This is a genomic window from Bacillus sp. CH30_1T, from assembly GCF_008364765.1.
In the GTDB taxonomy this organism is placed as follows: Bacteria; Bacillota; Bacilli; order Bacillales; family Bacillaceae_B; genus Rossellomorea.
Window position 1 is genome coordinate 229587 of sequence record NZ_VTUY01000007.1, and the last position, 57052, is coordinate 286638.

69 protein-coding genes (2 of these 69 only partly in view) are annotated in these 57052 nt (G+C 40.1%); 8 read left to right on the plus strand and 61 right to left on the minus strand.

The genetic code is table 11. The features are described 5' to 3' along the window. The 8 genes from panB to F0342_RS16220 form a co-directional block, all read right to left on the minus strand. A protein-coding gene (panB, locus tag F0342_RS16185) for a 3-methyl-2-oxobutanoate hydroxymethyltransferase (RefSeq protein ID WP_149156909.1) crosses the window boundary here: on the minus strand, nucleotides 1-228 show its beginning. 612 nt of this gene lie to the left of the window's left edge; 228 of the gene's 840 nt are visible here — the first part of the coding sequence; its start codon is at nucleotides 226-228; the stop codon falls past the left edge of the window. A 279-nt stretch (nucleotides 229-507) separates the two neighbouring features. After that, complete coding sequence (locus F0342_RS16190) at nucleotides 508-1491, minus strand: biotin--[acetyl-CoA-carboxylase] ligase (RefSeq protein WP_149156910.1); 984 nt, start codon at nucleotides 1489-1491, stop codon at nucleotides 508-510. Continuing rightward, entirely contained in the window at nucleotides 1476-2681 is a 1206-nt protein-coding gene (locus tag F0342_RS16195) for a CCA tRNA nucleotidyltransferase (protein WP_262481774.1), read from the minus strand. The genes F0342_RS16190 and F0342_RS16195 overlap by 16 nt, the downstream gene beginning before the upstream one ends. Nucleotides 2682-2714: 33 nt before the next feature. Next, complete coding sequence (gene bshA, locus F0342_RS16200; protein WP_149156912.1) at nucleotides 2715-3839, minus strand: N-acetyl-alpha-D-glucosaminyl L-malate synthase BshA; 1125 nt, start codon at nucleotides 3837-3839, stop codon at nucleotides 2715-2717. Between the two features lie 4 nt (nucleotides 3840-3843). Further along, nucleotides 3844-4545, minus strand: a complete 702-nt coding sequence (gene bshB1 / locus F0342_RS16205) for a bacillithiol biosynthesis deacetylase BshB1 (RefSeq protein WP_188048582.1) — start codon at nucleotides 4543-4545, stop codon at nucleotides 3844-3846. A 1-nt stretch (nucleotide 4546) separates the two neighbouring features. Next, nucleotides 4547-4954 carry a methylglyoxal synthase gene (mgsA, locus tag F0342_RS16210; protein ID WP_149156913.1) on the minus strand — a complete coding sequence of 136 codons (408 nt, stop codon included), beginning with the start codon at nucleotides 4952-4954 and terminating at the stop codon, nucleotides 4547-4549. A 12-nt stretch (nucleotides 4955-4966) separates the two neighbouring features. Continuing rightward, nucleotides 4967-5737, minus strand: coding sequence for a 4-hydroxy-tetrahydrodipicolinate reductase (gene dapB, locus F0342_RS16215; RefSeq protein WP_149156914.1), 771 nt, complete (start codon nucleotides 5735-5737; stop codon nucleotides 4967-4969). Next, entirely contained in the window at nucleotides 5724-6077 is a 354-nt protein-coding gene (locus F0342_RS16220) for a nucleotide pyrophosphohydrolase (RefSeq protein ID WP_149156915.1), read from the minus strand. The genes dapB and F0342_RS16220 overlap by 14 nt, the downstream gene beginning before the upstream one ends. Nucleotides 6078-6238: 161 nt before the next feature. Here F0342_RS16220 and F0342_RS16225 point away from each other — a divergent pair, with 161 nt between their 5' ends. After that, nucleotides 6239-7108, plus strand: coding sequence for a YitT family protein (locus F0342_RS16225; protein WP_149156916.1), 870 nt, complete (start codon nucleotides 6239-6241; stop codon nucleotides 7106-7108). 68 nt (nucleotides 7109-7176) lie between these two features. Here the strand turns inward: F0342_RS16225 and F0342_RS16230 are convergent, their stop codons facing one another. From F0342_RS16230 to F0342_RS16385, 32 genes are all read right to left on the minus strand, one after another. After that, nucleotides 7177-7857, minus strand: a complete 681-nt coding sequence (locus F0342_RS16230; RefSeq protein WP_113970695.1) for a zinc metallopeptidase — start codon at nucleotides 7855-7857, stop codon at nucleotides 7177-7179. Between the two features lie 59 nt (nucleotides 7858-7916). After that, nucleotides 7917-8708, minus strand: coding sequence for a sporulation protein YpjB (gene ypjB, locus F0342_RS16235; protein ID WP_149156917.1), 792 nt, complete (start codon nucleotides 8706-8708; stop codon nucleotides 7917-7919). 66 nt (nucleotides 8709-8774) lie between these two features. Further along, the gene (gene lhaT / locus F0342_RS16240; RefSeq protein ID WP_149156918.1) at nucleotides 8775-9371 is read right to left on the minus strand and encodes a lipoprotein heptaprenylglyceryl N-acetyltransferase LhaT; all 597 of its coding nucleotides are present in this window, start codon (nucleotides 9369-9371) and stop codon (nucleotides 8775-8777) included. Nucleotides 9372-9434: 63 nt separating this feature from the next. Further along, nucleotides 9435-10205, minus strand: coding sequence for a menaquinol-cytochrome c reductase cytochrome b/c subunit (locus F0342_RS16245; protein WP_149156919.1), 771 nt, complete (start codon nucleotides 10203-10205; stop codon nucleotides 9435-9437). Between the two features lie 48 nt (nucleotides 10206-10253). Then, entirely contained in the window at nucleotides 10254-10928 is a 675-nt protein-coding gene (gene qcrB, locus F0342_RS16250) for a menaquinol-cytochrome c reductase cytochrome b subunit (RefSeq protein ID WP_044336350.1), read from the minus strand. 13 nt (nucleotides 10929-10941) lie between these two features. Next, nucleotides 10942-11451: a QcrA and Rieske domain-containing protein gene (locus F0342_RS16255; protein ID WP_044336348.1), complete on the minus strand. Its 510-nt coding sequence runs from the start codon at nucleotides 11449-11451 to the stop codon at nucleotides 10942-10944. A 140-nt stretch (nucleotides 11452-11591) separates the two neighbouring features. Continuing rightward, nucleotides 11592-12056, minus strand: a complete 465-nt coding sequence (locus tag F0342_RS16260; RefSeq protein ID WP_149156920.1) for a YpiF family protein — start codon at nucleotides 12054-12056, stop codon at nucleotides 11592-11594. A 788-nt stretch (nucleotides 12057-12844) separates the two neighbouring features. After that, on the minus strand, nucleotides 12845-13384 hold the full coding sequence (locus tag F0342_RS16265; RefSeq protein WP_149156921.1) for a ReoY family proteolytic degradation factor: 540 nt from the start codon (nucleotides 13382-13384) through the stop codon (nucleotides 12845-12847). A 133-nt stretch (nucleotides 13385-13517) separates the two neighbouring features. Further along, entirely contained in the window at nucleotides 13518-14759 is a 1242-nt protein-coding gene (locus F0342_RS16270) for a tetratricopeptide repeat protein (RefSeq protein ID WP_262481775.1), read from the minus strand. A gap of 52 nt (nucleotides 14760-14811) precedes the next feature. Further along, nucleotides 14812-15588, minus strand: coding sequence for a hypothetical protein (locus F0342_RS16275; protein WP_223145724.1), 777 nt, complete (start codon nucleotides 15586-15588; stop codon nucleotides 14812-14814). A gap of 252 nt (nucleotides 15589-15840) precedes the next feature. Next, entirely contained in the window at nucleotides 15841-17133 is a 1293-nt protein-coding gene (gene aroA, locus F0342_RS16280) for a 3-phosphoshikimate 1-carboxyvinyltransferase (RefSeq protein ID WP_149156924.1), read from the minus strand. A 12-nt stretch (nucleotides 17134-17145) separates the two neighbouring features. Then, nucleotides 17146-18249, minus strand: a complete 1104-nt coding sequence (locus F0342_RS16285; RefSeq protein WP_149156925.1) for a prephenate dehydrogenase — start codon at nucleotides 18247-18249, stop codon at nucleotides 17146-17148. A 77-nt stretch (nucleotides 18250-18326) separates the two neighbouring features. Further along, nucleotides 18327-19427 carry a histidinol-phosphate transaminase gene (hisC, locus tag F0342_RS16290; protein ID WP_149156926.1) on the minus strand — a complete coding sequence of 367 codons (1101 nt, stop codon included), beginning with the start codon at nucleotides 19425-19427 and terminating at the stop codon, nucleotides 18327-18329. A gap of 13 nt (nucleotides 19428-19440) precedes the next feature. Further along, nucleotides 19441-19830, minus strand: a complete 390-nt coding sequence (aroH, locus tag F0342_RS16295; protein ID WP_149156927.1) for a chorismate mutase — start codon at nucleotides 19828-19830, stop codon at nucleotides 19441-19443. 70 nt (nucleotides 19831-19900) lie between these two features. Continuing rightward, complete coding sequence (gene aroB / locus F0342_RS16300; RefSeq protein WP_149156928.1) at nucleotides 19901-20986, minus strand: 3-dehydroquinate synthase; 1086 nt, start codon at nucleotides 20984-20986, stop codon at nucleotides 19901-19903. 3 nt (nucleotides 20987-20989) lie between these two features. Then, nucleotides 20990-22162 (minus strand): chorismate synthase, encoded by a 1173-nt coding sequence (gene aroC / locus F0342_RS16305; RefSeq protein ID WP_149156929.1) that lies wholly within the window; start codon nucleotides 22160-22162, stop codon nucleotides 20990-20992. A 212-nt stretch (nucleotides 22163-22374) separates the two neighbouring features. Next, complete coding sequence (locus tag F0342_RS16310) at nucleotides 22375-23148, minus strand: CheR family methyltransferase (RefSeq protein WP_149156930.1); 774 nt, start codon at nucleotides 23146-23148, stop codon at nucleotides 22375-22377. A gap of 148 nt (nucleotides 23149-23296) precedes the next feature. Further along, nucleotides 23297-23743 (minus strand): nucleoside-diphosphate kinase, encoded by a 447-nt coding sequence (gene ndk / locus F0342_RS16315; protein ID WP_098440015.1) that lies wholly within the window; start codon nucleotides 23741-23743, stop codon nucleotides 23297-23299. A gap of 102 nt (nucleotides 23744-23845) precedes the next feature. Then, nucleotides 23846-24808: a heptaprenyl diphosphate synthase component II gene (hepT, locus tag F0342_RS16320; RefSeq protein WP_149156931.1), complete on the minus strand. Its 963-nt coding sequence runs from the start codon at nucleotides 24806-24808 to the stop codon at nucleotides 23846-23848. A gap of 27 nt (nucleotides 24809-24835) precedes the next feature. Next, nucleotides 24836-25537: a demethylmenaquinone methyltransferase gene (locus F0342_RS16325; RefSeq protein ID WP_149156932.1), complete on the minus strand. Its 702-nt coding sequence runs from the start codon at nucleotides 25535-25537 to the stop codon at nucleotides 24836-24838. A gap of 6 nt (nucleotides 25538-25543) precedes the next feature. Next, a complete protein-coding gene (locus F0342_RS16330) occupies nucleotides 25544-26377 on the minus strand; it encodes a heptaprenyl diphosphate synthase component 1 (RefSeq protein WP_149156933.1) in 834 nt (277 codons plus the stop codon). Between the two features lie 196 nt (nucleotides 26378-26573). Beyond that, on the minus strand, nucleotides 26574-26795 hold the full coding sequence (gene mtrB / locus F0342_RS16335; protein ID WP_034758340.1) for a trp RNA-binding attenuation protein MtrB: 222 nt from the start codon (nucleotides 26793-26795) through the stop codon (nucleotides 26574-26576). A 13-nt stretch (nucleotides 26796-26808) separates the two neighbouring features. Next, complete coding sequence (folE, locus tag F0342_RS16340; RefSeq protein ID WP_149156934.1) at nucleotides 26809-27375, minus strand: GTP cyclohydrolase I FolE; 567 nt, start codon at nucleotides 27373-27375, stop codon at nucleotides 26809-26811. 229 nt (nucleotides 27376-27604) lie between these two features. Then, complete coding sequence (locus F0342_RS16345; protein WP_034758336.1) at nucleotides 27605-27877, minus strand: HU family DNA-binding protein; 273 nt, start codon at nucleotides 27875-27877, stop codon at nucleotides 27605-27607. Between the two features lie 627 nt (nucleotides 27878-28504). Further along, entirely contained in the window at nucleotides 28505-29983 is a 1479-nt protein-coding gene (gene spoIVA / locus F0342_RS16350) for a stage IV sporulation protein A (protein WP_149156935.1), read from the minus strand. Nucleotides 29984-30236: 253 nt separating this feature from the next. Further along, nucleotides 30237-30947: a hypothetical protein gene (locus tag F0342_RS16355; protein ID WP_262481776.1), complete on the minus strand. Its 711-nt coding sequence runs from the start codon at nucleotides 30945-30947 to the stop codon at nucleotides 30237-30239. 31 nt (nucleotides 30948-30978) lie between these two features. Next, nucleotides 30979-31179, minus strand: coding sequence for a DUF2768 domain-containing protein (locus tag F0342_RS16360; RefSeq protein WP_148969471.1), 201 nt, complete (start codon nucleotides 31177-31179; stop codon nucleotides 30979-30981). A 384-nt stretch (nucleotides 31180-31563) separates the two neighbouring features. Continuing rightward, the gene (locus tag F0342_RS16365) at nucleotides 31564-32610 is read right to left on the minus strand and encodes an NAD(P)H-dependent glycerol-3-phosphate dehydrogenase (RefSeq protein ID WP_149156936.1); all 1047 of its coding nucleotides are present in this window, start codon (nucleotides 32608-32610) and stop codon (nucleotides 31564-31566) included. A 16-nt stretch (nucleotides 32611-32626) separates the two neighbouring features. Then, nucleotides 32627-33937, minus strand: coding sequence for a ribosome biogenesis GTPase Der (gene der, locus F0342_RS16370; protein WP_149156937.1), 1311 nt, complete (start codon nucleotides 33935-33937; stop codon nucleotides 32627-32629). A gap of 174 nt (nucleotides 33938-34111) precedes the next feature. After that, the gene (locus F0342_RS16375) at nucleotides 34112-34303 is read right to left on the minus strand and encodes a capping complex subunit for YIEGIA (RefSeq protein ID WP_113970716.1); all 192 of its coding nucleotides are present in this window, start codon (nucleotides 34301-34303) and stop codon (nucleotides 34112-34114) included. After that, complete coding sequence (locus tag F0342_RS16380; RefSeq protein ID WP_149156938.1) at nucleotides 34300-35196, minus strand: YIEGIA family protein; 897 nt, start codon at nucleotides 35194-35196, stop codon at nucleotides 34300-34302. Before F0342_RS16380 ends, F0342_RS16375 begins: the two co-directional genes overlap by 4 nt. Beyond that, complete coding sequence (locus F0342_RS16385; RefSeq protein ID WP_149156939.1) at nucleotides 35193-35810, minus strand: YphA family membrane protein; 618 nt, start codon at nucleotides 35808-35810, stop codon at nucleotides 35193-35195. The genes F0342_RS16380 and F0342_RS16385 overlap by 4 nt, the downstream gene beginning before the upstream one ends. A 100-nt stretch (nucleotides 35811-35910) precedes the next feature. On the opposite strand from F0342_RS16385, the gene F0342_RS16390 reads away from it, so the two are divergent. Both F0342_RS16390 and F0342_RS24985 read left to right on the plus strand, forming a co-directional pair. Further along, the gene (locus F0342_RS16390) at nucleotides 35911-36042 is read left to right on the plus strand and encodes a YpzI family protein (RefSeq protein WP_149156940.1); all 132 of its coding nucleotides are present in this window, start codon (nucleotides 35911-35913) and stop codon (nucleotides 36040-36042) included. A 49-nt stretch (nucleotides 36043-36091) separates the two neighbouring features. Next, complete coding sequence (locus tag F0342_RS24985; RefSeq protein ID WP_188048583.1) at nucleotides 36092-36271, plus strand: hypothetical protein; 180 nt, start codon at nucleotides 36092-36094, stop codon at nucleotides 36269-36271. 251 nt (nucleotides 36272-36522) lie between these two features. Here the strand turns inward: F0342_RS24985 and fni are convergent, their stop codons facing one another. The 9 genes from fni to sleB all read right to left on the minus strand — a co-directional run bounded on the left by fni (nucleotide 36523) and on the right by sleB (nucleotide 43709). After that, nucleotides 36523-37581 carry a type 2 isopentenyl-diphosphate Delta-isomerase gene (gene fni, locus F0342_RS16395; protein WP_149156941.1) on the minus strand — a complete coding sequence of 353 codons (1059 nt, stop codon included), beginning with the start codon at nucleotides 37579-37581 and terminating at the stop codon, nucleotides 36523-36525. Nucleotides 37582-37593: 12 nt separating this feature from the next. After that, the gene (gene rpsA / locus F0342_RS16400; protein WP_149157017.1) at nucleotides 37594-38727 is read right to left on the minus strand and encodes a 30S ribosomal protein S1; all 1134 of its coding nucleotides are present in this window, start codon (nucleotides 38725-38727) and stop codon (nucleotides 37594-37596) included. Nucleotides 38728-38847: 120 nt separating this feature from the next. Next, nucleotides 38848-39429 (minus strand): lysophospholipid acyltransferase family protein, encoded by a 582-nt coding sequence (locus F0342_RS16405; RefSeq protein WP_149156942.1) that lies wholly within the window; start codon nucleotides 39427-39429, stop codon nucleotides 38848-38850. A 1-nt stretch (nucleotide 39430) separates the two neighbouring features. Beyond that, nucleotides 39431-40099, minus strand: a complete 669-nt coding sequence (gene cmk, locus F0342_RS16410) for a (d)CMP kinase (protein WP_149156943.1) — start codon at nucleotides 40097-40099, stop codon at nucleotides 39431-39433. A 99-nt stretch (nucleotides 40100-40198) separates the two neighbouring features. Beyond that, nucleotides 40199-40411, minus strand: a complete 213-nt coding sequence (locus F0342_RS16415) for a YpfB family protein (RefSeq protein WP_262481777.1) — start codon at nucleotides 40409-40411, stop codon at nucleotides 40199-40201. Between the two features lie 28 nt (nucleotides 40412-40439). After that, entirely contained in the window at nucleotides 40440-41087 is a 648-nt protein-coding gene (locus tag F0342_RS16420) for a flagellar brake protein (RefSeq protein WP_149156944.1), read from the minus strand. Nucleotides 41088-41142: 55 nt separating this feature from the next. Continuing rightward, entirely contained in the window at nucleotides 41143-41388 is a 246-nt protein-coding gene (locus F0342_RS25495; RefSeq protein WP_149156945.1) for a hypothetical protein, read from the minus strand. Between the two features lie 132 nt (nucleotides 41389-41520). Continuing rightward, the gene (ypeB, locus tag F0342_RS16430; protein WP_149156946.1) at nucleotides 41521-42867 is read right to left on the minus strand and encodes a germination protein YpeB; all 1347 of its coding nucleotides are present in this window, start codon (nucleotides 42865-42867) and stop codon (nucleotides 41521-41523) included. A gap of 14 nt (nucleotides 42868-42881) precedes the next feature. Beyond that, the gene (gene sleB / locus F0342_RS16435) at nucleotides 42882-43709 is read right to left on the minus strand and encodes a spore cortex-lytic enzyme (RefSeq protein ID WP_262481780.1); all 828 of its coding nucleotides are present in this window, start codon (nucleotides 43707-43709) and stop codon (nucleotides 42882-42884) included. Between the two features lie 249 nt (nucleotides 43710-43958). Here sleB and F0342_RS16440 point away from each other — a divergent pair, with 249 nt between their 5' ends. Beyond that, nucleotides 43959-44303, plus strand: coding sequence for a hypothetical protein (locus F0342_RS16440; RefSeq protein WP_148970017.1), 345 nt, complete (start codon nucleotides 43959-43961; stop codon nucleotides 44301-44303). Between the two features lie 102 nt (nucleotides 44304-44405). Here F0342_RS16440 and prsW read toward each other — a convergent pair whose 3' ends face one another. Continuing rightward, nucleotides 44406-45092, minus strand: a complete 687-nt coding sequence (gene prsW / locus F0342_RS16445; RefSeq protein ID WP_149156948.1) for a glutamic-type intramembrane protease PrsW — start codon at nucleotides 45090-45092, stop codon at nucleotides 44406-44408. Nucleotides 45093-45179: 87 nt separating this feature from the next. Here prsW and F0342_RS16450 point away from each other — a divergent pair, with 87 nt between their 5' ends. Continuing rightward, on the plus strand, nucleotides 45180-46157 hold the full coding sequence (locus F0342_RS16450; protein WP_149156949.1) for an asparaginase: 978 nt from the start codon (nucleotides 45180-45182) through the stop codon (nucleotides 46155-46157). Between the two features lie 73 nt (nucleotides 46158-46230). On the opposite strand, the gene F0342_RS16455 is transcribed toward F0342_RS16450, so the two are convergent. The 7 genes from F0342_RS16455 to F0342_RS16485 all read right to left on the minus strand — a co-directional run bounded on the left by F0342_RS16455 (nucleotide 46231) and on the right by F0342_RS16485 (nucleotide 52904). Continuing rightward, nucleotides 46231-47196: a YpdA family putative bacillithiol disulfide reductase gene (locus F0342_RS16455; protein WP_149156950.1), complete on the minus strand. Its 966-nt coding sequence runs from the start codon at nucleotides 47194-47196 to the stop codon at nucleotides 46231-46233. A gap of 241 nt (nucleotides 47197-47437) precedes the next feature. After that, the gene (locus tag F0342_RS16460) at nucleotides 47438-48715 is read right to left on the minus strand and encodes a Glu/Leu/Phe/Val family dehydrogenase (protein WP_149156951.1); all 1278 of its coding nucleotides are present in this window, start codon (nucleotides 48713-48715) and stop codon (nucleotides 47438-47440) included. Between the two features lie 688 nt (nucleotides 48716-49403). Further along, entirely contained in the window at nucleotides 49404-49988 is a 585-nt protein-coding gene (locus F0342_RS16465; RefSeq protein ID WP_188048585.1) for an adaptor protein MecA, read from the minus strand. A 71-nt stretch (nucleotides 49989-50059) separates the two neighbouring features. Continuing rightward, nucleotides 50060-50971, minus strand: a complete 912-nt coding sequence (locus F0342_RS16470; RefSeq protein WP_149156953.1) for a MerR family transcriptional regulator — start codon at nucleotides 50969-50971, stop codon at nucleotides 50060-50062. A gap of 97 nt (nucleotides 50972-51068) precedes the next feature. Further along, nucleotides 51069-51833, minus strand: coding sequence for a metallophosphoesterase (locus F0342_RS16475; protein WP_149156954.1), 765 nt, complete (start codon nucleotides 51831-51833; stop codon nucleotides 51069-51071). Then, nucleotides 51826-52209 (minus strand): hypothetical protein, encoded by a 384-nt coding sequence (locus tag F0342_RS16480; protein WP_149156955.1) that lies wholly within the window; start codon nucleotides 52207-52209, stop codon nucleotides 51826-51828. The genes F0342_RS16475 and F0342_RS16480 overlap by 8 nt, the downstream gene beginning before the upstream one ends. 59 nt (nucleotides 52210-52268) lie before the next feature. Next, entirely contained in the window at nucleotides 52269-52904 is a 636-nt protein-coding gene (locus tag F0342_RS16485) for a CBS domain-containing protein (RefSeq protein ID WP_149156956.1), read from the minus strand. Nucleotides 52905-53055: 151 nt separating this feature from the next. Between F0342_RS16485 and F0342_RS16490 the strand changes: the two genes are divergently transcribed. From F0342_RS16490 to F0342_RS16500, 3 genes are read left to right on the plus strand one after another with little or no spacing between them, the layout of a single operon-like run. Next, nucleotides 53056-53277: a spore coat associated protein CotJA gene (locus F0342_RS16490; protein ID WP_149156957.1), complete on the plus strand. Its 222-nt coding sequence runs from the start codon at nucleotides 53056-53058 to the stop codon at nucleotides 53275-53277. A 6-nt stretch (nucleotides 53278-53283) separates the two neighbouring features. Further along, a complete protein-coding gene (locus tag F0342_RS16495) occupies nucleotides 53284-53544 on the plus strand; it encodes a spore coat protein CotJB (protein WP_149156958.1) in 261 nt (86 codons plus the stop codon). 21 nt (nucleotides 53545-53565) lie between these two features. After that, on the plus strand, nucleotides 53566-54135 hold the full coding sequence (locus F0342_RS16500) for a manganese catalase family protein (RefSeq protein ID WP_149156959.1): 570 nt from the start codon (nucleotides 53566-53568) through the stop codon (nucleotides 54133-54135). 100 nt (nucleotides 54136-54235) lie between these two features. On the opposite strand, the gene F0342_RS16505 is transcribed toward F0342_RS16500, so the two are convergent. The 4 genes from F0342_RS16505 to F0342_RS16520 form a co-directional block, all read right to left on the minus strand. Beyond that, nucleotides 54236-54676, minus strand: coding sequence for a DUF2663 family protein (locus F0342_RS16505; RefSeq protein WP_149156960.1), 441 nt, complete (start codon nucleotides 54674-54676; stop codon nucleotides 54236-54238). Between the two features lie 128 nt (nucleotides 54677-54804). Further along, complete coding sequence (locus F0342_RS16510) at nucleotides 54805-55950, minus strand: glycosyltransferase family 4 protein (RefSeq protein WP_149156961.1); 1146 nt, start codon at nucleotides 55948-55950, stop codon at nucleotides 54805-54807. A gap of 49 nt (nucleotides 55951-55999) precedes the next feature. Further along, nucleotides 56000-56527 carry a phosphatase PAP2 family protein gene (locus tag F0342_RS16515; RefSeq protein WP_149156962.1) on the minus strand — a complete coding sequence of 176 codons (528 nt, stop codon included), beginning with the start codon at nucleotides 56525-56527 and terminating at the stop codon, nucleotides 56000-56002. A gap of 140 nt (nucleotides 56528-56667) precedes the next feature. Further along, nucleotides 56668-57052 carry the 3' portion of a LysM peptidoglycan-binding domain-containing protein gene (locus F0342_RS16520; RefSeq protein WP_149156963.1) on the minus strand. The gene runs 305 nt beyond the window's last position, so 385 of the gene's 690 nt are visible here — the last part of the coding sequence; its start codon lies off the right edge, out of view — the gene reads right to left on this strand; it ends in the stop codon at nucleotides 56668-56670.

A 57052-nucleotide genomic window follows, 5' to 3' on the forward strand; every position in this document is an offset into this window, starting at 1 on the left:
ATCTTTCGCCCCTCTTTTTACAGCTTTCGTATGATGGATCATATCTTCAACTGTTACAGGTACCGTTGAGTCATAACCCAATACAACCATTCCGAGGCTGTCACCTACAAGGATGACATCAATTCCCGCTTCTTCCGCTATCTTGGCACTTGGAAAATCATACGCTGTAAGCATGGAAATCTTTTCTCTCTTATTCTTCATCTTAAGAAAATCTGTTGTTTGTTTCATAATGTCCTCCTTCTTTTCAGTCAGAGGTGACGAAACGAAATGAAAGCACTTTCATTGAAGACATAAAAAAACCTCCTGAATAAATGACAGAAGGATCATAAGTGTTTAGTATCATTGTTTCGACCCTCTGTCCCAGTCCACAATGGATCAAGGCAGAAATTGTATTAAAGTTTTAAAAGCTGAACTTATAGGGGTGCAGTTCCAAGGATACTGCCCAATGAGATTATACCATAAAAAAACCGGGATGGAAGCAATCGAACAGCCCCATCCCAGTTTCACCTAAATATTCACTTCAATATCTGCCGAATAAATCTGATGAATGGTCCCTGCTGAGTCTTCGATCTTCAGAACGCCTTCATCGGTTATTCCGAGTGCCCTTCCTTCAATCGTTCCATTGATGGTACGGGCACGGATTTTCTTACCGATACTGATTGCATAACTCTCCCATAACAGCTTGACCGGGGTAAAACCTTCCTTCATATACATAGAATATAGGGCTTCTATTCGTTCTAACACCTTTTGAACAATTTCTGATCTTGATAAAGGTTCTCCTTGTTCTATGGCCAGTGAGGTCGCAATCTTCTGAAGTTCATCAGGAAAGTGTTCATTCGTATGATTTACATTCATGCCGATCCCGATAATTATGGAATTTATTTTATCAGATTCAGCTTGCAGCTCCGTCAAAATCCCCGTCACTTTCTTACCGTCAATAAGAATATCATTCGGCCATTTGATCTGCGGATGAAGGTCGGTTACTTCCTCGATCGCTTGAACGACGGCAACTGCAGTAATGAGTGTAAACTGTGGGGCCTTTTGGGGTGGAAGAAGGGGCTTTAAGATCAGACTCATCCAAATTCCCGTTCCTTTTGATGAGTGCCACTCTCTCATTAACCTGCCTCTTCCGGCAGTTTGTTCATCAGCAATGACCAACGTACCTTCTGATGCGCCGTCGCCGGCAAGCACATGAGCGATGCGCTGTGTACTTTGAACCGACTCTTCATAGTGGATCACTCTGCCTAACGATTTCGTTTGTAACCCTAAGCGGATCTTACTTTCTGTCACACTATCAGGGGTTTCAATAACTCGATATCCTTTTTTTCTTACGGCTTCTAACACAAAACCTTCTTTACGAAGTTCTTCAATATGCTTCCAAATAGCCGTTCTTGAACAGCCTGCTATATCAGCCAGTGCTTGTCCGGATAAAAATTCCTGATTCGATTCAGATAAAGCGTGAAGCAGTTTCTTCTTTATAGTCGATTGCATGTCTGTAGCCACCTCCTTATCGTTTCTTTATCATTATTGATTGTATTGGTTACAATCGCGGATTCAATTTCAGCCAAAAGTTCCTTCATCCATGGACCTCCCTTTTTGTTCGCCCATGTCATTAAGTCATTTCCTGTTACATCCAGTTGTTGTCTCGAGGTAATCGCTAAAGAAGAATATTCTTCCTTCACGGTTTCTACAGAAGAAACCGATTTGGATTCTATGCATTCATGGACTTTCTCAACATTTATGGCTGCTTCCAGGCCGGCACGATAAAGCAAGGATTTAGACCATCCGGACTTCCTTCTTTCCTTTAAGATTCCAAGCTCCTTCGAACGTTCCCGTATCGTTTTCGTCGGTAACCTCCAGCCTTTTAGAAACTCCTCGGTATCAATTTTCCCGATATATGCTAATAGAAGTAACCATGTTTGGTCTTTATTAATATTTTCTAATCGAATAAGATTCGCTACATCTTGAAGAGCTTTTTTCTGTTGATTCAAATGAGGAAGTTCACTATATAGTTTGGTACGGACCAGAAGGGCAAGTGCCTCTCGTTTCCATTTACCTCCTAAAATTTTCTCGAACTCCATCGTTTTTCTTTCTACAGCTATATACTCAAGAAGCCTTGAGTGCTCTTCTAACGCATTCAATGTATCAGGATCGACCTTGAAGCCTAATTGACTTACAAAGCGCACGCCCCTCATCATACGAAGAGCGTCCTCATTAAACCGCAAGTCCGGTGATCCAACTGTCCGGATCACTCTATTATGTATGTCATCCATGCCCTTAAAGGGATCATATACTTTCCCATTAGCATCCATGGCCATACTATTCATCGTAAAGTCACGGCGCTCCAGATCCCCTTCTAAGGAACGGATGAATTCAACCTTATCCGGCCTCCTAAAGTCCGCATATCCAGTTTCAGTCCTGAATGTAGTGATTTCATATTCTCTTCCCTCATCTATGACGAGTATAGTCCCGTGTTCTATGCCTACATCAATTGTTTTCGGAAATATCTCCTTTAGTTCTTGTGGATAGGCTGACGTTGCGATATCTACGTCATTAATCGGACGGCTTAGGAAGTGATCCCTGACAGATCCACCAACGAAATAGGCAAAAAATCCAGCCCTTTCAATCTTTTTTAAAACTGGTACTGCTTGTTGGAATATACTCGGTAACACTTTTAACACCTGCTTTACTCGGATCTTTACCTTCCGGCTGTATCATGATAGAAGCTCTTTGTAGATCCGTTCATACTCTTCTACAATTTTGCTGGAGTGAAACTTTGTTCGGGCCGTTTGTAGTGCTTGTTCCGAAAGCTCTTTGTGAAGTGCTTCATCTTTAAGCAATAACAGAGACTTTTCTGCAACTTGAGCCACGTTCCCGACTTCACAAACAAAGCCGTTGTATCCATCCTCAATGACTTCAGGAATGCCCCCTACATTTGTACCGATGCTCGGCACGCCGCAAGCCATAGCCTCCAGGGCAACTAAACCGAAACTTTCTTTTTCTGAAAGTAGCAGTTTAATGTCACTAAGCGAATAAAGCTCCTCCAAGTTATCCTGTTTTCCAAGGAACAATACTTTATCTTCTAATCCGAGTTCTCCCACCTGCCTGCATATCACCGTCATTTCAGGTCCGTCCCCGACAAGAAGGAGCTTTGCCGGGATCTCGTTTTGTATAAGGTTGAATGCAGCTACAACATCTGTTACTCTTTTCACCCCACGAAAGTTGGAAACATGAATAATGACTTTTTCATTATCCTTAATTCCATATTCATTTCTAAGATGCTGAGAATCTACTGATTTGTAAACTCTTTCGTCTATGAAATTATAGACCGTATGAATGTCCTTATCCGGCTGTATCAAGTCATTGGTTTGTTTCACTAATGCGGAAGAAACCGCGGTCACCACGTCTGACTTTTCGATCCCGAATCGAATCGCTCCTGTTAAAGAAGGATCATAACCTAGTACGGTAATATCTGTGCCGTGCAAGGTGGTGACAATCTTTACATCTTTACCAGACATTTGTTTACCCAAAATGGCACAGACTGCATGCGGAATAGCATAATGTACATGAAGGATGTCCAGGTTCTCACGCTCTGTAATTTCTGCCATCTTATTCGCCAGTGCTATATCGTAAGGCGGGTATTGAAACACTGAATATTGACTCACTTCCACTTGATGAAAATAGATGTTGTGATACATTTTATTTAACCGAAATGGAATACTCGAGGTAATAAAGTGAATTTCATGGCCTCTCTCTGCTAATAATTTCCCCAGTTCTGTAGCTACTACTCCAGACCCCCCAACAGTCGGGTAGCAGGTAATACCTATTTTCATTTTCATACCATTAATCTCCTAACAAATCTTGATGCAATATTAGAGTGTTATAGGAAAAGAATCCTTCTGCATAACGTAGGCCCGCTTCTTTCCCCATCATTCGCTCCCTTGCTTCAACCGCTTCTATGTATCCTTCCGTTAAAGGAGTCGACACTCCTTCAGACCCTTGGGTGAACTGGCTCGTATATGCCTCTAAGCTTCGAATCTTCGTATGCATATAGGCCTCAACATTCACTACAAATTGAGGTTTGTGAAAGCCGTTGATTATATAAAAATACAGATTATCCGCTTTATGTGCCGGAGTTGCGGGATGGAATTTTCGAATTCCAGCTGAAAAAAAAGCTTCTTTGATCAATCGTGAAGCATTACCATGATCAGGATGACGATCCTGTTCGTAGGGAGCGAATATCACTTTGGGCTTGTACATTCTGATCACGTTAACCACTTTTTGAATGTTTTCATCTGTTATGTAAATTCCTCTATCCGGAACATCCAAGGTCTCTCTCTTGTCGGCACCCAATATTTGTGCAGCTGACCTTGCTTCTTCTTTACGCAAAGAAACGGTTCCATTTGAAGAAAGCTCGGCTTCTGTGAGATCACAAATTACAATCTTCTTTCCTTTAGCCGCATATTTTGCAAGGGTACCGCCCATGCCGATCTCCACGTCATCGGCATGGGCTCCAAATGCGAGGATGTCTATTTGTTGATCCACTTTACTCCTCCTTATCCTTTACCACACTTCTCCACTCGATATCTCCTCTTTCGAGCCCTTTCACCAATACTTCTGCTGTTCCCATATTGGTAGCTAATGGAACTTGATACACATCACATAGTCTGATTAATGCAGATACATCAGGTTCATGTGGCTGAGCTGTTAAAGGGTCTCTAAAAAACAGGACAAGATCCATATTATTATTGGCAATATAAGAACCTATCTCCTGGTCTCCCCCCAGTGGACCTGAACGGAATCGATGGACAGATAATCCCGTTTCTTCCACGATTCTCTTTCCCGTTGTTCCAGTGGCGAAAAGAGCGTGTTCTTCAATTATTGACTTATATGCCAATACGAAACGAATAAGATCGTCTTTTTTCTTATCATGAGCTATTAATGCGATATTCATAACACTCACCCTTTAATCTAGAATATTTTCCAGCCCGTACACAAGTGTATCCAGCTTCATGACCGTATCAACGGAAACTTTCACTCCTGACATGAAGCTTCCCCGGTTAAAAGAGTCATGACGGATCGTTAATGTCTGACCCTCCGCTCCTAACATCACTTGTTGATGAGCAATTAATCCCGGCAGGCGGACACTATGGATATGTATGCCATCAACATTCGCCCCTCTTGCACCAGAATGCGTTTCCTTTTCATCAGGGTGCCCCTGCTGCTTCGATTCTCTCACTTCCCTGATCATTTCGGCTGTCTTAACGGCAGTCCCTGAAGGTGCATCCAGTTTTTGATCGTGATGTAATTCAATGATTTCCACATCATTGAAATACTTAGCTGCCATCTGGGAAAATTTCATCATAAGCACTGCTCCAATAGCAAAATTGGGGGCAATTATACATCCCAGCGACTTTGATTCTGCAAGGGTCTTAAGTTCATTTAATTCATCTGTAGAGAAACCTGTCGTGCCCACAACTGGTCTAACACCGTATTCCAGGGCCGTTTTCGTATGGTGATAACCTACTTCTGGAGTTGTTAAATCAATAAGCACATCTGGGGCTTGATCTTGAAAGCATGATTCAATATCCGCGTACACCGGTACATCTATATCTATTTCTTTCTTGTAATCAATCACACTAATAAGCGTAAAATGTTCAATATCCTTTACTAACTGAACCGCTTCTTTCCCCATTCTTCCTCTTGGTCCAGCAATAGTGACGTTAATTTGTTCCATCTTCATCCCTACTTTCAATTCTTGTCCAGCGATCTTTATCTCTTGTATTAAATTTATCCATCACACGATCGTGGGCCTCTTCCAGGCTGATATCCAGGGAGTTCGCCAGACAGATGACCACAAACAATAAATCCCCGAGTTCCTCCTCAATCGTCTTTTCTTCCTCTGAATTCTTCTTTGGTTTTTCTCCATAATAATGATTTACTTCTCTCGCCAGTTCACCTAGTTCCTCCGTGAGCCTCGCAACCATTGCCAATGGACTGAAATATCCTTCTTTAAATTGACTTATGTATTGATCTACTTCTTTTTGTAATTGATCCATCGTTTTTTTATTATCCATAAGAAGCCACACTCCTTCAGTATCTCCTATCATGTTAGCTAAATCCTTCCCGTTTGACAAATATTACGTTTGATTTATTAACTCTTCATTGCCAGTTCGTTTTTCTTCTTATATAATGTCTCTGTCAACGAGATAATACGAATTGAAGGAGGGAAACACATATGTTGGGATTACGCTTAAAAAATATATTATTCATCCTGTTGGGGTCAGCTATCTTCGCATTTGGTCTTGTCCATTTTAATATCCAAAATAAATTGGCTGAAGGCGGATTTACCGGAATAACACTTATCCTTTATTTTTTATTTGACATTGATCCGTCTTACTCCAACCTGGCCTTAAATATCCCCCTATTTTTCTTAGGATGGAAGCTTCTCGGAAAGAAAGCTTTCTACTATACTGTACTCGGAACCGTCAGCCTCTCTGTATTTCTATGGATTTTCCAAAGATATCAAATGACCATCAACCTGGAAGGCGATCTGTTTCTTGCAGCATTATTTGCAGGGGTTTTTATCGGGGTTGGACTGGGGATTATTTTCAGATATGGCGGTACGACGGGCGGCGTTGATATCATCGCTCGACTCGCCCATAAGTACATAGGATGGAGCATGGGGAAAACGATGTTTATGTTTGACGCCGTCGTCATTGGAGCGTCACTCATCACGTACCTCGAATACAGGGAAGCCATGTATACACTGGTAGCTGTATTCGTTGCGGCAAGGGTCATTGACTTTATGCAGGAAGGGGCATACTCAGCCAGAGGAGCTATGATTATTTCCGACAGCCATGAAGAAATAGCGAGTGTCATTAATGAAAAAATGGACCGGGGGGTAACCGTGCTAAGAGGACATGGTTCGTTCACGAAACAAAACAGGGAAGTGCTCTACTGTGTGGTCGGGAAAAATGAAATCGTACGGTTGAAAAATATCATCACAAGCGTCGATCCACATGCATTCGTCTCCGTCACCGTCGTACATGACGTACTTGGCGAAGGATTTACATTAGACGCAGACAAGAACCCTTTACATGACTAACATGGATCTACCATATACAAAAAGAAGCTGGGCTCATAACTAGAGTCCAGCTTCTTCTTTATTTAGAATCAATCGTCACCATTCATCCCAGTAAAGATTAATACAAGTCTAAGTAATTCAATAACCGCAACTGCAGCAGCAGCTACATATGTCATTGCCGCGGCGTTCAACACTTTCCGTGCATGTCGTTCTTCTTCATTCCGAATCAGACCAAGTGAAACGATCTGGTTCATCGCCCGGGAAGAAGCATTGAATTCTACAGGAAGGGTGATTAATTGGAACACAACCCCCGCTGCCATCAGAATGATTCCAAGCAGGAACATTCCAGTCATTTGAGTGAACATTCCGATCAGCAAGAAGATCCAGGACATATTGGAGCCTATGTTCGCAACTGGAACCAACGCATGACGGAATCGTAGAAATGCATAGCTTTCAGCATCTTGAATCGCATGCCCGACTTCATGGGCCGCCACAGCTGCTCCCGCTACAGAATGTCCGTGATAGTTATCAGGTGACAATGCAACCGTTTTTGTAATCGGGTTGTAGTGGTCACTCAAAAACCCTCTGCCTTCCACGACCTTCACGTTGTGTAATCCATTGTCATCGAGAATCCTTCTAGCCATTTCCCTTCCAGTCATACCTGAAGTGGTGGCCACTCTTGAATATTTCTTAAACGTACTCTTCACACGCATTTGAGCTCCGATTGGAATAAGAGCAATGAGTAAAAAGTAAATTAAAAATCCTGCCATTATCGCAATAACCTCCAGATGTTTAGATACTTAAATTTTATAGTGCTATAAAGATTCTGTCAATTTTTTTGACGCTCTGACTTTTTTGCCTCACCTTGTCCTTTATATTTTCTCCAACCTACATAAGATAATGTAGAAACAATGATACTACCGGTTGAAATGATCACCCACCAGAGGGAAGGATCTGCTTCATCCTCTTGTTTATTCTCAAACAGCTTCTCAAGGTCGGTTTCCAAGGATGTTAATTCGGTCATGGTTTCCGTACTTTCCAACACGTCTTGCCGGTAATGATCCAAGTAAGAAATCCTTGCGTCCAGCGCTTGAGCACGTTCTACCGAAATATCTAATTTAATACTTGGTTGGATAATATTATATTTCGATAAAAACACATTCAATGTGGTATGGTATTCATCTGCATTTCCATTTTCAGCTGCCGACTTCACCCCATTAAATGCTTCCATTATCGGGTCTTCCATTTCGACCCACAAAGGCTGATATTGACTGCTTAAAGCATCCATCACAAGGCGGAACTTTGTAACGGCGTTCACCTTCTGTTCCATGTCAGCAGAGGTCTGATTGATACTCTCCACTGCCAAATTATGTGAGATCGTAAGAATTCTAAGCTCATCCATTGAAAAAGAACGTTGTGCGCTTAAAGACGCAAATTCATCAGAGAAATAAACCAGTAGATGTTTCGCTTCTTCATATCTTCCAGCCTTTGTCATTTGCAAGGCCTGGTCTGCAACTTCATCAAGCTCGTTCATCGGAGACGTCGACTCTACTGCATTTAATGGGTGAGGTATTAAAATGAGAAAAAAGAAAAGCGCGATAAAGAATTGGATAAATTTCATACTTGTCCCCCCTAAAACTACTAGTAAAGTTTATGAAAGGGTGGACAAGAGTAGACCAAAAAAAGACTATGGCATAAGTTGAATATCTAAGCGTTTCGTTTTTTGTGTGAAGATATAAGCGATAGCGATCGAGACAATACTTAACCAAAAAGTGAAGTATCCAATATGTTGTATGTACATATACAAACTTGAGTAAACGGGAAACTGCATATATACGTAATCGATGATGTCATTATGTACAGTCCATACGGCACCGGCTATAATGTGCCAAATCCTCACCCGGTAAAAGGAAGAATACAATATTCCTTGTATAGCCATTGCTCCATGTGACACCATGAGCATATAGCCCTCCCAAGGTAAATCTCCGGAAACCCACAGTGTTAACAAATTCATTACCACGGCCCATATCCCATATTTAAACAGTGTGATAATGGCTAACACTTCAAATAATGGCCAATTGCGATTCAGTAAAAATGCTATAAGAACGAAACAAAAAAACAGACTGGCTGTCGGGCTGTCGGGAACAAACACTAAAAATTGCGAGGGAGTATTTCGTAGTTGAGAGATATACCATATATAACCGTATATAGTGCCAAACACATTCACAATGAGAAGCAACCATACAAACATTTTGTTCTTCAAGATGGACATGATCCAGAGCATTTATTTAATCCTCTCTTTCAAGTAGAAAAAAAGAGCCAACGTAAGCCGGCCCTTTTTCACTATTTATTCTTTTAAACCAGAGATGAATTCAGCCAGTTTGTCCAGCTCTTCGTCTGATCCTTTAAATAAACCTGCAGGCATACCTGGTGGTTTACCGTTTTTAGCAATATCCGCTACTTCTTCAGGTGAGAGGCCAGTTGCAACTAAAGAAGGTCCTGCTCCACCTTGCAGATTTTCACCATGACAGTTAATACAACCGTTTTTCTGGTCTGCATAGATTTTATACCCTTCAGATTCTTTATCGAAATCCACTTCAGCCTGAATCTTACCTTGTTCCTTCGCTGCTTCCCAATCATGAGTCACAACTGATTCCCAAGTCAAGAAATATGTTGCTGCAAGTGCCAATAACATGAATCCTACTGCAAATGGACGTTTCGTTGGGCGACGTTCAGGTCCTACGTCGATAAATGGAGCAAGTAAAAGCGCTCCAAATGCGATTCCAGGAATAATGAATGCTCCAATAACATTATAAGGTCCAGATGCATATGTGTATTTAAGTAATTGGTATAAGAATAAGAAATACCAGTCAGGTAATGGAATATATCCAGTATCTGTTGGATCGGCAACACGCTCTAACGGTGATGGATGAGCAACCGTTAAACATAGATAACCGATTAGGAAAACAGCTCCAACTAACCATTCTTTTAGTAAGAAGTTTGGCCAGAAAGCCTCTGTTTTTCCAGGGAACTCCGAATAATCTTTAGGAATATTCGGCTTTCTGTCTGCAGGTACACGTGAGTCCCCTACAAACTTCATCCCTTTTCCTCGATGCATAGCGTCCCCCTCCTTCTAATTTAAGGTTTATTAATTTATGTTCGTATCTTATAGTGGTCCTGAAATACCTTGCTTACGGATCATCAGGAAGTGAGCTCCCATTAGTCCAAGCAATGCTGCAGGCAGGAAGAATACATGAATAGCGAAGAATCTCGTTAGTGTTTGTGCACCAATGATAGAAGAATCTCCTGCGAGTAAGATCTTCACTTGCTCACCGATAAATGGTGTAGCAGCTGCGATTTCAATACCAACCTTCGTAGCGAATAGCGCTTTCATATCCCACGGTAATAAGTAACCAGTGAAACCAAGTCCTAACATTACGAAGAAAATAAGTACTCCAACAACCCAGTTCAATTCACGAGGTTTTTTGTATGCACCTTGGAAGAAGACACGTAGTGTATGTAAGAACATCATTACGATAACCAAACTAGCTCCCCAGTGATGCATTCCACGGACAATTTGTCCAAATGCAACTTCATTTTGCAGGTAATACACAGATTCCCAAGCGTTTTTAATATCTGGAACATAGTACATTGTCAGGAACATTCCAGATAAAATTTGAATTACGGTAACGAAGAATGTTAAACCACCAAAGCAGTAAACAAACGCTGAAAAGTGATGCGCCGGGTTTACATGTTCAGGTACTTCGTGATCCGCAATATCGCGCCACAAAGGCGTAATGTCCAAACGCTCGTCAACCCAATCATAGATTTTGTTCAGCACAGATTACGCCCCCTTACTTAACATATTTATTTGGTTCAGGTTGTCCAAGGTATAAAATACCGTCTTTTTCTTTTGTTGGATATACATCCAACGGTGCTGTCGGTGGTGTACCAGGAACATTTTTCCCGTTTTTCTCATACAAACCACCATGACAAGGGCAATAGAACTTGTTTGGGTTACTTTTGTCGCCCGCCCAGTTTACAGTACATCCAAGATGCTTACATACTGGTGAAAGAGCAACAACATTCCCCTCTTTGTTCTTATAAACCCATGCAGTTTGTGTTACTTCTGATGTGTACCACGCATCTTTTTGTTCATAAGAGAAATCGACACGTACTGGTTCGTTCGTTAACTCTGAAACTTTTTGCTTTGTCGCTTTAAATTCTCCAGCAGCTGAAGTTTTTAATACTGGATCTACAGCAAATCGAACCATCGGCATTAACATTCCTGCCGCCATGAAACCGCCTACACCCGTAAGTGTATAGTTAAGGAATTGACGTCTAGATACACGATGTTTGCTCATCCTTTTCCCCCCTCTATCGTAAGGTAAGTCCATCGGACATATTTCGCACAAATATAAAACTAGGACATAACTATGATATATTAAACTCTATACAAGGTCAATAACTCTCTAATCTAAATGATGGACACAATGTGAAGTTTTTATGAATTTTTTTGCCATTTTTGTACAATCACATTTAAGAGCTGCTTCACTTGATCTTCCATGATGGAATGTTTGTACTGTTCATCTAGATGCTCAAGTGGTACAGAAGGCACCCAAATCAAGCGGTCATGCAACTTTCCCTCTACCTTTTTCCATTCGCTGTCCGATGTAAGAAAGAACGTATGTTTCACTCCGCTGGCACTTAATTCCCCCGCCCACTGAGTTAATCTTGAAACCTCATTCTCTCTTGAAGTAGACATAGTATACGTAAATGGAGGTGTCATGATCATCCTACCCTTAAATTGCCTTTCAAGGTGAAAGGTTAGCAGCGTGATGAATTCGGATTGTGCTGCGGACACTTTGATATCCTTTAGAAAATCAATAGGAACAATCGGAATGACGGCCGTATCTATGTATTCTTTTTCAGATTCAAATACTTCAATATCTTTTACGTTCCAATTCATTTAAAACCCTCGTTTCTTCTTCATTTTTCACTTCCCATCATATCACTTTATAACACTCGTTTAAAAGCGATTTCACTTTTATAATAGTATGCTCCATAAACCTTCTTCCTATTTATCTGAACCTATAGAATGAGGCTCTTTTTCGAAAAGATTGTTGCTTTAAGCAATAAGGTATGCCTAGGCTCTGCGAATTAGTTTGTGCTGGATGGTGAGGGGAAGTGCTTCGCTTTCCGCGGACGTTCCGCCGAGCCTCCTCAGCTTCGCTTCCGGGGTCTCGGCACGACCGTACTTCCGCAGGAGTCTACGCACTTCCCCTCACCATCTGTAAGAAATTATCGTTACAGAGCTTAAAAGGGACAAAATCCTTTTAAAAGATTGGTTGGTGTATTATAAATTTCTAATATCAAAATTCATGCTTATTTAGTTTATTGAAGCGGAAGATGCTCAACTCCAAATTTGAATTTTTCAATATTCGGAATGGTTTTTTGTGTTTTTCTATCTGGCATATGCAGACAAAATATCGAAGCACAGAGTGGATTGTAGCGGAAGGCATTTGACTCCTGCGGGAAATAGAGGAAAGGTCGAGACCCCACAGACGAGACGTCGAGGAGGCTCGACTTCCTCCCCGCGGAAAGCAAGTGCCTGGAGCGAAAAGGAACGGTCCCTGTTTTCACATTAACACTTATGATAAAAATATTTTTTTGAAGTTTGCAAAGTCAGTGGTTGAGACCCCGCAAGTGAATAAAAAACTCGAATGAAGAGATGTACCTTTCTCTTCATTCGAGCTTTTAGCTTAAGCTATTCAATTCTTGGGTTAATTTCTTGAAGGATTTTTCATCACCTGTATCAAGAGCCTGATCAATTGCCTTTAGTAATCGATCACGTTGAAAGGTTTGCAAACTGTCTTTGAGGAATTGTTCTGCAACAATCCTGTCTTTTTCATTAATCAATAGATACTTCGGCATAAACGGGTTTTCTTCAAGTACTGCTGCAAATTGATAACTTGAATTTGCCTTACTGAAGTTCAATTGAATATAAATATCTTCGTCCTTATTTAAACGAATATCGTGAAATGACTTCTCTGCATCAGTTGTCATGATGTTCTCTTTATAGAATCGGAATGGCACATCCTCAACACAATGCGTGGACATCACAAGACCTCTTGGACAGTACTGAGATTCTTCAACAAAATGAACTTTTTTCATTAATTGGTCATGACTCATCAGGTAATTCAGTATCCACACACATTCTCTTCTTTTTAATTGATATCGGTTTAAAAACCAGCGAATAAATTCTTTCTTCTCGTTGACAGAAACAGGGGTGGTCATGGTTTTCCCTCCTCTGCAGAATCCTTTTTAGTTTAGGTCCGTTTTCCTTTTGAATACAGTTAAAAACGTTAGCAACTCTAAGGTGTTCTCATGTTTACACACCAGTCAAATCCCTTTGTACCACCGACGTCGTTTAGTCTTGTAATCTTTCAATCAAGTCCTGCCACTCATCATTTGAAGGATCCATTTCAATCAGGTGCTTATATACTTCTACTGCTTCACCTCTGAGTCCTTCTTCTACTAAAAATTGTCCGTACTCTAGTAAAAACTCTTGATGATTCTTAAAGTAAGTATATGCAATACGGTATTGTTTTAATGCATGATTAAATTGTTCAAGCCCCTCATAGGCCTTTGCGAGATCCCAGTTGATTTGCGGCTCTTCTTCCCCTTCAACCGTAAGCATCTGGGCGATCTCCAATACATCATCAAATCGATCTTGCGTAAAGAACAATTTATTTATGACTAAAGCTGCTTCAACATAACCTGGATCCAAGGCTAAGGCTTCCCTGAAAAATGTCTCTGCCTCTTTTTCCAGCCCAAGCTTTAAGGAAACTTTCCCACCAAACAAATTCAGCTCCTTGTTGTATTCATCCTGTTTTACGCCCTCTTGAATGGTTTCCAGGCTTTCCTGCAGCTTTTCTTCGTGTTCATAGGACCTCGCTAATAATAAATACACCGAATGATATTCCGGATCCAGCTCTTTAACCGAAATAAGCTTTTCAATGGCTTTTTCATAGAATCCAGCCTGATATGCAGTAACAGCATATCCGAACAGTGTATTGATTTCCAAGTGATCTTCCAGAGCCTTTTCGTAATGTGTCAATGCTTCTTCAAATGCTCCTCCTACACTATAAGCTTCGGCTAACCTTTGATGAACATTGGTTCCCCCCAGCTCGGTCGTGCCTCTCTGAATAAGGGCATGATAATGCCTTATCGCTTCAAGGAACCTGCCTGTTTCAGAGTATAATTCCCCCAGTCCGAAATCAATGACAGGCTCATCGGGCAATAACTTCTTGGCTTGTAAAAGCTTCTGTTCACTAACTTCAAATAAACCTTGCATTTGATACAGATCTGCCAAAAGAAGCAAAGCTCTTGGATAGGTCGGATCTTCTTCATCCAATTCTGCGAGTTTGTCTATCGCTTCTTCTTCATTATCCATCTCAACGAGAACTTCTGCGATCTCGATCAGGAGTTCTCCCTCTCCTGGATAATATTCCAGCAGATTTTCATACAACTCTTTTGCTTCTTCTAGAAACCCTAAATGGTGTAATTCTTCAGCCAGGCTGAATTTCTCTTCATGACTTCCAAACTTCAATGCTTGCTTATATTGTTTTTTTGCTTCGTCCAATTTCCCTTCTTCTAATGAAGATAACATTTGTTCAGCGTATGACATGGTCAATCCCTTTCTATAAAAAAGCTAATAGTCATTAAATAAAGTACCCCGGTGTTTGGATGACTAGTTCTTCACCAGCACCAGGATAATAATAGCCTCTATTATTTAAGTAATAACATTTTCCTTTATTCATTGTACATTTTAGCACATGATGATCAATTTTAAATGCCAGGGGCTCAGCACCCGTCTCACCTTCGACATTCATATAGAGGTTATAACTTATTTCTCCACCCACCAAAAAATTTCCTCTAAGGGGATATATTCCAATTTTCTTCAGTTCTTCTAATCTCATAGGTTCTTTTTGCGGGATTTCATTTGAAAGATGAGGAATTTTCTCGTTTTCCATCGTATTTTGCCATATTTTAAGATGCTTTAATTTTGTTTTTTTGTCTATATTTGTCGTAAAAAAAGGGACAAAAGTAATAGGATAATCATATAAACATTCTTTGATCCACCCCCAGCGAATTTCCTTGAATGATTCTAATTCGTCAATGTCAATCCAGACAACGGGAACTTTATGTCTTTTACATGACCGAATGACTGTAGGGGTAATTAGATTTGCGGATGTTTTTAACCCTATTGTGTAATCAAGAGGACTATTTAACAAGGAGGTTTTGCGTTCATTCAACTTAGCTAAGAATTCGTATTCATACCCTAAATTGAATGCCGTCAGGACAGTAGTACAACCTTTGTGGATAAATTCATCCAGGTAATAACTCTTTATTGAAAGAAAATCAGTTATTTCAGGCACTTCTAAGTCACACATTACATGTCCGGGAGTCATCATGAAAGATGAAACATCCATCCTCATGTACCGATAATAAGAAAACCTGTCTCTTATGGCCGATATTTTATCGTCTTTAACAAGTAAAGAAGTTTGAGTGATCATGGAATCTTTAGCCCAATTCGCATTTTCAATAATATACGTACTCAAATCGCCATCACCTTCCTTTATAGACAAGCTATGAAAAAAGGGATGAAATCATGCTATGCATTCATATAAAAGGAGAGGTGTTTGGACTGATTCATAGTCCGAACACCTCCCAATAGGAATTCATATACATTATTTTTTTAACAGCTTGTTTATATGTTCAAAGAAAGTTGGGTACGAAATGTTCACAGCATCCGCACCTTCAAGGTAGACGTCAGAATTTGTTATTAAGGAAGCTACAGCCAGAGTCATTCCAATCCGATGATCCCCCCAGGAATGGACCTCACCGCCATGTAATGGCGTTTTCCCTTCAATGATCATGCCGTCCTCAGTTCCTTGAATATCAGCACCAAGGTTGCCAAGCTCCTGTACAATGGCATCGATACGATTTGTTTCCTTAACCTTTAACTCTTCTGCATCCTTAATTAAGGTCTTTCCCTTTGCCTGGGAAGCTAACAAGGCGATAACAGGTATTTCATCAATTAGTGATGGGATCAGTTCTCCACCAATTTCTATTCCCGTAAGATCTGAAGATTCAACCAGGATGTCCCCTATCGGCTCTCCACTATTTGAACTCTCCATTATTTCAATGGATGCCCCCATCTTCTTCATCACTTCAACTATCCCCACACGGGTTTCATTAAGACCGACATTTTTCAGGAGCACTCTACTATTCGGCACAATTGCAGCAGCTACCATAAAGAAGGCTGCTGAGGAAATATCCCCGGGGACATAGACTTCAGTTCCTTTTAACGCCTGACCGCCCTTTACCTTGATAGTATCTCCATGCCTTTCGATATGGCCACCAAATTCGATAATCATTTTTTCTGTATGGTTTCTTGTTTTTTCAGGTTCTTGAATTTCAGTTGTACCTTCTGCCTGGAGCCCTGCCAACAAGAGAGCAGACTTCACCTGTGCACTCGCTACAGGCAACTTGTATGTAATTCCTTTGAGCCCGCCCCCGCGGATTGATAAAGGGGTATAGTTGCCTTCTGAACGACCGTCTATTTTAGTCCCGAACATTTTTAATGGTTCTGTCACTCTTTTCATTGGGCGTTTAGCAATCGAGTCATCTCCAATAAGGATTGAATGAAAAGGTCTCCCTGCCAATATCCCCATAATAAGACGAGTAGTGGTACCCGAATTACCAACATCGAGTATATCCTGTGGTTCTTTTAAATGATTCCAGCCCCCACCTGAAACGATCACTTCCCCATCTCTTACTTGGATATCGACACCTAACTTACGGAAGCATTCGATTGTGCTTAAACAATCCTCTCCCATAAGAAAATTATGTATAACGGTTTTCCCTTCCGCAACTGAACCAAACATAACAGCCCGGTGTGAGATCGATTTATCCCCGGGAACATGCAGTTCTCCATTAAGACCTTTTTTCGGGTTTATTAATTTCTTTTTTCCTTCCATCCTTATCACCCTTTACCCTAAGAATAATTCATAATCGGTATTTTCTTTTAAGCAGTTTAAAGCTCTTTCCCTATCTTCAAGTGTTTGAAAGCTGATGACTAATACTCCGTAAATATCTTCTCTCGTTTCCAGGATTCTTATGTTTGTTAAACTTATGTCTTCCCCGGCAAGGTAAGCAGTAACTTCAGATATCACCCCTGGATAATCAGGAACATCAACAAATAAGTCATAGAACGAAGGGATGGCCCCTTTTTCAAGGATGGGAAGATCATCCCGAAAAGTTTTCGCTTCTGTGAAGTAATCAAAGATTCCCTGTGAGTCCTTCTCTTCAATAATGGTGATGACTTCATCCATTTCTGTTTTCCACTGTTTGAGAAGTGAAAGCAAAACCGCTCTGTTCTGAAGCGTGATATCCTTCCACATCGTGGGGTTAGAAGAGGCAATCCTTGTGATATCACGGAACCCTCCAGCAGCGAGCCTCCGCAAATAAGGGTGCTGTACAGAAGATTCTTTCGCTTGATGAACAAGGGATGCCGCTACAATATGTGGAAAATGACTGATCGTTCCCGTTAATTCATCGTGCTCCCTGGGTTCTACTATCAGAAATTTAGCATGCGTTCCTTTCAGCCATTCTTGAAGTACTTCAACTTTGATACCAGTAGCACCAGAACCTGGAGTCAGCATATAGAAGGCATTTTCAAATAAGATTTTTTTAGCTGCTGCAACACCGCTTTTATGAGAACCCGCCATCGGATGTCCACCAATGAACTGAATCCCTTTAGCGGTCAGTTCCTCGGAGCACTTCATAATTTGTTCTTTTGTGCTCCCCGTGTCGGTGATTATCACCGTTTCTTTTAAAGCGAATGATTCAAACTGCACAATAATCTTTTCAGTTTGAAAAACTGGTGTGGAAATGATGATGAGATCCGCTCTTTCAGCAGCAGACTGTAAAGATAGTGACATTTCATCGATAATTCCCAGTGATCTCGCCAACCTTAACTCTTTATGATTAATATCATGTCCAATGATTTTAGCATCGGGGTGTTCACTCTTTATACAGAGTGCTAATGAGCCTCCGATTAATCCCATCCCAATGACCAATACTGTCCCTTTCATGATTGCCCCCTTCATTTGATTTGAAAAAAGTCGGAAAGGGCTCAAAATTCTAAGCCGTTCCGACCATTCATTCCTTTTTATACTTGATTTTGTAGGACTAGAAATTCCTTCATTTTCTCAATAACCTCTTCATTTTGTTCATGTGAGCCTACCGTTACCCGAACAGAATGAGGATATCCCAGAGCCTCTCCGGACCGTACAATGAATCCCTTACTCATTAAGTATTGAAACACATCATCACCGCTTACACCGAAATCGATTAACACGAAGTTTGCTTGTGATGGAATATAATGAAGACCGTGTTCCTTGCAGAACTGGTAATACTGCTCCAGTCCTTTGCGATTGTGCTCCCTGCATTCTCTTATAAACGTCTGGTCCCCAACGGCTGCGGATGCGGCTCCCTGACCCAAAGCATTATTATTAAACGGTTCTCGGATTGGTTCTAATTTTCCTATCACTTCTTCATTCGCGATTCCGAAACCTACTCGAAAGCCGGCAAGACCGTATGCCTTTGAGAAAGTACGCGTAATCAATAATTGAGGGTATGATTTTAATAATTCCAATGAATTATAGTAGTCCTCTGCCACAACATATTCATAATAGGCTTCATCCAATACGACTAATACATGTGCAGGAACCTCATCCAGGAAGGAGATGAGTTCCTCACTGCGAATATATTCCCCAGTTGGATTATTCGGTGAACAAAGCCAAACGACTGAGGTCGTTTCATCAATTTCAGCAAGCATCTTGGTTAATTGATGTCTGCCAGCTGAATCAATGGGAACTTCTCTTATTTCAGCTCCTTCAACAATGGCATTGTGCTTATACTGAGGGAAAGTCGGCGTAGCCATAACCGTGCTCTTATCACCATCTAACAATGCTCTTGAAATCATCTGTATCACTTCATCTGATCCATTTCCGAAAAGTAACTGTCCAGGGTCCACAGATAGCTGCTCTGCCACCTTCATTCGCAATTCCTTCGCATAACCGTCGGGATAAATCGCATGTGAAACAGCGTTCGTCTTGAGAAAGGTTTCAACGTTCTTTGAACAGCCGAATGGATTTTCATTCGAAGCAAGCTTCACTACTTTGTCGAGATTGAATAGTTCTTTCACATCATCCATCGTTTTCCCGGGCTGGTATGCCTTAAGATTTTGAATCTGAGATCTCCACTTCATGCTTACCTTCCTTTCAATCGTTTTCATTCGAAATAGGCGGGGTATCTTTCAAGTCAGGACGAAGGCTGACTGCATTTTTCATATAAATATGTTGGATGTCTTTCTGAGGTGTGGATGTATTTAAATGAATCATCACTCTAATACAATATGGCAATGCATCAGGAACATCCAACTCTTGCATACACATGACAGGAACATATTTCCACTCATCAATCCTTCTTAATGCTTTTGCCGGAAATACACTCCCGATGTCACTGGTGGCAGAAATAAATACAGATGCAACATCCTCTGCCATAATATTATTATGTAAAATCATTTCCCTTAAGAGACTTTCAGTTGAAAGGAGAACATCCTTTTCATTGTCACAATCCGTTGTAGTTGCGCCTCGAACTCCCCTGATCATTCTTCCACTCTCCCTTTTCTCCGGCTAATGAGCTCTATTTTTACTTTCGTGATTCATTAAGACCAGATTTCTAATTAAATTCTCGAATAAATTGATCTGCCCGCCTTAAGTCCTCTACAGAAACTTTCACCATCAATGGTTTCCCAATATCCTTCAATAACACAAAAACAGGATTTCCATGCTGGGATTTCTTATCAAGTTTCATTCCTATATATAAATTATCAAAAGTGATATGAGATGGAATGTTCAGATTGTACCCAAGTGAAGCGACCCAATCTATAAATCCTTGTAAATCAAATGTAAGTTCGCAGTATTGTTCACTAAGATGCAGAGCAAAAATCATCCCGATCATAACCGATTCACCATGCGTTCGATTTCCGTATCCACTGGCACTTTCAACGGCATGGCCATACGTATGCCCAAAATTTAAAAACGCTCGGATATTCGATTCTCTCTCGTCCTTCGCAACAATATTTCCTTTAACACGGATCCCTTTCATCAGACAATCCGTTAGAAATTCATGATCCAACTGTTCCGGGGAATGAAAATTATCCATCAACTCCTGTAAAAAAGCTCGATCAGATAAAAAGGCGTGCTTGATCACTTCTGAGAATCCGGATAGTACTTCCGTTTTCGGTAAAGTAGTCATATAATCCAAATCAAAAAACACACCTTCAGGCTGATAAAATTGCCCTACCATATTTTTGCCAAGGGGGTGGTTAATCGCTACCTTCCCTCCAACAGCACTATCATGAGCGAGTATCGTAGTAGGGACACCAATGAAGGGGATCCCCCTCATATAGGTGGAAGCGACGAAACCTGCAAGATCGCCGATGGCTCCGCCTCCGAATGCTATCACCATGGCACTGCGATCGACATGATTTGCAAGACCGTGGGTGATGGCATCTTCATATATAGCGAAACTTTTGGCGTGTTCTCCTTTAGGAGCCAGATAAGTCGTTACGTCATATGATCGACTTAAAATCTCTGTAAAAGCTGTTCCATGAAGGTTGAAGACCTCTTTATCCGCGATGATCCACAATTTTGATACTTGCGGAAAGGTCTTTTTTATAAAAGAAACAATTTCATTCGTCATATCCACTCCAATTTTTACATCATACGTTTTGGAAGCAGTTTGAATGGTTATCTGTTTCATTCATTAATACTCCCTGGACTCTTGACGTTGTCTATTGATATCTTCATGGAGCTTATCGAATTGATCACTATGAAATTGGTCCACGATAGCAGAAGCAAGTTCCCATGCCACTACGGCCTCTGCCACTACGCTTGCAGCCGGTACCGCACAGCTATCGGATCTCTCGATACTTGCTTTAAATGGTTCCTTTGTTTCAATATCCACGCTTTGTAATGGTTTATACAGGGTAGGAATAGGCTTCATTACCCCTTTAACCCGAATGGGCATTCCTGTCGTCATACCGCCTTCAAAGCCGCCTAAACGATTCGTTTTACGGTAGTATCCCAGTTCTTCACTCCAAGCAATTTCATCGTGAACTTCACTACCCGGTTTCCGCGCCATTTCAAACCCTAAGCCGAATTCGACCCCTTTAAATGCATTTATACTCATGACGGCCATGGCAACCTTCGCATCAAGCTTACGGTCATAATGGACATAGCTCCCAACGCCTGAAGGCATCCCTTCAACGATGACTTCAACTACACCACCAATGGAATCTCCATTTTCCTTCGCTTCATCTATTAAGTCCATCATTTTCTGTGCAGCTTCTTTATCCAGGCATCGGACCGGAGAATCTTCAGTAATATCTCTTAGATCATTTATAGAATCATAGTGTAGGTTCTCTGCTTTAATTCCACCAATTTCAAGAACATGCCCGACAACTTCGATTCCTAACAACTTTAATAACTTCTTCGCAACGGCACCTGCAGCCACTCTTACAGTGGTTTCTCTCGCTGATGACCTTTCCAATACATTCCTCAGATCCCTATGACCATATTTCATACCACCGACAAGGTCTGCATGACCTGGTCTTGGTCTTGAAATCTTTCTCTTTACCTCTTCTTCTTCTCCAGGCCCCAGAGGTTCGATGCCCATCACTTTCGTCCAGTGAGTCCAGTCTTTATTCTCCACAACCAGTCCTAAAGGAGATCCCAAAGTATATCCATGTCTCACTCCTCCAACGATCGATGCCTGATCTTTCTCGATTTGCATCCTCCGGCCACGGCCATAGCCTTTTTGCCTTCTTGCCAGGTTATCATTGATATCCTCTGCTTCTAAAGGCATTCCTGCAGGCAGCCCTTCAATGATGGTCGTTAATTGTGGTCCATGTGATTCTCCAGATGTTAAGTACCTCATTTACTTTCCCCCTTCAACTCGCTAAAGAATTATGTACCAATATAACATAGAATTCAGATCATTTCCTAGCCCTAAAGTTTAAAAAATTTTCTAAAAACCTCTCGAACATAGAAAAAAACGATGTAACCCAACATATTTGACTTTTAAACTGTATCGTTACCCTAAAGCAAGCGTACAGCCGTCCAGTAAATGTAGGATCGACATCGTAAATTTTAGATTTTTTTATAGAAGAATGTGTCTTCTGTCTCGAATCCGTATTGGGATGGGTTGAAGATTTGTTCGGTACTTCCGACAAAAAGCACACCGCCAGGTCTAAGTGATGCATTGAATTTTTTATATAATAGGTTCTTCGCTTCCTCCGTGAAATAAATTAACACATTCCTGCAAACTATCAAGTCGTAGTTCCCCTCAAATGGGTCTGACAGCAGGTTCTGCTGCTTGAAAGTCACGTTTCTTCTAATCTCTTCATTCAATTTGAACAAGGTACCTTCCTGAGTGAAATATCGGGCTCTCATAACGGTTGGGACCTCATTCAGCGATCGTTCAGGGTAGAGACCATTCCTTGCACGTTGAATGGCATTTTTATCAATATCAGTCGCGGAGATGGTACGTCCTGAAAGAGTCATGTGTTCCGACAGCATCATGGCGATCGTGTACGGCTCTTCCCCAGTTGAACAAGCTGCACTCCATATTTTAAGTGATTTGTTTTCCTGCAGAAGTCTGGGAAGGATATTATTCTCGAGAACTTCCCACCGTTTGTAGTTTCGATAAAACTCTGATACATTGATCGTCATTCGATCGAGAAACTCTTCCATTTCTTCGCTGTCATGGTTCAGCTTATTGTAGAACTCTTGAAAACTTCCGCATCCCTTTTTTTCATACAGTGCCGTTAATCTCCGTTTCATTTGAGCTTCTTTGTAAAGGGAAAGATCAATACCCGTTTTTCTTTTTATCCCTTGAATAAATTCAAGATAATCATTTGACATAAGGACCCACTCACTTCGCTACATTAAAGGTATAAGACTATATGTATTATATCGAACGCTATACAAAAAAGTTAAACCCTATTCCATAAGAAAAGACAAGTCTCCTTAACACGACTTGCCATAAAAGATCTTATTTGTTTAACAGGTATTAATAAACCCACTCGTTCATTAATTTAGAATATTCTACCAGTTCTTCCTCTTTGAAGAATAAGCCGATTTCTCTAACAGCGCTTTCACTAGAGTCAGATCCGTGGATAATATTCTTTCCGACTGTCAAGCCGAAATCACCACGGATTGTCCCAAGAGCAGCATCCTTAGGGTTTGTTGCTCCCATCATTCCACGAGCTGTCGTGATGACGTTTTCACCTTGCCAAACCATTGCAAATACAGGGCCAGAAGTGATAAAGTCAACAAGCTCTCCAAAGAATGGTCTTTCCTTGTGCTCACCGTAATGCTCTTCAGCAAGCTCATTTGAAATGCTCATTAGCTTTGCCCCTACTAATTGAAAGCCCTTTTTTTCAAAACGTGATACGATATCACCGATTAGACCTCTTTGTACGCCGTCCGGTTTTACCATTAAAAATGTCTTTTCCATCTTCCCCACTCCTAAATATGTATGTATAGAAGTCCTAAGGACATCCCACGAAAATAGTAACACTGATTAGGGTTTTTGGCAACGTTTCCATTTTAAATTTTCTTAATATTTTCTCTTACCAATAAAGTTTGCGATATTCTTCAATGTTTTCTTCACACGGTTGTATGGGAGATGATCCAGATCTTCCAACGCTCTGTCTAAATACATTCTACTAAGCTTATGAGATCGATCTATGGCATCCGTGGCTATGATGGACGAAATGATTTCTCTCATCTCTTCAGGAGAAGTATATTCAGTCACTCTTTCAATCTTTGTTTTAAGTTCAGGTTTTTCCATCGCGTATAAAATAGGAAGGGTAATATTACCTTGCCACAAGTCACTGCCGGCAGGCTTACCCAGTTCTTCCTCACTTGCTGTAAGATCTAAAATATCATCTGTAATTTGAAAGCTCATCCCCACATTATAGCCAAATCGGTATAAGCGTCGATGGATTTCTTCAGGAGCCCCGGAAGAAATGGCACCGATCTGGCAGCTTACAGCAATTAGCAGGGCTGTTTTCCGCTTGATTCTAAGGAGGTAATCCCTCAGATTTTGATCAAATCGATATTTATCTTTTATTTGAGCGATTTCACCCTTACATACTTCAACAATGGTGTGAGAAAGTATTTGATGTGCTTCAGGCGCTTTAATATTCGTCATATACTCGAGAGCTCGCGCAAAGATGTAATCTCCGGTGTACATGGCAATACGATTGTCCCATTGAGCTTTAATCGTTGGCTTTCCTCTTCTTAACTCTGCATCATCGATCACGTCATCGTGAACAAGGGATGCCATATGAATTAACTCCAAAGCCACTGCTACATTTTTCACAATGTTAATATCATATTGTCCGAATTTTGCAGAGAGCAAGACAAAAACAGGTCGGATTCTTTTACCACCTGCTTGTAGTAGGTGAAGGGACGCCTCTTGTAAAAGTTGTGATTCTGACTCAATCGCAACTTCCAGTTCCTTTTCAATTTCATCAATATCCGCTTTTAAAAACGAATACATCCTGTTTAGCTTCATAGTTTTTCCACCTAATTTACGAATTTCTTACTTTCTGCCTGAATGCATGGCAGCCACTCCGCCACTATATGGTTTTACATGTATATCTTTAAAGCCGGCTTCTTCAAACATCTTCGCAAGCTCCTTCATCCCTGGGAAATCTCTAGCTGATTCCTGAAGCCATGAATATTCATTAAAGCTCTTGGCAAAGATCTTTCCGAACAGAGGCATCACGTAACGAAAATATGCGTAATACATCTGTTTGAACCCGAGCATGGTTGGTTGGGAGGTTTCAAGACAAACTGCCATCCCTCCTGGTTTCACCACACGATTCATTTCTTTTAGGACGTGGAGGTAGTCAGGAACATTCCGTAAGCCGAAGCCTATTGTGACATAATCAAAGGTATTATCGTCAAAAGGCAGTTCCATTGCATTTCCATGGATCAGCTCAATGTTGTTCAAGGGGGATTTTTTTACTTTCTCTTCACCAATAGACAGCATATTCTGGCTGAAATCCAATCCAACTACATTGCCCGTTTCTCCGACCTTTTCTCCTATCGCTAACGTCCAATCCGCAGTTCCGCAGCAAACGTCCAGCGCCTTTGAGCCTGGCTTCACGTCCATATGCTTCATGGTATCTTTTCTCCACTTTTTATGCTGTTGGAAACTGATTACCGAATTCATCTTATCATAATTCGAGTATATTTTTTCAAATACTCCGTGGACTTTTTGTTCTTTGGACTGCTGCATTTCGATTTACCCTTCTTCCGCATATAGTTTGGTCATAGGTTCAGGCTCAGCATAAGGTAATAGCTCTACAATCAGCTTTTTAAAATACGGTGTTACCGGTTCTATGTTCTCTAACTGAGTTTGAATGGTTTTCTTCGTTGAGGAAATTAATTTATCCACCCTTGAAAGCAAATGTCCGGACTCTTCTTTCGTTAGCTTTAAAGATGGTGTCTCACTGGCTGATTTGAACGTTAAAGTCGACAACGCTTTTATAAAGCTAGTATTCTGTGAGTGCTCTATACAAATTCTCTCTTGAACGAGCTTCTTGTATAAAAGAGCTTGCTCAACAATCCGGATCCATTTGTCATCTTCAAAAAAACGAAAGAATTTTGAAACGATCGCTGATTCTCTTGTCTTCAAGCTTGACATCAGCTCATCAAGGTTTTGATGTTCCTCTTTATAAATGGAAATTTTGCTTTCGTTGATTTCTTTAATCGCCTTGGCTAATACTGCGATAAGGTCTACATCATCTGTGTCGGCAAGGATTTTATAGTAAAGGCTGCTGAAGTACACTCCCGCAAGTACCGTAAGCTGCCTCTCTTTCAATGGATCTAGCTCAGAGATTGTAACCTTTTCATGGGTATCAAGGGCTATCTGCAATAACATGGCAGTAGAAATCCACTGTACAACTTCTTTATTCAAGGTCTGTCCCTCATTGACAAAAGGAAGGAGCAGGAAATAAATCCGATCCCGATCTATGTAAGGCTGATCGATATATTCCTTTAAGTAAGAGTGATGCAACTGCTCTTCTATGTATTGATGAATGATATTCGCTTGATGGTTACAATCAATGAATTTCATACCCTATAATCCCCATTTCTACTATGTGTCGGTCTAAAAATTTCAGCAATAGATATTATACCATAAAATCCTCAACAATAGGGAATCAGTATTGCCCCTTATTTAGCTTTAGTATAACAAAGGGGACTACTACGAAGTTCAACTCTTCATAGTCAGTCCCACCTGTATCTTCTCTGGAACGTAAATGCTCAGAGTATTATTTCTTGTTATCACTTTCGACTTCACCGTAGCTTGTAACGATTGTTGCTTTTCCTCTAACCTTAATCGCAGAGGTATGGTCTGTAAACTGAGCAATCATGACTTCACCTTTATCAAGCTTTTCTGAATGATGAAATCGGGTATCTGTCCCTCTTGTCAGCCCGATCACATTCACACCATCTTCAATCGCCTTAATCACAATATAATCATTTGAATTCATCCTTGGCTCACTCCTAATTCTTTATAAAAGAAAGAACTTCGCTTCGTGCTTGAGAGTCTTCTTTAAACGAGCCTCTTACTGCAGTTGTCACTGTACTTGAACCAGGCTTCTTTACACCTCTCATTGTCATGCACATATGCTCAGCTTCAACCACTACCATTGCACCATAAGGCTCAAGGGTTTCCATGATCGTATCGGCCACTGTCGAAGTAATTCTTTCTTGTAACTGAGGCCGTTTAGCAACAGATTCTACTGCCCTTGCCAGTTTACTGAGTCCAGCCACTCTTCCGTTTCTAGGAATATATGCTACATGAGCTTTTCCATAGAAAGGTACCAAGTGGTGTTCACACATCGAATAAAAAGGAATATCCTTCACAAGCACCAATTCTTCATGCTCTTCACTGAATATTGTTTCAAAGTATTCTTTCGGATCGTGACCGATTCCTGAAAATACTTCTGCATACATCTTCGCCACACGTTTTGGTGTATCCAATAAACCTTCTCTATTAGGATTCTCTCCAATAGCTTCTAAAATTAATCGAACTGCTTCTTCTATTTGGCCTTGATTGACTTGTGCCATTATGTTGTCCTCCTAAGATAACTTAAAGAAATAGTAACATTGTTAATATTAGCACAAGCCTATAATGTCATCAAAGACTAGTGCTTTAGAAGTTTTATAATAATATAAAACTTCCTTTAAAGGAATAAAACTCCTTACATATTTTTCAGGAGAAATAAACATACTATAAATGGATAGCAAAAAAGGCCGCATAAATATGCGACCTTTTCTTTACGCTCAAAGTATGTAATTATTTTACAGCTTCTTTAAGCGCTTTACCTGGTTTGAAAGCAGGTACTTTGCTAGCTGAGATTTCGATCTCTTCACCTGTTTGTGGGTTGCGACCTTTACGGGCTGCACGCTCACGTACTTCGAAGTTACCGAATCCGATTAATTGTACTTTATCACCGTTTGCAAGTGAGTTTTGAATTGTATCGAAAACAGCGTCAACCGCTTTTGTAGCGTCCTTCTTAGATAGCTCAGCAGCTTCTGCAACAGCATTGATTAGTTCTGTCTTGTTCATGCCATTCACCTCCTCCCAAGGAAATGTCTCAGTCATGATTCATTTACTTTAATATCATTAGTAAACAAGTTTAGCGAATTCTATACATAAAGTGTAGAAAAAACGCTTAAAAACGTTGCTGAATCAATATTCAACAACAATTCTGTTAAAAGATTATCACAATAGATTAACCTTAGCAAGAACAAATCAAGAAATAATGGGAATCTTTTCTTATTTGAAACACAAATGTAATAGAATCCCTTCATATCCCTTTATTCTTGCCGTCTATTCAACCTATCACTTCTTTTAGATGACTGCAACTAATACCCTCTCCTTTAGGTACTCTATCTTACTTCCCAATCTTGTAATCCATTAAACATCGACTCCCCTGTTTTCATCTAGGATGAATATCCATCAGGTTGCATCACCCTGATATTCTCATTGTATAAACCTATATATATTAAGGTTTGAGCGCTTCCATATGCGTATTTACACCTTTTCGTCCCAGCTGTAAATTTATAAATATACAATGTGAAAAACAGTAATAAAAAATCGGGATCATAAAAAAATTCAGAGCTATAAGATAAAAATAAAAGATTTCAAAGAAGCAAAAATAAAAAAGACCCTCCTAAGAAGGTCCAAAGACATTTATAAAATGATGGCGATCAATCCACCTGATCCCTCGTTGATGATTCTTTCGAGTGTATCTTTGAGTTTATATCTTGCATTCTCAGGCATTAAGGAAAGTTTCGCTTGGATTCCCTCTCTTACAATGGAACTTAAGCTTCTGCCGAAGATATCGGAATTCCAGATGGAGAGCGGGTCATCTTCGAAATCCTGCATTAAATAGCGCACTAGTTCTTCGCTCTGTTTTTCTGTCCCGATAATTGGTTCGAACTTGGACTGTACATCCACTTTGATCATGTGGATGGATGGTGCTACTGCCTTCAAGCTGACTCCGAATCTGGAACCCTGTCTGATGATTTCCGGTTCATCCAGACTCATATCATTTAACGAAGGCGCAGCGATGCCATATCCCGTCTGCTTCACCATTCTCAATGCATCTGAAACCTGGTCGTATTCCGCTTTTGCATGAGCGAAGTCCTGCATTAATTCCAACAGATGATCTTTCCCGCGAATTTCCACCCCTACAATCTCCTTCAGTACTTCATCATACAGTTCGTCAGGGGCGTACAGGTCAATTTCTGCAATCCCCTGCCCCATATCAATGCCGGCAAGTCCTGCCCGTTCGATATGATCAAATTCACTGAAGTAATGAACAACACGGTCCACATCCCGCAGTCGTTTTATATCCTTAACAGTCTCTTTCACGGCTTCCTGATAGTTCTGTCTTAGCCAGTGCTCTTCTTTCAGAACCATTACCCAACTTGGAAGATTTACATTCACTTCAAGTACCGGGAATTCAAATAGTGCTTCTCTTAACACGTTGAGGACGTCTGAATCTCTCATGCTCTCTACACTCATGGCGAGAACTGGGATGTCATACTTATCTTGAAGTTTCACTCGTAGGTCTTCTGTCTCAGGAGCATGTGGTCTCGCCGAGTTAATGACCATGATAAATGGTTTACCTACTTCCTTCAGTTCCTCAATGACCCTCTCTTCCGCTTGGATGTAATCGCCTCTGCCAATTTCCCCGATGGAACCGTCGGTTGTCACCACAACTCCGATCGTGGAATGTTCCTGGATGACTTTACGCGTACCGATCTCGGCCGCTTCATGGAATGGAATAGGCTCTTCATACCATGGGGTATTGATCATTCTAGGTCCATTCTCATCTTCGTATCCTTTAGCACCCGGGACCGTATATCCCACACAATCTACCAATCTCACATTCACTTCCAGCCCTTCATCCACGTGAACGGAAATGGCTTGATTAGGAACAAACTTCGGTTCTGTCGTCATGATGGTCCTGCCTGCTGCACTTTGGGGTAATTCATCCTGCGCTCTTGCACGTTCTGATTCACTGGCTATGTTAGGAAGGACTACAAGTTCCATGAACTTCTTGATGAATGTTGATTTTCCTGTTCTAACTGCTCCTACCACACCTAAATAGATATCTCCGCCTGTTCTTTCGGCAATGTCCTTAAATAGATCGACTCTTTCCAAGAGATTCCCTCCCATCTTATATTCCAGGGATGTTTCATCCGTGTATTCTGTCTCACATTCTATATTTATGATGTTGTCCCAATGACTTATGACTATTAATATGCTTTTTTTCCCCCCTTATGATTAAAAGTATAAAAATTTATTATGTCTTTAGCATTTATGATCATTAGTTTTGATGAAATTACCCTATAAAGGATGACATAAAAATAATAACCCTTCCCTTACAATATATTTTGCAAGAAAAGGGTTATGCCTATTTTGTCATAAAGACAGGATCGTTATTTTCATCTACCGTATAAGGTAAAGAATAAGCTGGAACAAAAAAAGTGTCCTCGACAAGTAAATTCCGGATATCTACACCTGGCCCCAGTTCTTTATCAGTCGATTTGATCAGTTCAAATAAGTCCATTGAGTAATCTACAAATATGTCACCGTCACCATTAATGACAAGGGGAAGGTTCTTGTTTGAGTATGGGCTATTTACATACACATCACCATCATACCCCAGTTCTTTATAATTTAATGTATATACATTATTGGCTACTTCCTCTTTAAATGGCGGGTAACCTTGAGCTTCTATTCTGATTTTCAATTCCCTTATTTGTTCCGCCAGCCGAAGATCAAAAATCTTGACTTTAGGATCTTCCTCCACGTCAGTCAAAACATATTGAAAAATCCCACCGTTTTCAAAAGCATTCCCTGGAATCTCTGCTAAGTACTGAGGTGAAAGCTTTCTGAAATCAATTGGATACTTCTGATAAATGGGTGTATCCTGGTCTCGGGTCTTAATTGGAAGCAACCCATTATTGTCCTTCTGATAGGTTACAACCGCATCTTGTACAGCCTTCACCTGCGTTTCATAAGGGATCTGATTCTGACTAAGTTTTTCCTCAGGGTACATACATCCAGAAAGAATACTCATAGTTAAAATAAGAAGAAATGCAATTAAACCTAAGCGTTTCAATCTAAAAACGTCCTTTCAATCGGACTGCAACCTAATTGGTCGGTCCACTAAATACAATATAGATCATCATAAGTCCACCGGCAATCATCATTATATATGCCATGAATGCTGTAATAAAACGTAAGAATTTCTGCTTGATCTTATATCTGCTAAAATAGATCGTTAATATGGCAAAAAACATGAATCCCATAGATGCAAACGAAATCCACATCTTCATCATTGAATCCAACATACATCCCTCCTGTTATCGAATGTATTATATCATAAGATTTTTACAAAGGAATAGAAAAGAGTGGTTGTTCAATAATCTGTTACAAACCTCAAGATGTACCTATACGGACTTCCCGGGGCATAGATTATCAAAAAAAGAGCTTCCCAAGTATTTGGCATCATTTAACTGATGTCAAAATACTTGAGCTGCTCTAAACAAAGCGAGACCTACCCATCCATAGGCAAAGCTGTATATATTCATGACAGTGTATGCAACAGGGCCGTGGTTCGCATCCTCGAATGCCTATTATTCCAAGATTAATTCATTGTTTCGAAAGAATGATCTACTCCTCAATAAATCTTCATTAGTGAAGGTTAACATGCATTCTATCGAAAAAGAATCAACTTAATTTAATCGCTCTCCGAGAATGTTCACGAGGTCTTCCATCTCGTTTGTCTTTACACGTCCCATTAAGTGGTCTACCGCTTCTTTCGCTTCTACTTTATTGAATAGCACATCGTACAAAGCGTTGGTAATGGGCATATTCACTTCATACTTTTCTGCTAACTGATGAGCAGCTTTCGTTGTGCGTACGCCCTCAACTACCATCCCCATGTTGTTCAAGACCTCATCAAGGTTATGACCCTTACCAAGCATGTTACCCGCTCTCCAGTTTCTTGAATGTACACTTGTACATGTAACGATCAGATCACCGATGCCTGTTAAACCTGAAAATGTTAATGGGTTTGCTCCCATCTTGGTTCCCAAACGGGCTATTTCTGCAAGTCCCCTCGTTATAAGAGCGGCTTTTGCATTATCTCCATATCCCAATCCGTCTGTAATTCCGGCTGCAAGGGCTATGATATTCTTTAAGGCCCCACCGATTTCAACCCCCAGCATATCGGGATTCGTATATACACGGAAATTCATGTTCATGAATAAGTCCTGAATCTCTTCAGCAGCCTTCATATCCTTAGAGGAAACGGTCACAGTCGTTGGGTGCCTTAAACTCACTTCTTCAGCGTGACTTGGTCCAGATAATACCACCACTGTATGTAAGTTATCAGGATCCATTTCATCTTCAATCATTTCTGAGATTCTTAGAAGTGAATCAGGTTCAATCCCTTTACTCACATGAACAACGGTTAATGGTGCACTTTGAACCTCTTGAATTTGACCCAATACTCCTCGAATAGCTTTCGTCGGTACAGCCAGAATGATCGAATCAACGCCATCTAAAGACTCATTAAGATCATGATAACCCTTGATGGATTCCGGGAGTTTGACTTCTTTCAGATACTTTTCGTTGGTATGTTGAATATTAATTTCTTCAATCTGTTCTTTTTTGTGTCCCCATAATCTTACTTCCAGTCCATTATCAGCCAGGACCATCGCAAGTGCCGTCCCCCAGCTCCCTGCGCCAATAACCGTTATTTTCTTTGAATTTTTCATTTTTACACCCACCTTATTATTTTCTTGCGCGAGCAATAATACGAATAGGAGTTCCTTCAAATCCAAATGCATCACGTATTCTGTTTTCCAAGAAACGTTCGTATGAGAAGTGCATTAATTCTGGATCATTCACAAATACCACGAATGTTGGTGGCTTCACAGCCACTTGCGTAGCGTAGTAGATTCTGAGTCGCTTACCATTATCGGTCGGAGTTGGATTCATTGCTACTGCATCCATTACCACTTCATTCAACACGCTTGATTGTACTCGTAGTGCATGATTTTCACTTGCCATATTGATGATTGGCAGTAATGTATGAATGCGCTTCTTTGTTTTGGCAGATAGAAAAACGATTGGAGCATAATCAAGGAATTGAAAATGTTCGCGGATATTCTTTTCCCATTTGTTCATGGTTTTCTCGTCTTTATCAACGGCGTCCCATTTGTTCACGACGATCACGATTGCTCGACCTGCATCATGGGCATACCCGGCAATTTTTTTATCTTGCTCGATAATCCCTTCTTCTCCATCAATGACAGATAAGACGACATCGGAACGTTCAATTGCTCTAAGGGCTCTTAACACACTGTATTTTTCAGTGGTTTCATACACTTTACCTTTTTTCCGCATGCCTGCAGTATCAATGATGACATAATCCTGTCCATCATACGTGTAGGAGGAATCAATGGCATCCCGCGTCGTTCCTGCAACATTACTCACAATTACACGCTCTTCACCTAATAAGGCGTTAACCAGAGAAGATTTCCCAACATTTGGTCGACCAATTAATGAGAATTTGATCACATCTTCTGCATATTCCTCTTCTTCTTCTTGTTTAAAGTTTTTCACAACCTCATCAAGAAGGTCTCCTAGCCCAAGTCCATGAGAACCTGAAATTGGATATGGCTCTCCAAATCCAAGGGAATAAAAATCATAAATCATTTCCCTCATTTCGGGGTTATCAATTTTATTAATCCCCAGTACGACCGGTTTCTTAGAGCGATAAAGGATTTTGGCTACAATTTCATCTGCAGCAGTCACACCTTCACGGCCATTCGTCAAAAAGACAATCACATCTGCTTCATCAATGGCAATTTCAGCCTGCTGCCTGATTTGATCAAGGAATGGTTCATTCCCTAGTTCAATCCCACCTGTATCTATAATGTTAAATTCATGAGTCAGCCACTCAGCAGAACTATATATACGGTCTCTTGTTACACCAGGCACATCTTCAACAATGGAAATTCTTTCACCAACAATTCTATTAAAGATCGTGGACTTCCCAACGTTTGGACGCCCTACGATTGCTACTACTGGTTTTGTCACGTTTTTCACCCTTTCTGTAAGAAGGTTGTCCTATTCTTACATTTCCTCTTTTTATACCTTTTCAATCATCAATCGGAGTTATGCATAAGAAGGACTGGCCCTTAAGGTAATGTTTCCTTATGGGACAGTCCCCCCTAACTTAACTATTTTATCAATAAAAGAATAAACTAGCAATCAATGTTTTACAATGATAAATAGTCCTTCATCCAGTTCATGGGCAATGCCATCAAGAATCGCCTCTAAATTCGCACAGATCTTTTGCAATTCCTCATCTGTTTTACAATAAAAGACGCTTGTTCCACTTGGAACTTTTTCAGGTGATGTCGTAACCGTTGCGAGAATAAACTTTTGGATCGTTGTACTCATTCTAATTTACCACCCTCCTGATTCGCTTTCGATTCTGACGGCATTCTTATCGCATTTTCCAATGTCGGCACCTGTCCAAGAATGGCAATGGCTTTCTCTACATCCTTTCGTTGCGGGAGGACGAATACACCTATACGACCATCGTCTAAATCCCTCTTGGCCAGTGGCGTTAAAGCAGGAGTTCCTGAATCTTTAAATATCCCCAACGAAGTAGACATGTCATGAAGAATGGCTTGCCTTTGACCAAGGTTCGCTACCGTTGATCTGGCATCGAATGATTTGGGAGAAAGTACAAACCCCATTCCATACTTTAAAATTTCTTCTTGCCTTACCTTTAATCCAATATTCATAATGTAGATATTATCAACGTAAAGTCCTGCCCCATCAAAATGAGGCTTCACATATTCAATGTTTACGATATCCTTCAATCTGCCTCCAGCCATTAGTTTATGAGCAATCACCATACATATCGCACTGATCAGCAGCGCTACATAGAAGTTAAAGACAATATAAGCTAAAGTAGCTAAGAGAGAAGTGAAAATAACCAAATAATTACGGCTTTCAAAGGCTACGGCAATTCCCTCGATGTATGTAGCCCCTCTAGGAACAAGTTCATATGCATCTAACTCTGTCAACGTGTTCCTCTCCATATTCCTCACATCCCGAAATTGAGACGCAGCAACGGTCAAGAAAGTAATCGCCGTGAAGTTCTCCTCTAGTAAAGCAGGAATCGCAATAGTACCTAAGCCAGCAGCAATAAATCCAAGAGCAATATGTATAATCTTCCCATGCAAATAAGTGGGATATTGGCGATAGTCTGTACGCAGCATATAGATTCTGGTTAATGTCCCAACTACTACTCCGAAGATGACCGGATACACATACTCATTCATAGATTCTTCATTTCCCCTTTGTTTGTTTGTACTTTGATGTTGAATAACTGATTTATTTCTTCAAACAACTTAATCGCTATGAGAATTCCAGTGGAAATAGCAAGGACATCGAGGTAAACAGGTCCACCGATGGGATATAAAAATCCTACATTCTTTAATGGGATGCACATAAAGACTTCACCAACTATACTACTCCCGGCAATAGCGATCATCCTGAACATATATGAAGACGAGCTATAGAAGAGAATACTCAGGAAAGCAAGCGATAGAGCCATTATAAGGTTTCGATCAATGAACATAAGAACAGGATCATAAATAGCAACTAAACCAATGCCCGCATAAAGCATCCCCATCGCCAAAATGACTACAAGCATATATAATTTTTCTTTCAAACTAAAAAATCTTATGTAATGTATACAAATAAGTCCTAAAACAATAACCGGTACCGCAACCTCCACAGAACCTATGTTCAAACCATATGGAAACACGCATAATAACAATAAACAAATGAAGGAATAATGGAAACGATATTGGTGTGCCTTATTCATCATAAACGTCGTAAAAATCCAAATTCCCCAAATCAGCCATAAATACAGAATCCCATCCACAATCACTCACTCCCTCCTATTATCTACATTATGGAAAATCTTTATGTATCTCATTCATGTATGAATCATTTTTTCAAAGAAAAAATAAGAAAGGGAGGTGTTTATGATGGGTAAAGATCGTCAAGAAAAGAAACTAAAACAAAGCAAACGAGTCGAATCAGACAGAGACCAGGGTCTGCACTACAACGGAGCAACAAGCCTGCAAGGTCAGGAAGAAGCCAAAAAGGGACAGAGGTAACAAGAAAAGCGGAAGGGGCTCGCCCTGGGGCGACAAGCATAAGACGAACATGACAGAAAGAGGTAGGAATCAGGCCGATTTTAACAAAAATCCAGCCGTTTCATGGGTTAATTCAGCCACTTTACAAAAATATCTAAAAATCCACAACTATACATGCAACAAAAAAAGAGGCTGGGACAAAACTAAAAAACCACCAAATAAAGACGAACATTTCAGTGTAGGCACTTAATACCGCTAATGATTTCCGTGCAAGACTTCGCTTTCCGCGGGTAGCCCGTGAGCCTCCTCGGCAAGCCTGCGGGGTCTCACATAAGCTACTCTTCCCTCAGGAGTCTTCGTCTTGCACTCCAATCAACCGCTAGAAAAAGCTACATCAAAATGTCCATTTGAACAAATTAAAAACCCGAACTAATTTGCCACTTAGAATGCAAATTAGTTCGGGTTTTAGTTAGGCTAAAACACTTTTGTCCCAGCCTCTTTTTACTTATTAAACGTTCTATTGCTATAACTTTCAGGATTCAATCCTCTAACGTCCAGCCAATGAAACACGTCGCCTGACAACACGAGTGGAACGCTGTGAAGATTTTCTAGACGCCTGCACCCCAGTGCACTCATCAGGAACTTAATATCCGTATGAATTTGATTCACTTCTTCAATGGTGTCTTCAAGCCCTGAGGCTAAAAGCTGCTTGAGAATGATGCCGGCCATCCCTACTGCAGATGCTCCTAATCCTAGAGACTTAACGATGTCTAAGCTATTTTGGATACCACCTGAAGCAAGAATCGGCTTGATGGATGCTTTATGACTTTCAGCAATTGAAATGGCAGTGGGTATACCCCAATCATCGAAGAACTCCAACATTCGTTTTCTGCGTTGATTTTCGATTTTAGAGAAGTTGGTACCACCGAATCCCCCCACATCAATGGCTGAAATGTTCGAGTGGGACAAGGATTCTGCAGTCTCTTTACTAATACCAAAACCCGTTTCTTTCACTATGACAGGTACTGGAATACTTTCAGCAATCTCCTGTATTCTGTCCATGGCCCCTCTGAAGTCCCTGTCACCTTCGGGCATGGTTAATTCTTGTATGACATTTAAATGGATTTGCAACGCATTGGCACTAATCATCTCTACGGCATCTTTTGCCTGTTGAACAGTTGATTCACTTCCCAGATTCCCTAATATAATACCATTTGGATTATGTTGACGAACGATTTCGTACGTTTTTCGTTCTGAAGGGTCTTTAAGTGCGGACATTTGAGATCCGACAGCGATGGCCAGACCTGTTTCCCGTGCAAGAATCGTTAATTCTTCATTGATTTTAGAAGTTGATTCACCACCGCCGCCTGTCATAGCATTTATGAAAATTGGCGAACTCCAATTAAGTTCGCCAATCTCTGCCTGTAGATGAACTTCATCTACTGCTATATTCGGTAAGCTTTGGTGGACAAAAGCAACTTCATCAAAACCTGTTCTTCGTTGTTGGCCAGTTGATAAAGCGTAATTAATGTGGTCTTGCTTTCTTTGAGCTCTTGTCACTATTCATCACCATTACTTAAGATCTTTTAATTTATCACCAATCATTTCACCTAATTGGAAGCCGGTATTCTCTTCAGGCATTTCGTAGTCAGTCACTTCTTCCTCTTTTTCTTCAAGAGATTTGATGCTTAAAGATAAACGTTGATCATTCTCATTTACATCCAATACCTTCACTTGTACTTCTTGGTTTTCCTGAAGGACTTCGTGCGGTGTACCGATATGCTTATGTGAAATTTGAGAGATGTGAACAAGACCTTCAACGCCAGGTAACACTTCTACAAATGCTCCATATGATACTAAGCGTTTAACCACTCCGTCCAGAACACTGCCTTTAGGCGCCTTCTCAGAAATATCACTCCAAGGTCCTGGCAGGGTTTCTTTAATGGATAAAGAGATACGTTCGTTGTCACGATCGACGCTTAGAACTTTAACCTGTACTTTTTGTCCTTCAGTTACTACGTCTGAAGGCTTTTCAACGTGTTCGTGAGAAAGTTGGGAGATATGCACCAATCCATCTACTCCACCAATGTCTACGAACGCTCCGAAATCTGTGATACGCTGAACTGTACCTTCAAGAACAGCACCAGATTCAATATCCGTAAGAAGCTGCTTCTTCTGATGTTGCTTTTCCTCTTCTACAACAGCCCGGTGTGATAGGATTAGACGATTTTTTTCCTGATCCAATTCAACAATCTTGAACGTCAATGTTTTGTCCTTATAGTCCGAGAAATCTTCCACATAATAGTCCTCAACTAATGATGCAGGAACAAATCCTCTAACTCCAAGATCAACTACAAGGCCGCCCTTCACAACATCTTTGACTTCCGCTTCAAAGATGTCGCCACTTTCAAAGCGAACCTTCATTTCTTCCCATGCTTTTTCAGCATCTACTTTTCGTTTAGAAAGAACCAGAAGTTCTTCTTCAACTTTTGTCACGATTAACTCAAGTACATCCCCTTCACTGACTACATCAGAAGCTTTTTCGATATGAAGGCTTGAGAGTTCACTAATTGGAATGATGCCATCCACTTTGCTATCTTGAACGTCGACTAAGACCTGTTTTTCTTCAACCTTAGTGACTGTTCCTTTAACTTTTTCACCGATTTCAAGATTTTTCACTTCAATTCCATTCATGTCTTCCATTATGTACTCCTCCTTAATCCATGACTGCAAAGATTTTTGATAATTGCGAGACTTCACAATTTAAAATATTCTTTCTACTAACTTCTAATAAATACTACTATTTGTCAAGCGAGAAAGCTCATATTATTCATGCTCATGAATTAGTTTTTCGATATGCTTCATAATAATTTCAGTTGTTTTCTCTGCATTCAGTTTTTGTTCTCGAATGCCCTCCATTGCAATAGGCGGCCCGAATACGACCTTTAATTTCCTGAAAGGCTTATAGGGTCCAATGATTGCACAAGGGACAACGTAAGCATCGGAACGAAGAGCAAAGAAACCTGCTCCTGCTAATCCCTTACCTATTTTACCTGTTTTACTTCTAGTACCCTCTGGGAACAGTCCTAAAACATCTCCTTGTTTAAGGACCTGCAAACCTTTTCGGAGTGCTTCACGGTCACTCATTCCCCTTTTCACCGGGAATGCCCGTAAATCGGGTAATAGCTTACCTAATACCGGGACACTGAAAAGCTCTTCTTTAGCCATAAAAGAAACAGGTCTGGGAGCTGAAATCCCCACCACCGGGGGGTCAAAGTTATCAATATGGTTGGTGCATAATAAGACTCCCCCCTCTTCAGGGAAATGCTCTAATCCTTTGACCTCAATGCGATAGAGTGGGGAAAGAATCGATTTTACGAGACCTTTAGCAAATGAATACAAGTTCACATTAACCTTTCCTTTCTACTAACAGCATAATTTGATCCACTACTTCAGGGATGGAAAGTGAAGTTGTATCTATTTCAGTTGCGTCGTCCGCTTTCTTAAGTGGAGCCACTTCTCTTTCTGAATCGATCTTGTCACGGCGGGCAATTTCTACTTTTAATTGTTCCAGATCAGAAGGGAACCCTTTCGAAATGTTTTCTTCATGTCTTCTTTGGGCTCTTTCATCTACACTTGCAAGTAAAAATACTTTAATTTCAGCGTCGGGAATAACATGGGTCCCGATATCTCTTCCGTCCATTACAACAGCACCTTGTTTAGCCAACTGCTGCTGCCTATTCACCATCTCTTCTCTAACTTGAGAATGAACGGCCACATGAGATACTGAATTGGTAACGGCGGCTTGACGAATTTCATCTGTGACATTTTCCCCGTCTACATACACAATTTGGCCATCTTCAGTCGGTTCAAGCGTGATTTTTGTTTGAGCTAATAATTCCTTCAACTCATTTTCATCATGCAAATCTATATTCAGTTTCAAAGCTTTATATGTTAATGAACGGTACATCGCCCCAGTATCAATATAAAGATAAGATAATTTCCCTGCTACAATTTTTGCCACTGTACTTTTCCCCGCAGCTGCAGGACCATCAATCGCAATTCTTAATTTCTTCAAATAATCCACCTACTTAATTTCCTAATAATTTTCTTACCTATTTTAACATAAATCTCACATCAGGTTGAAAGAATCTTTATTCAAAAAAAGAGCAGGCAATTAATTACCTGCTTTACCTGATAAGGTTTCGACTATTTCGCTGTACTCCATTTTTTCGACGCCTTCATAAAAAACGATTTTATTGAGCTCCGGAAGGATATTTAATTCATGGATAACAAATTGGACTGCTATTAATAAAATGAAATGTAAAATGACTAATTTGATTAATATTCGCTCAACGGATTTAATTGTTCTCACCCTTTTCCTATTCATAGAAAAAGTATGTGTAAATTATGGAATTTTATTCAAGTATCCCTTTTTTTCGTAAGTTCAACTGTCTTTCAAAGCAATATCTTAAAATTAGCTGTCGTTGATTTTCATTTAAATGAACAAATTCGATACTTGCAACTTTTTTGCGGCTTTTTTCCCAGATGCGGATAACTTTACCTTCTATTTCTACATACTTGTTCTCACCCGTTTGCATAGGCAAGACGATGGTCGTAGATATGTTAGAACCACTTTTCAGGTCCATCCCCTCTCTCACTAATACCGCGCATCCTCCTGCACTGATATCCTCTGTAATCGTTGGAAAATAACCCTCATTTATTTTTATTGAGATATCTGTGTTCGCTTCTACTCGTACAAACTGTCTTCTTTGGACCTTTTCTAAACCTTCCTCACCTGGATAATGAATGTGGATCATCGGTATTTTGGATAGTTTACGGCCCTTTACTTCTGTTTCAAACATAAGTACCGTCTGCTCATTAACGATGAAGCTTGCTTTGAGTTGTGTACCATTTATTAAGAAAACGGCTTTCTCTGTTTTTGTATGAATAGGGTAATCGATATAAAGCCCTTCTTCCCCGATCTCAACGACCCGACACCTATACCGTTCAAATGTATCATTATGTATGGGTTCCAACTGTAATGTGGTACCTGCTTTTATCATAGTACAATACTCCCACTTTCCCATTTTATGTATCTATATTATGGCATGACCTTCCTCACCTTTCCATACCTTTTTGAATCTCTATTCTGAATTTTTCCACATCTAAAGAATAGGAGGCTGGGACAAAACTAAAAAACCACCAAATAAAGACGACCATTTGAGTGTAGGCACTTAATACCGCTAATGATTTCCGTGCAAGACTTCGCTTTCCGCGGGTAGCCCGTGAGCCTCCTCGGCAAGCCTGCGGGGTCTCACATAAGCTACTCTTCCCGCAGGAGTCTTCGTCTTGCACTCCAATCAACCGCTAGAAAGAGCTACATCTAAATGTCCATTTGAACAAATTAATAACCCGAACTAATTTGCCACTTAGAATGCAAATTAGTTCGGGTTTTAGTTAGGCTAAAACACTTTTGTCCCAGCCTCCTTTAAAAGCTTAGACGACTTCTTCATAAATCGGTTCCGCTTTTCTGAGCTTCTCTACTTTTTCTTCTTCTCCTGTGTTTGCATTGATAAATATTCTAAAGGTATCCTTACCCAGCATCCCTAAGAATTCGTAACAGAGTACTTCTTCATTAAGATCATTCACAATTACCGCTTTACGTTCTTCCATTACTTTAAGATTAGGGTTTGTCGTTTCTTTAGCTTCCGCTTGAGTAATGGACGGTTGTCCGATTTCTCTGTCATGATTATTCTTCAAATATTCTTCGGCAGCAAATCCGACTATTTGTCCATTATCTAATGCGACCTTTATTTTAACAGAGTCTGGATAAACTCTTACACCATCCAATACTGTCACATATGTGAAAATCCCTATGTTGTCATACTGTGCACTTTCAAATAGTTCTAATTTTTCAAAGTCGTTATCCTTGAGGAAGGCAGTCGCTTTCTCAGCCGCTTTATTTAAGCTGATTTTTGCTTTTTGGACTTCCCGATTGTTAATATACCAGATTGGATATCCACCTTTTTGAGTTACATCCATACTTGCGTGTGTTTTACCTTTTTCTAACGTAACACTATAAAATTTGTAGTCAGAGCCTTTCCCGCTCTTTGTTACCTTTGCATCAGTCTTTTCATTTATCCCGGAATATTTTCTTAAGATTGAAACAGCCTCATCCTTTGAAATCTCTTTCCCTTTTATCTTCTGAAAATTTTGGTCTTTCTTCTCAGTATTCACAAATGTTGTAGAACCAAAGTTTGCTTCATCATATCCAGATACATTCTTTTCAACGGTTTTAAAGCCATCGATAATGGTGTTATCGGCCTGTTCATTTCCTGACGCCAAAGCAAGCTCAACATCCATCCATCTCAGGTTGTTCTCCATAACCAGATGTTGGACCTTTCTTAACTGATTCTGAATATCAGCACTTTGTTCATATAAATTTTCAAGTGATTTATATTCTTTATCCGTTAATGGATTCTTGTCTAAATCTCGCACTGCCACCCGGTAACTAAAATCTCCGATATTACTTAAGAATTCCTCTGTTTTATTAAAAGGAAGCAGGGTTAAGGGAAGCTGCCCTACATCGCTGTGTGCCTGAGAAGTTAATCTCCACACATCGGCTAGTGCCGGAGACAATGATTTCCTTGAATTCATGGCAAGAGTTGAACCAATCTTATCGTGAAGCAGATCCACTTGATAAGTTAACTCATGAAACGCCCTTTGATAGTTATTTTCAGCATTGATTAATATCGCATTTTTTTCTTGATGCTCTTGGTATCCCCAGAATGCGGTTCCTGCAACACCAAGGACGAGCACTGTTATTAAAATGACACGTAGCAATTTACTTCACCTCTTTAACTACAGAATATGTGCTTTCCTATTTTCTTGATTTGTGGACGTGACCAAATCCACTTGCTTGTTGCTGTCACAGGGTTAAAGTAATAGAGAGCACTTGAAGAAGGATCCCAGCCGTTTATGGCATCCAAAACCGCTTCTTTCGCTTTTTCATTTGGTGTTAGCCATATCTGACCGTCTGCTACAGCTGTAAAGGCACCCGGTTCAAAAATGACCCCTGCAGCTGTATTCGGGAATGCAGAACTGTCTATCCGATTGAGAATAACGGCCGCTACTGCAACTTGTCCTTCATACGGCTCACCACGTGCTTCTCCATATACGGCATTTGCCATAAGTTGAATGTCGTTCTGTGAAAATCCATTAGGTGTGTTCACTGCCGTTGGTTTGGATGGAGTTGGCGTTGGTTTTGGAGCAGGTTTCTTTTGAGGAGCTGCTTTTCCACCGGATGTTCCGCCTCCAGTCCCCGGACCTTTTTGTTTATTTAAATCTGTTCCGCCATAATGACTGAAATTGTTGCCTTTTTCAATTTGTTCTTTTACAAATTGCTTGTTATACTTTGAGGCTTTCACCAATTTTTGTTTCGTTTTCTCTCCTGCCAACCCATCAATGGGAAGTCCGAACTCATATTGAAAGTTTCTCAGTGCCCAATATGTGCCCCACCCAAAGACTCCATCAATATCACCGTTATAGTACCCGATATATTGAAGTCTGGATTGCAGCTCGATTACATCCTCACCTGTTGCGCCATGTTGTATCACTTGATTCGTAAAAGCGTCTGCCTTCTCTCCTTCAGACGAAATCATAAAAAGAGAACACATAAGCACCATGACGACTGAAGTAGAAATCAATTTGAAACGACTATTCATAATGCTTTAACCTCCATATCTTCAATTAACATTAACTCTAGTTTTTGTAGAGGCTCCCATTTTATACAAGTGAATAATAAATTTTAGAAAACAACCTCCCACATCATTGATAAGACTCTGTAATGTCCCAGCAAAAGCCGTGTAAACAATCAGAGTTATAATAGAATGAGGATTACTTCATACCAAATTTAATAATAGTGGGAGGTCAAGATGGAGGACTATTTAGCGAAATCATTAGATGAGTGGAAAGAAGATATTTCAGAAGTGTTGGATCAGATTAATACTGACTATGAAGAGATAAAGAAGGAATTGAAGGTGTATTCCTATAAGTACGGCATTACAAAGCAAGTCATTCAATCAACGGTGAATGAGGAAATCATCGAAAATATCAGGGAAATGTATCATAAGCCATTTGAAGAAAAGTACAATGAACTGAAGGAATACATACGTGAATTGGACGAAAAAAGAAAAGTGTTTCAAATGTTCGTGAATAAAATTGATGAAGTGAAACGGAAAGAGGCACCTAAAACGGATCTTGCAGCTGCATACAAGTAAATATTCTATTGAACCGTCTTTGCTAAAGGCGGTTTTTTATTGCGAGGGAGAAATCAGGGACCTAAAAATGCAAAAAAGACGCTTTAAATAGAAAGCGTCCTTTTAAATAATTTCTTTTTCTAAATCAGTACCCGTGTATTTCTTTTCAGTTAATCGATGAGCACTTTTCACTTTCTTCAAACCAAGCCACCATAAGAAAAACATAAACGGTACCATATAATAGATCCAGTTTTTCTCCGCTAAAAAGATGTAATTATATGTTCCATGTAACAGTAGGGGCACAGAAATCGCAATGAAAAGCCACTTATGTCTTTCTTCACTGGAGGAAAACTTTGCTTTTCCTAAGTAATATCCCATAATGACACCGAACAACGCATGACTTGAAACAGGAAGGATCGCTCTTCCAAATGCATGTTCAACACCGTTAGCAACCAAATACAAAATATTTTCAATAGTAGCAAATCCGAGTGACACACTTGCACCATAGATAATGCCGTCGTAAGGTTCATTAAAATCAACATGTTGGAAAATAGCAAACATTAAAATAAACCATTTGAAAAATTCTTCTAAAAGCCCGGAAGAAATGAATGCCGTAGACCAATTTGAATCAATGATTCCTTCAACTTCTAAAACATATTGTAAAAACATAATAGGAAAGGTGATAAGGGCCCCATACATAAAGGTTTTGAACACTAGCGTAATAGGTTCCGCCTCATATTCATCCCGTAAATAAAAGTAACTTAGCAATGCTAATCCTGGTGCTATACCCGCTGATAAAATCACCAGCATAAAAAAGTCCTCTTTTCTTTCTGTTTTCTTAATCGTATCATGTTAATGTAGGAATGGAAACAGGAATTTATTTGGTTGGAGGAATGAATGATGAAGAAAGATATTTTGGTCATACATACAGGAGGTACCATCTCCATGATGGAAGACGAACAAACTGGAGCAGTCACTCCCGGGAAGGAAAACCCCCTTTCGGTACAAACATCTATTGTATCGAATTTAGCAAATCTAACGGTCTTAGAAGCATTTCATCTGCCTTCCCCCCATATTACACCAGAGCATATGCAGCAATTAAAAGAGATAATCGAAACGAAATATAGGGAAAAATCATTTGACGGAGTCGTCATTACCCACGGAACAGATACGCTCGAAGAAACTGCCTACTTCCTGGATTTAACCCTTTCTCTTCCAGTCTCCCTTGTCGTCACAGGGGCAATGAGATCAAGTAATGAGATTGGAGCGGACGGTCTGTATAACCTCATATCATCCGTTCGGGTAGCAGCTGATGACCAATCCAAGAACAAGGGGGTCTTAGTCGTCCTGAATGACGAAATCCACTCTGCTAAGAACGTGACGAAAACTCACACAAGCAATGTATCTACCTTTCAAAGCCCACAGTATGGTCCAATCGGGATTGTGACTAAAAGAGGAGTTCTTTTTCATCACCAGCCGACATCGAATGAGCATTATCAGGTTTGTGACATTTCCAAGAGAGTTACACTGATCAAAGCATACGCCGGTATGGACTCAGGCTTATTAGTTGCCATAAAAGACTTACAGTACGATGGGGTTGTAATCGAAGCATTAGGACAAGGAAATCTACCGCCGGATACGGTCGATGGAATTAACGGACTGTTAGCTGCTAATATCCCGGTTGTATTGGTTTCGAGATGCTTTAATGGGATTGTTCAGGATATATACGGCTATTCAGGAGGGGGGAAACAACTGAAAGAAAAAGGGGTTATCTTCTCAAATGGCCTAAATGGACAAAAAGCAAGAATCAAGTTAATGGTGGCCCTGTCCCAAACTGATGACATTAAAGAATTAGAAACGATTTTCAAAAATTAAAGATTTCATTCCACCAGGATCATAAACAACCATCATGAAAGAAAGAGGCTCACAGCGGAGCCTCTTTCCTTTGTCATTTTTCTTTTTGTGTAATGGATTCAGCGATCAATCCGCCATGCAATCGACCATTTTCAATAAAGATCTCATTCGCATTGTTTCCCGCAGCAATGACACCTGCAATATAGATTCCTTCTACATTCGTTTCCATCGTTTCTTGATGAAAAGCAGGTCGTCCTGTATCCTTGTCAATAATTATTCCCATTTTCGTCAGAAAGCTATGATCCGGGTGATAACCTGTCATTGCAAACACAAAGTCATTTTTGATTTCTATTTTCTCACCATTTACCTTGTAGGTGACAGAGTCCTCTGTGATCTCCTCTACACACGCGTTGAATTCCATCATTACCTCACCATTTCTAACAAGCGCATCAAAGTTAGGGAGTATCCAGGGCTTAACACTTTTCGAGTACTCGCTTCCCCGGTATAAGACAGTGACTCTTGCTCCCGCTTTATTCAATTCAAGTGCCGCATCAACCGCTGAGTTCTTCCCTCCAATCACAACCACATCTGTGTCAAAAAAGGGATGTGCTTCTTTAAAATAATGAAAGACTTTCTCTAATTTCTCTCCTGGAATCCCTAAATAATTGGGATGATCATAGTAACCGGTCGCAATGACGATGTATTTACTTTCATACGTTCCCCTTGAGGTGGAAACGGAAAAACGGCCGTCTTGCTTCTCTACCTTATGAACTGTTTCGAATCGATTGATTCTTAATTCTTTCCGCTTCGCTACTTCACGATAATACACGAGTGCTTGATTTCGCCTTGGTTTGTGCTCTTCAATAACAAAAGGAACGTCACCAATTTCGAGCTTTTCACTTGATGAAAAAAACGTTTGATGAGTGGGATAGTGGTAAATGGCATTCACGATATTCCCTTTTTCAATGATTAAAGGATCGATTCCCATTTCTTTTAATCTAATAGCAGCTGACAACCCACATGGTCCCCCACCTACAATAATGCATTCTTCCATTTTCAAATTCAGACACTCCTTCAATTCCTCTATCTGAATGGTAATTTACGTTCGTTCACTTCAGATGTTAAATTATTTTCTACCCAATTATTATGGAATAAGATTACGATTTGGTCAAAAGGAAGCACTCGAACCTCAGGATCTCCATCAGTAGTATGATTTCTAATTTCAGCTGAAATTATTGTAATGAGCCATTATATAGAATTGAAAAAGGATGAGATGTCATTCATCTCATCCTAAACTTGAATTAAATCCAACCTCTGAACCGGCATGCTTCGGCCATCTTTCTTACCCCTACCATATATGCAGCGAGTCTCATATCGACTCGTCTGGACTGGGAAGTTTCATATACATTATTAAAGGAGCTGACTAGTATCTTTTCCAGCTTTTCTTCAACTTCTTCTTCAGACCAATAATATCCTTGATTATTTTGTACCCATTCAAAGTAAGAAACCGTTACTCCGCCTGATGAAGCTAAAACATCTGGCACTAATAAAATTCCTCGCTCTGTTAAAATTTTTGTTGCCTCTAATGTTGTCGGGCCGTTCGCAGCTTCTACCACAATACTTGCCCGAATATTGTGAGCATTTTTTTCTGTGATCTGATTCTCAATTGCTGCAGGCACGAGAATGTCACAGTCCAGCTCTAATAGTTCTTCATTTGTTATCGTATTATTAAATAGTTTCGTAACCGTTCCAAAACTATCCCGACGATCCAGCAAATAATCAATATCCAGCCCATCTTTGTCATGAAGTCCACCGTAAGCATCAGAAATCCCAATCACTTTTGCTCCTGCATCATGCATAAACTTTGCAAGGAAGCTTCCGGCATTACCAAAGCCTTGAACGACTACTCTCGCCCCTTTAAGCTTTATTCCTATTTTCTTGGCTGCTTCATGAATACAAATCGTCACGCCCTTCGCAGTTGCCGTTTCACGACCATGGGAACCCCCAAGCACCAATGGTTTCCCTGTAATAAACCCTGGAGAATTATACTCATCAATTCGACTGTATTCGTCCATCATCCACGCCATGATTTGCGAGTTTGTAAAAACATCGGGAGCGGGAATATCTTTAGATGGTCCAACAATTTGGCTGATTGCGCGAACATAACCACGACTTAATCGCTCTAGCTCTCTAAATGACATATCCCGGGGATCACAAATGATCCCCCCTTTACCTCCACCGTACGGAAGGTCTACAATTCCACATTTCAAGCTCATCCATATGGAAAGCGCTTTAACTTCTTTTTCAGTTACATTTGGGTGAAATCGAATACCACCTTTTGTTGGTCCAACTGCATCATTATGTTGAGCACGGTATCCCGTGAAAACTTTTACTTTTCCATCATCCATCCGGACTGGTATTTTAACCGTTAACATTCGTACAGGTTCTTTTAATAATTCATATACTTCTTGTGAATACCCCAATTTATCAAGTGCAAGATGAATAACCGTTTGTGTAGATTTCAATACATCGTGTTGATCAGATGTTTGGTGATTTTCTTTCCCCTTATCGGCTACCATTTATGTAAACCTCCCAGTATGCTTCACTGTTTAACGGAACCTCGTCCGCTTTCATGACATAGTATACACGTTTGAATTCTTCTTGCAAAGAAGGAAAATCAAAAAAAGAGGATTTTTTTGAAAACGCTGTCATAAACGAAAAGCGGAGGCGGCTTTGGTAGGCCCGACAAGCATAAGTCAAGACCACCGGAAAGGCGCTCTTTGCCTTTTTGGTGGTCTTGACTTATGACCTCGAGGGACTAGCCGCCGGAGCTGGACATCGCGAAAAGCGGAGGCGGCTTGGGAAGGCCCGACAAGCATAAGGCGGCCCCACCGGAAAGGTGCTCTTTGCCTTTTTGGTGGGGCTGACTTATGACCTCGAGCCTCTAAGCCCTGGAGCTGGACATCACGAAAAGCGGAGGCGGCTTGATCAGGCCCGACAAGCATATGGCGAGCCCACCGGAAAGGCGTTCTTTGCCTTTTTGGTGGGCTTGACTTATGACCTCGAGGGGCTAGCCGCCAGAGCTGGACATCGCGAAAAGCGGAGGCGGCTTGATCAGGGCCATACAAGTAATCACAACGACCATCTCCATAACAAAAAACACTTCCAGGAAACAACCTAAAAGTGCAAAATAATGTCTATTTTTCTTATAAATCATAATAAAACATATATCTAAAAGGGGGGGAAGATTCGCTTCAACACACATGATCAAAAATAAAACAGTATTTTATCAATGGAATCTTTTATTAAAACAGCACGGCCATACTCCATGAGGATATGTTTCGTGGTCTTTGATTGCTGACCGTATTCAGCGCAAATAGCCTCCATGACCAAGCTATCGTATTCCAATAGATTTTCAATAAGTAAGTAATAGTTTTTTTCATAATAATAAATGCTTAATTGTATAACGCGGTTGTTCACTTTGTTCAATTCGTTAATGCGTTTAAGGAGGTCCAGTACATCCTCAAAATCATCAAAGTAAACGAGCACATCATGATCATTCATGGACTTCATGATTCCACTTTCGTCTTCCCAATCAGAAAAGTCATCTTCTGACTCTAATGTGAGGATCATGCAGATTTCCTGATCATCAAATGACTCAATCTCCACGGTGATTTCCATTTGTGTTTCAATGCCGAACTTGCCCTGAACTTCATCTAACATATCTTCAAAAAGATCATGCCACATATAGGAATCTTTCCATTGGTCTTGTTCAAATAAGCCTTTTTGCTCTAATTCTTCCACACTAATGGAAAATTTTATTTTGTTGTCTGAAATTCTTTCAAGCTTCATCTTCGTACCCCCTAGAGTGTGACGATTTATCACCATACTATGTAAGGGGCAGAAAACAGTGCATAATCCAATTATAATTTACTTTTCAGCCAAAGTTCCCAATCAGATTGGGATTGTCCGACAATGTGTTCCTGAAATTCTTCTTTCTTGTCATTGGGGAGATGGTCTACAGCAAAGCCGCCTATTCCAATTTCCAGGCCTTCCCGATTATCCTTTAATGAAGTTACGAGTGACAACAGGTTGTCTACATTCTCCTTTAAGGTGCAGGAGAAGAATAGAAACTTAGGATCGACTTCGTCAAGTACGATGTCGATATCATTTTCTTTAATGCTGGAGCCTAAGTAGATTACTTCAAATCCCTTTCTTCTTACATAGAGAGTAAAGATTAACAATCCTAATTCATGCCATTCTTCAGGTCCGCAAACGGCTACAACTTTAGGTAAGATTCCGTTGTGTGGAAAAGAGTGCATGATGATACCGATACGGGATCTAAGTATCGATGTTGCAAAATGCTCGTGGGCCGTCGTGATCTTCCCGTTCTCCCACAGGTCTCCGATTTTAACCAGCAAGCTGCCAAGGATATCAATCACCACTTTATCAATCGTGTAAACAGCAAACGATTGGTTGATTAATTCATGAGATTTTGTTTCATTAAACCTTAAGAGTGCTTTTAACAAATCATCCGAGATGCTCTGAGTACGGTCCTTTCGTTCAGAGGATGCAATCTCATTTTCTTCAAGCTCTTGTTTGTCAAGTAAAGCAACAGCCTGACTAATGGTAAATCCCCGATTGACCTTCTCAACCAGCCATTTTAATATATTTAAATGTTGGTCTGTGTACAAACGATGACCTGATTCATTACGTACAGGAGCAATTATCTGATATCTTCTCTCCCATGCTCTTAATGTACCTGGTTGTATTCCTAAGATTGTGGACACAGCTTTTATATTGTATTTGCCTTCTAACTTCTTGTCATTGCTCATAAATAGTCCCCCAAAGTAAATCTCTACTCTCTAAAATTATAATCGAGAAACTGCATTGTGTAAAACTTGTACAGGTAATGAACAACAAATGTTCATTTCATTCCTTTTCGATTTTCAGTAAATGGGTTTCTGCCGGAGCTCCCAAGCGTAATGGAAGCGCAGTTGTCCCATAGCCGTTACTTACTAATATGGTGGTCTGTGGGAGCTTTTCAAGTCTTCCTTTTTTATACAGTCCCCATCCAAACAAACGAATTTGTCCACCGTGTGTATGGCCACTCAACATCAAGTCAATTCCCTCTTCTTTTCGTACCTGCCTCACAAGCCTAGGGTCATGACTGATTAAAATATTAAATTCATGTGGAATTGTTTTTTTCAGTGCAGAAGAGTAAGAAGCTCTCTGCGTACTCGCATCGTCCACTCCGATCATATTAATCTTCCCGTTATGAATAGGTACCTTAACTGAATCATTTACAATTTCAATGATTCCCTTTTGTTTAAATATATCCTTCAGCCTGTTCGTATTCACTTCATGATCATTATTGCCCCAAACAAAATAAACCGTACCCAGTGTCAACAGTTTATCTAAGTTTTGCTCAACTCTCGAGTAGGGCACTCCTTTTTCCATAAGATCCCCGCCAATGATGACAAAATCAGCTTTTCCTTTCACTTCATCAATAATTCCGTTTGACACTTCCCGCTTATGTATATCAGATATAAAAAAGATGGAAATCGTGCCCATATTATCAGGAAGGGCAGGAAGCTTTACCTTCTCCATTTTCACAACATTTCTACGTGCTTCATATAACATAAAAAAGAGGAGACTGACTCCCCCTACTAATAAAAACATAATAAATTCAAGCATTGTGGCCTCCTTGTCGGTGGAAATCTATAGAAATAATACCATAAAAGATGGATAAGAAGGAAAAAATCAGTGTTTGCCACATCCCAAAACTGCTCAGCAAATAGATGATACCTATATGAAATGGGATGAAGATTAACTCTTTATGTAGTTTACCGTTCATTAATCTTAGAATAGAAAATATTTCAAATTTCAATAAATTCCCTTGAACCATTAACCCCACCATAAAGGCCATCATTGCCGCAAAGAATGGCACGGGATTTAAGACTAACTCAACAATGAACTCAGAGATGTCAAGCAATTCTGCAGCCGGAAACCATTTAATGAATAGGTACCCTAATAGAAACGTGATAAGCAGTTTAAAAGTATGATTGATCAAAAAAATCCCTCCCATAAATCTTATGAGAGGGATTTTTTTTCATACAGGGTTTCAGTAAATTATTCATCTTCATGAATATCAAGTATACGGAATCCTGATTTCTCCAGCTTATTGAGGAATTTATCCATATTGCCCTTCTTTTCGACCTTTAGTACGATACGTCGTAATAATTTATCAGTTTCATCAAAGGTAACCAGGGAAATAACCGATTCCGAGTACTGCTGGATGATATCTCCAAGACGGGCAATCCGTCCTTCTGTTTCTACAGAAGAAAAGGCGATTCGCACTCCCTTTTGATCCATACCAAATGCACTTCTGAATTGATCAAGTACATCAAAGCGGGTTATTAATCCAAGGAAGTTATTATCCGGTCCTACGACTGGAAGAATCGGAGAATCCTTCAATTGGACCAATGCATTTTCGAATACATCTTTATCGGTTATATATTTGTCGGTATCGGCAATAATATCACGAACCTTTTTCTCCTTAAGAAAGGCTTCTTTATCCATTCCTGAAAGGAAGAAGCTCTGATAAATATTGTAGCGTGTTGCCACCCCTTTAAATTCTTCATTCGAGAGTACCGGCACTCCATCGATTTTATGGTGTTCCAGTACTGTAAGGGTCTTTTCAATCGAATCATTTTCATCTACCACATAGCATTTGTGTTTCGGTATCATGGCACTTTTTACAAACATTTGACCACCTCTTCATTAATATCCTACATCTTTAGTATTCAACATTTTCACAAATTTCCCCTTCCTATTTATGAATTTAAATTAATTAACATGTTCTATTTACCTACTTCATATGTTGTTACGAAGGATTTTCTTTAAAGGAGGGATTATCGTGCACGAATTTCACAAAGCTTATTACCCATATGTAAGCCCATTCGATCCGTGTAAGCCTATTACCCGGAAAGTCTATTCAACGCCCCCTAATCTTTACTTAGGGTTTCAACCTCCCAACCTGGAGCAATATTCACCAAAAGAAGCGTTACAAAAAGGTACTCTATGGAAAGTGTTTTATGATCCCTACTATAGTCCGTATGAACAGATGAAGGGAGAATAGACTGACATGAAACAGCTTCCCCCCCATTATTATGAAGTGCTGGAAGAGTTACAAGCCGTAGATTTCGTGATTCTTGACCTAACCCTTTACCTGGATACACACCCTGAAGATTATGATGCAATCTCTCAATTTAATATGTATATCAAAACGCGAAAACAAATTAAGAAGAAATTCGAAAAGGAATTTGGTCCTTTGACAAACTTTGGATATAGCTACTCCAATTACCCATGGGATTGGAAGGATGCTCCATGGCCATGGCAAGTTTAATATTTTAGGAGGTGCATGAAAATGTGGGTGTACGAGAAAAAACTTCAATATCCGGTCAGAGTAAGTACATGCAATCCTAAACTGGCAAAATTTCTGATTGAACAATACGGCGGTGCTGACGGAGAACTTGCTGCTGCCCTAAGGTATCTTAATCAACGCTATACCATCCCTGACAAAGTCATCGGATTGTTAACGGATATTGGTACGGAGGAGTTTGCTCATTTGGAAATGATCGCTACAATGGTTTATAAATTAGTTAAAGATGCAACTCCTCAGCAGATGAAGGACGCTGGACTTGACCCTCATTATGTTAATCATGATGGAGCGATCTTCTATCACAATGCTGCAGGTGTGCCGTTTACTACAGCCTATATAGCGGCTAAAGGGGATCCGATTGCTGATTTATATGAGGATATAGCAGCTGAAGAGAAAGCAAGGGCTACCTATCAGTGGATCATAAATATGAGTGACGATCCTGATTTGAATGATGGTTTGCGGTTTTTAAGGGAGCGTGAAATCGTTCACTCCCAACGCTTCCGTGAAGCAGTCGAAATTCTTAAGGATGAAAGAGATAAAAAGGTATTCTTTTAATGCATGAAAACTTGGCTCATTTCTTTGTGAAAAAAGAAATGGGCCTATTCTTTTTCTAATTTATAAATATGGTCTCTATATTAAGTACTTACATTTGCTCTCACTTACTTCCATGAAATAAATTAATATCCCATTCTTTTTTCATTTTTTCATACACATGATGCCTTTTTTTCCACGCTTCCTCTTTCCATAAATCTTTACTTCGATCGATGACTTCACACCTTAATGCATGATACTCTTTTTCCTTTTTCTCCTTTTTCTCATACAAGATTCTTGTAGCACCGAAAAGCCCGACAAGAAGCATTGTTATAAATAGATGAAAAGAGTTGGATACAAATACAGAAAACATCGCTGCAAAAGAGTAAGAATATGGTCCAAGCACAAATTTTGTCACATAATAGAGAAAAAAGAAGGAAGCAAACATGCTTGCCCATAAGGTATAGAGGTGTACCGCTTTGGCTTTATCAAATTTTTGTTTTTTGTCTATTAAATTATGTAGCATCTGTCCAGTGGCTTGATCTGTCCATTCTCCAAAGTTCATTCCCACCCACTCCTTTCCTTCCCTTATAGTTTATGAACTTGTCCATAAAGATAGAATAGTTGAATAAAAAAAGGACCTCTTTCGGATCCTTTACACACACATCTATCGGGAAGGCGGGTTATGTTTCTTCACCCTGACATCTGATTCCGATTGCGAAGAAAACTAACTTCATGAAATTCCGTTATGAGTTGATCAAAGATGCAATCCCAGGATTGTTTTTCAGCCATTTGAAGAGCATTTCTTTTCATTTCATTTAGGAGATTTTCATTTAATATCTCTTCAATATGGTGAATAAACGAAGAATATTGATGAGCTTTCGCTATCCTTCCGGTTTGGTTATGCTCTACGATGTTCGTCACACCGCCTTTATCAGACACTACCGCTGGCAAACCTGATGCAAATGCTTCTAATACTACATTTCCAAACGTTTCTGAAGCAGATGGGAAGACGAATAGGTCAGAGGATGCATACACTTCCGCTAATTCGTTTCCTGTTACATAGCCCGTAAAGAGTACATCTTCTTTTTTAGTTTTTTCCATAAGTTCATTCCTCATCGGTCCATCGCCCACGATAACCCATTGAACTTGATCTTTTAATGTATGTGGAAGGTATTTAATCGTCTTTTCGAGTGTGTCCAAGTCCTTTTCAGGAGCTAAACGCCCCACATAAAGCAGAGTGTATTTCTTGTTTTCAATAAATTTCCTCCTTAGTTCAGGACTGCGCTTTTCAGGAGAATAGGTTTGACAATCCACTCCCCTGCTCCATATGGATAAGTCGGCAAAACCTTGGTTTTCTAAATGAAGTTTCGTTTCAATTGAGGGGACAAAAATCCGATCTGCCTGTGAATAAAACCATTTCATGTATTTCCATAATAATGGTGCCACCCACATCATTTTGTAATAGTTCAAATACAGATCAAAATGGGTGTGGTAAGAGGCAACCAAGGGGATATTCATTTTCTTTGCCCCGCGGATACCGTAAAGTCCCATTGTAAGAGGTGTGGTTACATGAATCAGTGTAGGTGAAAAATCTTTCAATTGCCTTTCAATCGTTTTCGGGTTGGCAATAGCGGTTCTGCATTCAGGATAGAAGAAAAAAGGAAAACTTGTAAAGGAATGTACATTTGGATAGGACTCTTTTTTCTCTTGAAAATCAGGAACAAATACTTTGTACTCAATTCCCCTTTTCTCATAGTGATTCGTCAATCTTTTTAACGTTCTTGCGACCCCGTTCACTTGAGGATAGTAAGTATCCGAAAATAATGCCACTCTCATGTACACTTCCCCCTTTTTGATTGCCATTCAGTTCGTATATTCTTTACATTTATCTTATAAACAAAAGGACCATTAAAGTCGTAGAAAATGCAAGAAATGCCCCAGCCACTACATCTGAAGGATAATGGACTCCGAGCACCACTCTGGAATATCCAACCAACCAACTTAAAGGAAAAAGGATAAGCATTGTACTTGGATACTGAATCATAAAAGGAATCGTAATGGAAAAAATAGCAGTCGAATGACCTGACGGAAATGAATGATCTTTAAATTCATACCCGTGTACCATTGCATTAGGTAAGGTTAAATAAGGTCGGATTCGTTTAACCAATTTCTTGATGAACGTCATGATAATATGACTGATACATAACGTTATCATGGCGGCCATTACCGTTCTTTTCATTTGTGGATGATATTGAGTTAAGAAAAACAGGATCAGGACGGAGGCTACAGTAAACCTTGCTCCACCAAGATGAGTAACATAGCCGAAGAATGAACGATACAGCTGTTTGCTTCCATTGATTCTGTAAAACAACAAATCATCTACCTTGCGAAAGCGCGTAAGTATTCTGTCCATGAAACCAACCCCTTTTCTATAGTGCTGTCACCTCCATTATATTTTCGGTTTGTAATGCTTCTTATAAATGAATGTAAATTTTATTGAAAATTTTTGTAAAAAAATAACACCCACCCCAACTTTCCTTGGGGGAGTGCCTATTATTGATCCAATGGGATTTCCAATACTTGTCCCGATTGAATTTCATTATTGTGAATATTATTCCATTCCTTAATTCGTTCAACCCCTGATTGGGAATTGTAGTATTTCATAGCAATCCTGTAAAGGGTTTCCTGGGGTGCGACCGTATGATATACGATCTTGTATGCTGGCTGTTCTTCCACAGGTTCTTCATTTACCTCTTCTTTCGGCTTTTCCTCTGCTGATTCTTGTTCAGGTGATGGAGAAGCCGGTTCAGTAGATGCTGGTTGTTCCTTTCCAGTCATTGAGGCAGCATCTTCATTCATGGATTCTTCTTTTTTGTCAATTACAGCTGCCTCTTCTTCTATGGAACCAGCATCTCCAAGGCTCTCCTCATTACCATTA

What these genes read in the sequence shown, in the direction of transcription:
- F0342_RS16190 (WP_149156910.1), bottom strand. Translation starts at nt 1,491, where the DNA reads ATGCAATCGACTATAAAGAAGAAACTGCTTCACGCTTTATCTGAATCG.
- bshA (WP_149156912.1), bottom strand. Translation starts at nt 3,839, where the DNA reads ATGAAAATGAAAATAGGTATTACCTGCTACCCGACTGTTGGGGGGTCT.
- mgsA (WP_149156913.1), bottom strand. Translation starts at nt 4,954, where the DNA reads ATGAATATCGCATTAATAGCTCATGATAAGAAAAAAGACGATCTTATT.
- dapB (WP_149156914.1), bottom strand. Translation starts at nt 5,737, where the DNA reads ATGGAACAAATTAACGTCACTATTGCTGGACCAAGAGGAAGAATGGGG.
- F0342_RS16220 (WP_149156915.1), bottom strand. Translation starts at nt 6,077, where the DNA reads ATGGATAATAAAAAAACGATGGATCAATTACAAAAAGAAGTAGATCAA.
- F0342_RS16225 (WP_149156916.1), top strand. Translation starts at nt 6,239, where the DNA reads ATGTTGGGATTACGCTTAAAAAATATATTATTCATCCTGTTGGGGTCA.
- F0342_RS16230 (WP_113970695.1), bottom strand. Translation starts at nt 7,857, where the DNA reads ATGGCAGGATTTTTAATTTACTTTTTACTCATTGCTCTTATTCCAATC.
- ypjB (WP_149156917.1), bottom strand. Translation starts at nt 8,708, where the DNA reads ATGAAATTTATCCAATTCTTTATCGCGCTTTTCTTTTTTCTCATTTTA.
- lhaT (WP_149156918.1), bottom strand. Translation starts at nt 9,371, where the DNA reads ATGCTCTGGATCATGTCCATCTTGAAGAACAAAATGTTTGTATGGTTG.
- F0342_RS16245 (WP_149156919.1), bottom strand. Translation starts at nt 10,205, where the DNA reads ATGCATCGAGGAAAAGGGATGAAGTTTGTAGGGGACTCACGTGTACCT.
- F0342_RS16255 (WP_044336348.1), bottom strand. Translation starts at nt 11,451, where the DNA reads ATGAGCAAACATCGTGTATCTAGACGTCAATTCCTTAACTATACACTT.
- F0342_RS16260 (WP_149156920.1), bottom strand. Translation starts at nt 12,056, where the DNA reads ATGAATTGGAACGTAAAAGATATTGAAGTATTTGAATCTGAAAAAGAA.
- F0342_RS16265 (WP_149156921.1), bottom strand. Translation starts at nt 13,384, where the DNA reads ATGACCACCCCTGTTTCTGTCAACGAGAAGAAAGAATTTATTCGCTGG.
- F0342_RS16270 (WP_262481775.1), bottom strand. Translation starts at nt 14,759, where the DNA reads ATGTTATCTTCATTAGAAGAAGGGAAATTGGACGAAGCAAAAAAACAA.
- F0342_RS16275 (WP_223145724.1), bottom strand. Translation starts at nt 15,588, where the DNA reads ATGAGGATGGATGTTTCATCTTTCATGATGACTCCCGGACATGTAATG.
- aroA (WP_149156924.1), bottom strand. Translation starts at nt 17,133, where the DNA reads ATGGAAGGAAAAAAGAAATTAATAAACCCGAAAAAAGGTCTTAATGGA.
- F0342_RS16285 (WP_149156925.1), bottom strand. Translation starts at nt 18,249, where the DNA reads ATGAAAGGGACAGTATTGGTCATTGGGATGGGATTAATCGGAGGCTCA.
- hisC (WP_149156926.1), bottom strand. Translation starts at nt 19,427, where the DNA reads ATGAAGTGGAGATCTCAGATTCAAAATCTTAAGGCATACCAGCCCGGG.
- aroH (WP_149156927.1), bottom strand. Translation starts at nt 19,830, where the DNA reads ATGATCAGGGGAGTTCGAGGCGCAACTACAACGGATTGTGACAATGAA.
- aroB (WP_149156928.1), bottom strand. Translation starts at nt 20,986, where the DNA reads ATGAAACAGATAACCATTCAAACTGCTTCCAAAACGTATGATGTAAAA.
- aroC (WP_149156929.1), bottom strand. Translation starts at nt 22,162, where the DNA reads ATGAGGTACTTAACATCTGGAGAATCACATGGACCACAATTAACGACC.
- F0342_RS16310 (WP_149156930.1), bottom strand. Translation starts at nt 23,148, where the DNA reads ATGTCAAATGATTATCTTGAATTTATTCAAGGGATAAAAAGAAAAACG.
- ndk (WP_098440015.1), bottom strand. Translation starts at nt 23,743, where the DNA reads ATGGAAAAGACATTTTTAATGGTAAAACCGGACGGCGTACAAAGAGGT.
- hepT (WP_149156931.1), bottom strand. Translation starts at nt 24,808, where the DNA reads ATGAAGCTAAACAGGATGTATTCGTTTTTAAAAGCGGATATTGATGAA.
- F0342_RS16325 (WP_149156932.1), bottom strand. Translation starts at nt 25,537, where the DNA reads ATGCAGCAGTCCAAAGAACAAAAAGTCCACGGAGTATTTGAAAAAATA.
- F0342_RS16330 (WP_149156933.1), bottom strand. Translation starts at nt 26,377, where the DNA reads ATGAAATTCATTGATTGTAACCATCAAGCGAATATCATTCATCAATAC.
- mtrB (WP_034758340.1), bottom strand. Translation starts at nt 26,795, where the DNA reads ATGAATTCAAATGATTATATTGTGATTAAGGCGATTGAAGATGGTGTG.
- folE (WP_149156934.1), bottom strand. Translation starts at nt 27,375, where the DNA reads ATGGCACAAGTCAATCAAGGCCAAATAGAAGAAGCAGTTCGATTAATT.
- F0342_RS16345 (WP_034758336.1), bottom strand. Translation starts at nt 27,877, where the DNA reads ATGAACAAGACAGAACTAATCAATGCTGTTGCAGAAGCTGCTGAGCTA.
- F0342_RS16360 (WP_148969471.1), bottom strand. Translation starts at nt 31,179, where the DNA reads ATGTTGGATTCAATGATGAAGATGTGGATTTCGTTTGCATCTATGGGA.
- F0342_RS16365 (WP_149156936.1), bottom strand. Translation starts at nt 32,610, where the DNA reads ATGAAAAATTCAAAGAAAATAACGGTTATTGGCGCAGGGAGCTGGGGG.
- F0342_RS16375 (WP_113970716.1), bottom strand. Translation starts at nt 34,303, where the DNA reads ATGAGTACAACGATCCAAAAGTTTATTCTCGCAACGGTTACGACATCA.
- F0342_RS16380 (WP_149156938.1), bottom strand. Translation starts at nt 35,196, where the DNA reads ATGAATGAGTATGTGTATCCGGTCATCTTCGGAGTAGTAGTTGGGACA.
- F0342_RS16390 (WP_149156940.1), top strand. Translation starts at nt 35,911, where the DNA reads ATGGGTAAAGATCGTCAAGAAAAGAAACTAAAACAAAGCAAACGAGTC.
- F0342_RS24985 (WP_188048583.1), top strand. Translation starts at nt 36,092, where the DNA reads ATGACAGAAAGAGGTAGGAATCAGGCCGATTTTAACAAAAATCCAGCC.
- F0342_RS16415 (WP_262481777.1), bottom strand. Translation starts at nt 40,411, where the DNA reads ATGAATAGGAAAAGGGTGAGAACAATTAAATCCGTTGAGCGAATATTA.
- F0342_RS16420 (WP_149156944.1), bottom strand. Translation starts at nt 41,087, where the DNA reads ATGATAAAAGCAGGTACCACATTACAGTTGGAACCCATACATAATGAT.
- sleB (WP_262481780.1), bottom strand. Translation starts at nt 43,709, where the DNA reads ATGGTGCTTATGTGTTCTCTTTTTATGATTTCGTCTGAAGGAGAGAAG.
- F0342_RS16440 (WP_148970017.1), top strand. Translation starts at nt 43,959, where the DNA reads ATGGAGGACTATTTAGCGAAATCATTAGATGAGTGGAAAGAAGATATT.
- prsW (WP_149156948.1), bottom strand. Translation starts at nt 45,092, where the DNA reads ATGCTGGTGATTTTATCAGCGGGTATAGCACCAGGATTAGCATTGCTA.
- F0342_RS16450 (WP_149156949.1), top strand. Translation starts at nt 45,180, where the DNA reads ATGATGAAGAAAGATATTTTGGTCATACATACAGGAGGTACCATCTCC.
- F0342_RS16460 (WP_149156951.1), bottom strand. Translation starts at nt 48,715, where the DNA reads ATGGTAGCCGATAAGGGGAAAGAAAATCACCAAACATCTGATCAACAC.
- F0342_RS16465 (WP_188048585.1), bottom strand. Translation starts at nt 49,988, where the DNA reads ATGAAGCTTGAAAGAATTTCAGACAACAAAATAAAATTTTCCATTAGT.
- F0342_RS16470 (WP_149156953.1), bottom strand. Translation starts at nt 50,971, where the DNA reads ATGAGCAATGACAAGAAGTTAGAAGGCAAATACAATATAAAAGCTGTG.
- F0342_RS16475 (WP_149156954.1), bottom strand. Translation starts at nt 51,833, where the DNA reads ATGCTTGAATTTATTATGTTTTTATTAGTAGGGGGAGTCAGTCTCCTC.
- F0342_RS16485 (WP_149156956.1), bottom strand. Translation starts at nt 52,904, where the DNA reads ATGTTTGTAAAAAGTGCCATGATACCGAAACACAAATGCTATGTGGTA.
- F0342_RS16495 (WP_149156958.1), top strand. Translation starts at nt 53,284, where the DNA reads ATGAAACAGCTTCCCCCCCATTATTATGAAGTGCTGGAAGAGTTACAA.
- F0342_RS16500 (WP_149156959.1), top strand. Translation starts at nt 53,566, where the DNA reads ATGTGGGTGTACGAGAAAAAACTTCAATATCCGGTCAGAGTAAGTACA.
- F0342_RS16505 (WP_149156960.1), bottom strand. Translation starts at nt 54,676, where the DNA reads ATGAACTTTGGAGAATGGACAGATCAAGCCACTGGACAGATGCTACAT.
- F0342_RS16510 (WP_149156961.1), bottom strand. Translation starts at nt 55,950, where the DNA reads ATGAGAGTGGCATTATTTTCGGATACTTACTATCCTCAAGTGAACGGG.
- F0342_RS16515 (WP_149156962.1), bottom strand. Translation starts at nt 56,527, where the DNA reads ATGGACAGAATACTTACGCGCTTTCGCAAGGTAGATGATTTGTTGTTT.